The 56,529-nt window shown below is 63.0% G+C and carries 53 protein-coding genes and 1 tRNA gene (1 of these 54 only partly in view); 32 read left to right on the forward strand and 22 right to left on the reverse strand.

Annotated elements, in window-relative coordinates; all coding sequences use genetic code 11:
• Positions 1-188: 188 nt before the first annotated feature.
• From AAFO92_RS18755 to psrA, 5 genes are read right to left on the reverse strand one after another with little or no spacing between them, the layout of a single operon-like run.
• Complete coding sequence (locus tag AAFO92_RS18755; RefSeq protein ID WP_347537768.1) at positions 189-1,040, reverse strand: ABC transporter permease subunit; 852 nt, start codon at positions 1,038-1,040, stop codon at positions 189-191.
• Between the two features lie 10 nt (positions 1,041-1,050).
• Positions 1,051-1,872: a phosphonate ABC transporter, permease protein PhnE gene (phnE, locus tag AAFO92_RS18760; protein ID WP_347537770.1), complete on the reverse strand. Its 822-nt coding sequence runs from the start codon at positions 1,870-1,872 to the stop codon at positions 1,051-1,053.
• Positions 1,873-1,874: 2 nt separating this feature from the next.
• Positions 1,875-2,627, reverse strand: coding sequence for a phosphonate ABC transporter ATP-binding protein (phnC, locus tag AAFO92_RS18765; RefSeq protein WP_347537772.1), 753 nt, complete (start codon positions 2,625-2,627; stop codon positions 1,875-1,877).
• A 58-nt stretch (positions 2,628-2,685) separates the two neighbouring features.
• On the reverse strand, positions 2,686-3,582 hold the full coding sequence (locus AAFO92_RS18770) for a phosphate/phosphite/phosphonate ABC transporter substrate-binding protein (RefSeq protein WP_347537774.1): 897 nt from the start codon (positions 3,580-3,582) through the stop codon (positions 2,686-2,688).
• A 52-nt stretch (positions 3,583-3,634) separates the two neighbouring features.
• Complete coding sequence (gene psrA / locus AAFO92_RS18775; RefSeq protein ID WP_347537776.1) at positions 3,635-4,762, reverse strand: iron-containing alcohol dehydrogenase PsrA; 1,128 nt, start codon at positions 4,760-4,762, stop codon at positions 3,635-3,637.
• A 124-nt stretch (positions 4,763-4,886) separates the two neighbouring features.
• Between psrA and AAFO92_RS18780 the strand changes: the two genes are divergently transcribed.
• Complete coding sequence (locus AAFO92_RS18780; protein ID WP_347537778.1) at positions 4,887-5,756, forward strand: LysR substrate-binding domain-containing protein; 870 nt, start codon at positions 4,887-4,889, stop codon at positions 5,754-5,756.
• 62 nt (positions 5,757-5,818) lie between these two features.
• On the opposite strand, the gene AAFO92_RS18785 is transcribed toward AAFO92_RS18780, so the two are convergent.
• Complete coding sequence (locus AAFO92_RS18785) at positions 5,819-6,484, reverse strand: hypothetical protein (RefSeq protein ID WP_347537780.1); 666 nt, start codon at positions 6,482-6,484, stop codon at positions 5,819-5,821.
• Positions 6,485-6,764: 280 nt separating this feature from the next.
• Between AAFO92_RS18785 and AAFO92_RS18790 the strand changes: the two genes are divergently transcribed.
• From AAFO92_RS18790 to AAFO92_RS18830, 9 genes are all read left to right on the forward strand, one after another.
• Entirely contained in the window at positions 6,765-7,628 is an 864-nt protein-coding gene (locus AAFO92_RS18790; RefSeq protein WP_347537782.1) for a xanthine dehydrogenase family protein subunit M, read from the forward strand.
• Complete coding sequence (locus AAFO92_RS18795) at positions 7,625-8,104, forward strand: (2Fe-2S)-binding protein (protein ID WP_347537784.1); 480 nt, start codon at positions 7,625-7,627, stop codon at positions 8,102-8,104. Before AAFO92_RS18790 ends, AAFO92_RS18795 begins: the two co-directional genes overlap by 4 nt.
• Positions 8,104-10,356 (forward strand): xanthine dehydrogenase family protein molybdopterin-binding subunit, encoded by a 2,253-nt coding sequence (locus tag AAFO92_RS18800; protein ID WP_347537786.1) that lies wholly within the window; start codon positions 8,104-8,106, stop codon positions 10,354-10,356. Before AAFO92_RS18795 ends, AAFO92_RS18800 begins: the two co-directional genes overlap by 1 nt.
• A 12-nt stretch (positions 10,357-10,368) precedes the next feature.
• Entirely contained in the window at positions 10,369-10,614 is a 246-nt protein-coding gene (locus tag AAFO92_RS18805; RefSeq protein WP_347537787.1) for a MoaD/ThiS family protein, read from the forward strand.
• A 45-nt stretch (positions 10,615-10,659) separates the two neighbouring features.
• Positions 10,660-10,735 (forward strand) — tRNA-Thr (locus AAFO92_RS18810).
• 172 nt (positions 10,736-10,907) lie between these two features.
• A complete protein-coding gene (locus tag AAFO92_RS18815; protein WP_347537789.1) occupies positions 10,908-11,288 on the forward strand; it encodes an antitoxin Xre-like helix-turn-helix domain-containing protein in 381 nt (126 codons plus the stop codon).
• A complete protein-coding gene (locus tag AAFO92_RS18820; RefSeq protein ID WP_347537791.1) occupies positions 11,266-11,991 on the forward strand; it encodes an RES family NAD+ phosphorylase in 726 nt (241 codons plus the stop codon). The genes AAFO92_RS18815 and AAFO92_RS18820 overlap by 23 nt, the downstream gene beginning before the upstream one ends.
• Positions 11,992-12,058: 67 nt before the next feature.
• Positions 12,059-14,026 (forward strand): cache domain-containing protein, encoded by a 1,968-nt coding sequence (locus tag AAFO92_RS18825; RefSeq protein WP_347537793.1) that lies wholly within the window; start codon positions 12,059-12,061, stop codon positions 14,024-14,026.
• An 89-nt stretch (positions 14,027-14,115) separates the two neighbouring features.
• Positions 14,116-15,477: an HD domain-containing phosphohydrolase gene (locus AAFO92_RS18830; RefSeq protein ID WP_347537794.1), complete on the forward strand. Its 1,362-nt coding sequence runs from the start codon at positions 14,116-14,118 to the stop codon at positions 15,475-15,477.
• Positions 15,478-15,496: 19 nt separating this feature from the next.
• Here the strand turns inward: AAFO92_RS18830 and AAFO92_RS18835 are convergent, their stop codons facing one another.
• Complete coding sequence (locus AAFO92_RS18835) at positions 15,497-16,573, reverse strand: pyridoxal-phosphate dependent enzyme (protein ID WP_347537796.1); 1,077 nt, start codon at positions 16,571-16,573, stop codon at positions 15,497-15,499.
• A gap of 83 nt (positions 16,574-16,656) precedes the next feature.
• On the reverse strand, positions 16,657-17,589 hold the full coding sequence (locus AAFO92_RS18840) for a LysR family transcriptional regulator (RefSeq protein ID WP_347537798.1): 933 nt from the start codon (positions 17,587-17,589) through the stop codon (positions 16,657-16,659).
• Between the two features lie 100 nt (positions 17,590-17,689).
• Between AAFO92_RS18840 and AAFO92_RS18845 the strand changes: the two genes are divergently transcribed.
• Positions 17,690-18,676 (forward strand): sterol desaturase family protein, encoded by a 987-nt coding sequence (locus AAFO92_RS18845; protein WP_347537800.1) that lies wholly within the window; start codon positions 17,690-17,692, stop codon positions 18,674-18,676.
• Positions 18,677-18,969: 293 nt separating this feature from the next.
• On the opposite strand, the gene hrpB is transcribed toward AAFO92_RS18845, so the two are convergent.
• Positions 18,970-21,414, reverse strand: a complete 2,445-nt coding sequence (gene hrpB, locus AAFO92_RS18850; protein ID WP_347537802.1) for an ATP-dependent helicase HrpB — start codon at positions 21,412-21,414, stop codon at positions 18,970-18,972.
• Positions 21,415-21,528: 114 nt separating this feature from the next.
• On the opposite strand from hrpB, the gene meaB reads away from it, so the two are divergent.
• The 10 genes from meaB (at position 21,529) to AAFO92_RS18900 (ending at position 31,354) form a co-directional block, all read left to right on the forward strand.
• Complete coding sequence (gene meaB / locus AAFO92_RS18855) at positions 21,529-22,503, forward strand: methylmalonyl Co-A mutase-associated GTPase MeaB (protein ID WP_347537804.1); 975 nt, start codon at positions 21,529-21,531, stop codon at positions 22,501-22,503.
• Positions 22,504-22,641: 138 nt separating this feature from the next.
• Complete coding sequence (gene ttcA, locus AAFO92_RS18860) at positions 22,642-23,511, forward strand: tRNA 2-thiocytidine(32) synthetase TtcA (RefSeq protein WP_347537806.1); 870 nt, start codon at positions 22,642-22,644, stop codon at positions 23,509-23,511.
• A 55-nt stretch (positions 23,512-23,566) separates the two neighbouring features.
• Positions 23,567-25,111, forward strand: coding sequence for a GGDEF domain-containing phosphodiesterase (locus AAFO92_RS18865; protein ID WP_347537808.1), 1,545 nt, complete (start codon positions 23,567-23,569; stop codon positions 25,109-25,111).
• A gap of 111 nt (positions 25,112-25,222) precedes the next feature.
• Positions 25,223-27,019 carry a membrane protein insertase YidC gene (yidC, locus tag AAFO92_RS18870; protein WP_347537810.1) on the forward strand — a complete coding sequence of 599 codons (1,797 nt, stop codon included), beginning with the start codon at positions 25,223-25,225 and terminating at the stop codon, positions 27,017-27,019.
• Positions 27,019-27,762, forward strand: a complete 744-nt coding sequence (locus AAFO92_RS18875) for an MOSC domain-containing protein (protein ID WP_347537812.1) — start codon at positions 27,019-27,021, stop codon at positions 27,760-27,762. Before yidC ends, AAFO92_RS18875 begins: the two co-directional genes overlap by 1 nt.
• Positions 27,762-28,412 (forward strand): ribosome biogenesis GTP-binding protein YihA/YsxC, encoded by a 651-nt coding sequence (gene yihA / locus AAFO92_RS18880; RefSeq protein WP_347537814.1) that lies wholly within the window; start codon positions 27,762-27,764, stop codon positions 28,410-28,412. The genes AAFO92_RS18875 and yihA overlap by 1 nt, the downstream gene beginning before the upstream one ends.
• Before the next feature lie 115 nt (positions 28,413-28,527).
• A complete protein-coding gene (gene argB / locus AAFO92_RS18885) occupies positions 28,528-29,391 on the forward strand; it encodes an acetylglutamate kinase (RefSeq protein WP_347537816.1) in 864 nt (287 codons plus the stop codon).
• Between the two features lie 36 nt (positions 29,392-29,427).
• A complete protein-coding gene (locus AAFO92_RS18890; RefSeq protein ID WP_347537818.1) occupies positions 29,428-30,219 on the forward strand; it encodes a sterol desaturase family protein in 792 nt (263 codons plus the stop codon).
• Positions 30,216-30,860, forward strand: a complete 645-nt coding sequence (locus AAFO92_RS18895) for a ferredoxin (RefSeq protein ID WP_347538130.1) — start codon at positions 30,216-30,218, stop codon at positions 30,858-30,860. The genes AAFO92_RS18890 and AAFO92_RS18895 overlap by 4 nt, the downstream gene beginning before the upstream one ends.
• Positions 30,857-31,354 carry a histidine phosphatase family protein gene (locus AAFO92_RS18900; protein ID WP_347537819.1) on the forward strand — a complete coding sequence of 166 codons (498 nt, stop codon included), beginning with the start codon at positions 30,857-30,859 and terminating at the stop codon, positions 31,352-31,354. Before AAFO92_RS18895 ends, AAFO92_RS18900 begins: the two co-directional genes overlap by 4 nt.
• A 162-nt stretch (positions 31,355-31,516) precedes the next feature.
• Here the strand turns inward: AAFO92_RS18900 and AAFO92_RS18905 are convergent, their stop codons facing one another.
• Positions 31,517-33,397 carry an SLC13 family permease gene (locus AAFO92_RS18905; protein ID WP_347537821.1) on the reverse strand — a complete coding sequence of 627 codons (1,881 nt, stop codon included), beginning with the start codon at positions 33,395-33,397 and terminating at the stop codon, positions 31,517-31,519.
• Between the two features lie 255 nt (positions 33,398-33,652).
• Positions 33,653-34,219, reverse strand: a complete 567-nt coding sequence (locus tag AAFO92_RS18910; protein WP_347537823.1) for a TlpA disulfide reductase family protein — start codon at positions 34,217-34,219, stop codon at positions 33,653-33,655.
• Positions 34,220-34,240: 21 nt separating this feature from the next.
• Here AAFO92_RS18910 and argH point away from each other — a divergent pair, with 21 nt between their 5' ends.
• The 5 genes from argH to AAFO92_RS18935 all read left to right on the forward strand — a co-directional run bounded on the left by argH (position 34,241) and on the right by AAFO92_RS18935 (position 40,256).
• Complete coding sequence (gene argH / locus AAFO92_RS18915; RefSeq protein ID WP_347537825.1) at positions 34,241-35,632, forward strand: argininosuccinate lyase; 1,392 nt, start codon at positions 34,241-34,243, stop codon at positions 35,630-35,632.
• On the forward strand, positions 35,629-35,814 hold the full coding sequence (locus AAFO92_RS18920; protein WP_347537827.1) for a hypothetical protein: 186 nt from the start codon (positions 35,629-35,631) through the stop codon (positions 35,812-35,814). Before argH ends, AAFO92_RS18920 begins: the two co-directional genes overlap by 4 nt.
• 196 nt (positions 35,815-36,010) lie before the next feature.
• Entirely contained in the window at positions 36,011-36,247 is a 237-nt protein-coding gene (locus AAFO92_RS18925; protein ID WP_347537829.1) for a hypothetical protein, read from the forward strand.
• A gap of 132 nt (positions 36,248-36,379) precedes the next feature.
• Positions 36,380-37,645 carry a diaminopimelate decarboxylase gene (lysA, locus tag AAFO92_RS18930; protein WP_347537831.1) on the forward strand — a complete coding sequence of 422 codons (1,266 nt, stop codon included), beginning with the start codon at positions 36,380-36,382 and terminating at the stop codon, positions 37,643-37,645.
• Positions 37,646-37,682: 37 nt separating this feature from the next.
• The gene (locus tag AAFO92_RS18935; protein WP_347537833.1) at positions 37,683-40,256 is read left to right on the forward strand and encodes a TIGR02302 family protein; all 2,574 of its coding nucleotides are present in this window, start codon (positions 37,683-37,685) and stop codon (positions 40,254-40,256) included.
• Positions 40,257-40,452: 196 nt separating this feature from the next.
• Here the strand turns inward: AAFO92_RS18935 and AAFO92_RS18940 are convergent, their stop codons facing one another.
• Positions 40,453-41,193: an SDR family oxidoreductase gene (locus AAFO92_RS18940; protein ID WP_347537835.1), complete on the reverse strand. Its 741-nt coding sequence runs from the start codon at positions 41,191-41,193 to the stop codon at positions 40,453-40,455.
• Between the two features lie 117 nt (positions 41,194-41,310).
• Here AAFO92_RS18940 and AAFO92_RS18945 point away from each other — a divergent pair, with 117 nt between their 5' ends.
• Positions 41,311-42,198, forward strand: coding sequence for a LysR family transcriptional regulator (locus tag AAFO92_RS18945; protein WP_347537837.1), 888 nt, complete (start codon positions 41,311-41,313; stop codon positions 42,196-42,198).
• Positions 42,199-42,282: 84 nt separating this feature from the next.
• On the opposite strand, the gene AAFO92_RS18950 is transcribed toward AAFO92_RS18945, so the two are convergent.
• From AAFO92_RS18950 to AAFO92_RS18970, 5 genes are all read right to left on the reverse strand, one after another.
• Positions 42,283-43,167: a DMT family transporter gene (locus tag AAFO92_RS18950; protein WP_347537839.1), complete on the reverse strand. Its 885-nt coding sequence runs from the start codon at positions 43,165-43,167 to the stop codon at positions 42,283-42,285.
• Positions 43,164-45,230, reverse strand: a complete 2,067-nt coding sequence (locus AAFO92_RS18955) for an ABC transporter permease subunit (protein ID WP_347538131.1) — start codon at positions 45,228-45,230, stop codon at positions 43,164-43,166. Before AAFO92_RS18955 ends, AAFO92_RS18950 begins: the two co-directional genes overlap by 4 nt.
• Positions 45,230-46,288 carry a betaine/proline/choline family ABC transporter ATP-binding protein gene (locus AAFO92_RS18960; protein WP_347537841.1) on the reverse strand — a complete coding sequence of 353 codons (1,059 nt, stop codon included), beginning with the start codon at positions 46,286-46,288 and terminating at the stop codon, positions 45,230-45,232. The genes AAFO92_RS18955 and AAFO92_RS18960 overlap by 1 nt, the downstream gene beginning before the upstream one ends.
• Before the next feature lie 18 nt (positions 46,289-46,306).
• A complete protein-coding gene (locus AAFO92_RS18965) occupies positions 46,307-47,257 on the reverse strand; it encodes an ABC transporter substrate-binding protein (protein ID WP_347537843.1) in 951 nt (316 codons plus the stop codon).
• Positions 47,258-47,422: 165 nt separating this feature from the next.
• A complete protein-coding gene (locus AAFO92_RS18970; protein WP_347537845.1) occupies positions 47,423-47,680 on the reverse strand; it encodes a DUF6522 family protein in 258 nt (85 codons plus the stop codon).
• A gap of 213 nt (positions 47,681-47,893) precedes the next feature.
• On the opposite strand from AAFO92_RS18970, the gene AAFO92_RS18975 reads away from it, so the two are divergent.
• The 5 genes from AAFO92_RS18975 (at position 47,894) to AAFO92_RS18995 (ending at position 52,968) form a co-directional block, all read left to right on the forward strand.
• Entirely contained in the window at positions 47,894-49,141 is a 1,248-nt protein-coding gene (locus AAFO92_RS18975; RefSeq protein ID WP_347537847.1) for an FAD-binding oxidoreductase, read from the forward strand.
• A gap of 199 nt (positions 49,142-49,340) precedes the next feature.
• Positions 49,341-50,396: a saccharopine dehydrogenase gene (locus AAFO92_RS18980; RefSeq protein WP_347537849.1), complete on the forward strand. Its 1,056-nt coding sequence runs from the start codon at positions 49,341-49,343 to the stop codon at positions 50,394-50,396.
• A complete protein-coding gene (locus tag AAFO92_RS18985; protein WP_347537851.1) occupies positions 50,397-50,645 on the forward strand; it encodes a SemiSWEET family transporter in 249 nt (82 codons plus the stop codon).
• 14 nt (positions 50,646-50,659) lie between these two features.
• Positions 50,660-51,805: a saccharopine dehydrogenase family protein gene (locus tag AAFO92_RS18990; protein WP_347537853.1), complete on the forward strand. Its 1,146-nt coding sequence runs from the start codon at positions 50,660-50,662 to the stop codon at positions 51,803-51,805.
• Positions 51,806-52,161: 356 nt separating this feature from the next.
• Positions 52,162-52,968, forward strand: a complete 807-nt coding sequence (locus tag AAFO92_RS18995) for a crotonase/enoyl-CoA hydratase family protein (RefSeq protein ID WP_347537855.1) — start codon at positions 52,162-52,164, stop codon at positions 52,966-52,968.
• A gap of 92 nt (positions 52,969-53,060) precedes the next feature.
• Here the strand turns inward: AAFO92_RS18995 and AAFO92_RS19000 are convergent, their stop codons facing one another.
• The 5 genes from AAFO92_RS19000 to AAFO92_RS19020 form a co-directional block, all read right to left on the reverse strand.
• Positions 53,061-53,357 (reverse strand): 4a-hydroxytetrahydrobiopterin dehydratase, encoded by a 297-nt coding sequence (locus tag AAFO92_RS19000; RefSeq protein ID WP_347537857.1) that lies wholly within the window; start codon positions 53,355-53,357, stop codon positions 53,061-53,063.
• Complete coding sequence (locus AAFO92_RS19005; RefSeq protein ID WP_347537859.1) at positions 53,354-54,541, reverse strand: GNAT family N-acetyltransferase; 1,188 nt, start codon at positions 54,539-54,541, stop codon at positions 53,354-53,356. Before AAFO92_RS19005 ends, AAFO92_RS19000 begins: the two co-directional genes overlap by 4 nt.
• 46 nt (positions 54,542-54,587) lie before the next feature.
• Positions 54,588-55,355, reverse strand: coding sequence for a glycerophosphodiester phosphodiesterase family protein (locus tag AAFO92_RS19010; protein ID WP_347537861.1), 768 nt, complete (start codon positions 55,353-55,355; stop codon positions 54,588-54,590).
• Complete coding sequence (locus tag AAFO92_RS19015) at positions 55,352-55,813, reverse strand: RidA family protein (protein WP_347537863.1); 462 nt, start codon at positions 55,811-55,813, stop codon at positions 55,352-55,354. The genes AAFO92_RS19010 and AAFO92_RS19015 overlap by 4 nt, the downstream gene beginning before the upstream one ends.
• A 294-nt stretch (positions 55,814-56,107) precedes the next feature.
• A protein-coding gene (locus tag AAFO92_RS19020) for an HlyD family type I secretion periplasmic adaptor subunit (RefSeq protein WP_347537865.1) crosses the window boundary here: on the reverse strand, positions 56,108-56,529 show its 3' portion. The gene runs 886 nt beyond the window's last position; the window shows 422 of its 1,308 coding nt (coding positions 887-1,308); the start codon falls outside the window, past its right edge; its stop codon occupies positions 56,108-56,110.

Below are 56,529 nucleotides of genomic sequence, written 5' to 3' on the forward strand. Positions count from 1 at the left end.
CCCTCCGCAATCGCAACCTCCAGATACGCCGGCTCACACCCGTCCAGACATATCGCAACCGCACAAACCTTCGGCACCGGATACACCCGATCATTCGCAAATATCGGCTTCTGTATGTTCATTTTAGTCGTCCTTTCATCTTGGGCAGCCCAACTCGGCTGTCGCCCGGTTGTTCGATTCAGTTGCGATTACTTGGCGCGGTTCACGGCGGCGCGCAGCCAACCCGAGAGAAACTCGGCGATCAGCACCATCACCACGATCGACAGGATGATTGCCGCGACCCGCAGGTTTTCAAGCTGCTGGACGTTGCGCTTGAGATACCAGCCCATGCCGCCGCCGCCGAAGAAGCCCACCACGGTCGCGGCGCGAAAGGCCACGTCCCAAGTGTAGATGGCGATGCCGGTGAAGGCGACACGCACCTGCGGCACGACGGCGTAGATGAAAACCTGGAACGGGTTGGCCCCTGCCGCGCGCATCGCTTCGACCGGTCCCATCTCAATGGCCTCGATTTCATCGGCGAAGAGCTTGCCGGCGAAACCGATGCAGAACATCGTGAGCGCGCTGACACCCGCAAGCATCCCGAAGCCCAGAACCGAGACGAAGAGGATGGTCCAGATGGTCTCATGGATGGCCCGGCAGGAGATCACGCCGAGGCGGCCCACCGGGAACAGGATGCGACGCTGGGGGGTGACGTTCCAGGCTGAAAACCATGCCAGCGGAATGGCCAGGCAGACACCGGCAAACCCGCCGAGGAAGGACATCTGCAGCGTGTCCAGGATTGACCCGACATAGCCCCAGTCCAGCACGTATTCGAGATCGGGCGGGTAATAGCGATCCCCGACGACGCCCACGAACCGGCCCAGTGCGCCAAAGAGCAGGGCAATGTCGACATTCAGGAAGTGCAGCGAATAGCCCAGGAAAAGAAGGATGAGCAGCAGCGTCCCGTGCTTGTAGAGCGATTCAGGATACCTGTAGCGCGACCATTGCGGTGTTTCCTTCGTGGTGTCGACCGCATCGGGAGTGGTGGTGTGTTCGATCATGGCCATCTCCTCAAATCACGGCTTTGCGCAGGTAGTGCGAGATCACTTCGCCCAGAAGGATCAGCAGCAGGATGGCGACGATGACCATCGAGACACCGCCATAGTTGAAGCTGTTCATCTGGCGGAAGAAGAGCAGCCCGAGGCCACCGGCGCCGACCAGCCCCATCACCGCCGAACGGCGAATGTTGATGTCCCATTCGAAGATCACCGTGGCCAGCACCACAGGATAGATCTGCGGCAGGATGCCGTAATACATCACCTGAAACTGGTTGCCGCCGACGGCGCGGATCGCCTCGACCGGCTTGGCGTCGATATTCTCGATCGCCTCGGCGGTGATCTTCGAAATGAACCCGACGGAACGCATGGCGATGGCCAGGATGCCCGGCAGCGCGCCAAGTCCCACGGCGCTGACGAAGATGAGCGCCCAGACGATTTCATGTACCGAGCGGCTGAGCACCATCAGGAAGCGGCCAAGCGGGTAGAAGATGGTCTTGCTGGGCGTTACGTTTGCCGCGCCCAGCCAGGCGACCGGCAGGGAAAAGAAACATCCCAGGACGGTCCCCACGCAGGCCATCATGAAGGTCTCAAGCGTCGGGATGATCAATTCGGGCAAGAGACCCAGATCCAGGCTGAAATAGCGGCCGATCGAGGCCCATATGCCGTTTCGGCCGCCAATCCGGGACCAGTCCGTATCTTCGATGATGGTGCCCTGAAGGCACCAGCCGATGAAGATCAGCACAAGCGCCCAGATCAGGCCCATCTTGAGGAAACGCTTGCGGCGCAGATCGCCCTGAAGCTCGAGCGCCGCCGGGGAGATGTCAATCGAGGCCATGATCAGAGCACCTCCATCTCGTAGATGACGTCCAGATCCTCATCGCGCATGGTCTCGGTGGCGCCATCGAATTTCTTGTAGCCGTCCTGCAAGCCGATGATCCGGTTGCAGAATTCCTTGGCCAGTTGCACATCGTGGATATTGCACAGCGCCGGCACCTTGAGTTCGCGCGCGATATCGCGGATGAGCGCCATCACTTCGCGCGAAATCTTGGGATCAAGCGCCGAGGTCGGCTCGTCCAGCAACAAGAGCTTCGGGCGCTGCATCAGGGCGCGGGCGATGCCGACCCGTTGGCGCTGTCCGCCACTGAGCTCGTCCGCGCGCTTGTTGATATGATCGCTCAGCCCCACCCGGTCGAGGTAGTAAAGCGCCTGCTTCACGTCTTCCTGCGGAAAGGCCCGAAAGAAGGAACGGATGTTGCCCGTGTATCCCAGCCGGCCCGACAGCACGTTGTCCATCACCGACATGCGGTTGATCAGGTTGAATTCCTGAAAGATCATGCCGACATCGCGACGCAGCTTGCGCAGCTGCTTGACGTTCAGGGCGCAGACATCCTGACCCAGAAGATGAATGCTGCCGGCGGATGGTTCGACCAGGCGATTGACGCAGCGGATCAATGTGGACTTACCCGCGCCGCTCGGGCCGATAATCGCCAGAAAGTCGTCGTCCAGAACTTCAAAATCGATGCCCTTGAGAATTTCGGGACCCTTTGCACTGTAACGGACTTTCAGTTCTTTGACGGTCAGTACAGCCATGTCTCTCCTCCATTGGGTTGCCCTGACCCGCCAGGCGCAGGTCAGGCCAATTTCCTGATTAGTTCTTGGCGTCCTTCGCCGCCTTGAGGGCGCGGATGATGTCGTAATCCGCATCCGTCATCGCAACAAATTTGCTGGCGTTCACGTTCTTGAGGTACTCCCTGCCCTCATCGCTTTCGTTCAGCGTCAGGAACGCGCCCTTGATCTGTTCAACGAGGTCATCGCAGAGCTTACCAGAAACGACGAACGGATCCTGTGGAATAACGGGCGAGGACCAGATCAGGTTGTAATCTTCCATTTTCGCCAGGCCGCGGTCGATCACGTTGTCCAGGCGGTGGGTCGCGACAAAGGCGACGTCAACCTGTTCCTCAAGCACCGCGATGGCCGACAGGTCATGACCGCCAGTATAGACGACGCGGCTGAAATGATCTTCGAGCTGCGCCCCGATCACATCGGTGAAGGACACGCGCGGCAACAGGTTGCCCGAGGTCGAGGCCGGATCGGTCAGGCCGACGATCTTGCCCTCCAGATCCTCGATCTTCTCGATGCCCGAATCCGAACGTGACACCAGCACGGCCTTGTAGCCCGGCCCTTCCTCCTGGAAATGCCCCTTGTGCTTGGCATAGGTGGCGAAGACCTTGAGAGAGGGGTCCTTTTCCTGCGCGATCACGTAGGAATAGGGGCCGTGCATCCCGATATCGACGAACCCGCCCAGCATCGCCTCGACCACCGAAGCGTAGGAGGTGGGCAGGAAGAATTCGACCTCTTTGCCGGTCGCGGATTTGAGCTGGTTCACCATCGGCTGGTACAGCGACAACTCCTGCGTGGTTTCCTCGGTCGGGATCATCGAAAAGCGCAGAACGTCGGGGTTCTTGCACTCTTCGGCGGCGGCGATACCCGCGGCGGCAATCGCCACACCGGAAATCGCCAGCTTGATCGCGTTTGTCAGTTTCATTTCATTCTCCTTGAGTTGGTTGCAATCTGGCGGGTTTTTCCCGCCTTATCGTTCACGCCGCTGTCAGGCGGATGACATCCTGCTGCTCAGCGGCCGCGATGAAGTTTTCCTTGGTACCGATGAAGTTCCTGCCGCGCTCTCCGGCGAAGGCTTCGTCGATGATGTCTGCGCATCGCTGGTGCGGAATGCCGTGATCGGCAAATCTTGTGCCAACGCCCAGGCTGTTGAGGAATTCCGCCAGTTGGTCGGCGCCGGCACTCAGATCCGGCCCGAAAATCTCTTTGAGCGCCGCCTCGCGAAAACCACCCATGCCGATGACCGAACGCAGCACCGTGGGCAGGGTGAACGAGCAGGCAATGCCGTGCTGCACACCCCAGCCAAGCGTGATCGGGTAAGACAGGTTGTGCGCGATCGCGGTCTTGGTGTTGGAAAAGGCAAGCCCGGCGCAAAGCGAGGCTTCGGCCATGTCGCTGCGCAGGTCCAGATTGCCCGGGTCACGCATCACCTTGGGCAGCGATTGCAAGATCAGTCTGGAGGCTGCAACCGCATGGCGCGCCGATACCGGGTTTGCGTTGACGTTCCAGATGCTTTCGAAAGAATGCGACAGCGCATCGAGGCCTGTCGCCATGGTAAGCCCGACGGGCTTTCCCAGCATGAGTTCGGGGTCAATCAGGGCCGTTTCCGGATAGAGGCGCGGATGCGCGAGAGAGTATTTCTTGCCCTGGCTTTCGTTCCAGACAGTCGCCCAGCAGGTGACTTCGCTGCCGGTGCCCGCAGTAGTGGGGACGGCGATGATCGGCAGGAAAGTCAGCGCATCCGCGCCGTCCTTGGTTTCCAGGAAACGCGCGACATTGCCAAAGTCTCCATTTGCCGCCGCAAAAACCTTGGCCGAGTCAATGACCGAGCCGCCGCCCAGGGCAACGATCACGTCGATCTCCTTTCCGGCCTGGGCAAAGCGCGCACTTTGTTCGCTCAGGAGTTCGTAGTCGGGATTTGGTGCCACGTCATCGATCGTCAGGGCCGGAGCGCCCGCCGATGCTTCCAGCCGGCAGGCAAGTTCGGCGAAATGTGGCTCGGGATAGGTCACCAGCGCATAGCGGCGTCCGGCGATCAGATCGGTCAGCGTTTTGAATTCGCCAGAGCCAAAGATCACGGCTACCGGATTGCTGTATGTCCACATAACGTCCCTCATGCCCAATGTGTCACGAACCAGATCGACTGTTAGGCAGGCAGTGTGGAGCGAAACAAAATATATAACAAATTGATTGTTTATATAATAACTATATACTGGGTGAATGCTAAAGATGGCCCTCAGATCATTCCACGCCGTTGCCCGATACGGCGGCTTTTCCAGCGCGGCAAATGCCCTGCATATCAGCCAGCCCACGTTGTCCACGCAGGTAAAGGCACTTGAGGACAGATACGGCGTCGATCTGTTCAGGCGGTTCGGGCGCAAGGTTGAGTTGACCGTCTCGGGACGGGAGCTGTTCGAGATCACCTCGCGGCTGGACCAGGCCGAGCAGGACGCGGAAAACCTGCTCGACTCGTTTCGCGGCTTCAACGCGGGCAAGCTCAATATCGCGGCGGTGGGGCCGTTTCATGCCACGGACATGATCGTGGCCTACAAACAGAAATACCCCCTGATCGACATCGAGGTACGCTTCGGCAATTCGAGCCGCTGTTTCGAGAGAATCCTGGCGTTCGAGGCGGATGTCGGCATCATCGCCGAAGTACCCTCGGACCCGCGTGTGAAGACTCTGCCCTACAGCGTGCACGAGGTGGTGATCTTCGTGAATTCGGACCATCCGTTTTTCGATCGGGACAGTATCTCGCTTGCCGAGCTCGAAGGCCAGAAGGTGATCCGGCGCGAAGCCGGGTCAACCACCCGCATGGCGATCGAGAACGTCCTGGAACAGCACCGCATCGGGGTGGAAACGGTTCTGGAACTTGGCAGTCGCGAGGCGATCTGGAAAGCGGTGGAACAGGGGCTGGGGCTGGGCTTCGTCGCCGATTTCGAATTCGTGCCGCACCCCAACCTGCGCGCGATTCAAATCTCTGACGTGCAGGTTCAGACGAAATATTACCTGGCATTCCTGGCCGAACGCCGGCAGTCGCGCCTTATCGACTCGTTCTGCGAGGTCGCGATAAACGATATTCAGGGCAACAAGGTGTGAAGGCGTCCAGTTGTGAAACGCCAAACCGGACCTGCGTCCGGCAGGCGCCGCGCCTATCGGCCTCAGGTCACTTTTTCACGGTTCTGCGGCAACAGAAAGATCGACACGATCAGCAGCCCGAAAACAAGCTCGTAGACCTCCCATTTCCGTTCGACGGTGATGGCTGCAATTACCAGGCTGCCGATCAGCGCCAGCGCCGCATGGCGCAACCCCGGAACAGGCACTGCAAACTTGTCCGCCAGTGCCGAGATCCAGCCGACACGGGGGTAGAGCAGCGGCAGAACCACCAGGTAAAGCAGGATGACAACGGTCAGAACCGGACCAAAGAGATGTTTGGTCAGCGCGACGCCGCCGATCTCGATATTATGCAGGTTGGTCTCGTCCTGCCGGTTGATTTCCTTCATGGCTTCGCTGGTCTCCCAGCCGAAAATGCGCTGCCCCCAGGAAATCTCCTCGCCCGCACCGAAAAAGAACAGCACCGCGTAGAAAAACGTCAGGCTGACCGCCAGGGTGGGCGCGGCGCGGCCCTTCAGCGACAGCGCGTTCCGGATCAGGATCAGGCAGCCCACGAGCAAAGCCAGCGCGGTGCCATATTCTGCGAACCCGTCCTCGGCCGCGAATTTGAAGGTGAAATACTGCTTGTCCCAAAAATAGATCCCGACGGTCAGCATCAGCACGGTGATGATCGTGGACATCAAAGCGCGGTCGATTTTTTCCAGATGCTGCATTGGCGGACCCTCTGCCTGTCTTGGGTGACGATCAGGAGCAGATAGGCGAGCCGGACCGTCGCATCAAGTTTTATCGACAATCCGCACGCAGCGCGGAGCAAACTGCGGTTCTTGGACAATTCCCGCGACCTGTGGCACAGATGGTACCGGGATCACCGGTTCGGTTGACAATCCGGTCGGAGATCGAAAAACCCGAGGCTGGAATATCTCTATTGTCATCCGTCGTATCTTCGGATGTAGTCCGCCACGAAAAGCCACTAGCAAGCCTGGAAAGCGAAACATGCAGTATCTTGCCCCAACCACTGTCGAAGAAGCGGTCAGCGCGCTGGCCGGCCACTCCGGCGATTGCCGAGTCTTGGCCGGGGGCACCGACCTCCTGGTCAGGATGCGCTCGGATATGGCAGACCCCGATGCGGTGATCGACCTCAAGCGCATAGACGCGCTGTGCCAGATCACGCCCGAGAAGGGCGGCTGGCGCATCGGCGCGGCTGTCTCTGGCGCCGAAATGGGCGAGCACGAGGCGCTGGTTGCCGACTGGCCCGGCGTGGTCGAGGCCACCAACCTCATCGGCTCGACCCAGGTTCAGGGCCGCTGCACGATGGCCGGCAACCTGTGCAACGCCTCGCCCGCCGCCGACAGTGTGCCCGCGATGGTCGCCGCGGGGGCGGTGGCGCGGATCGCAGGGCCAAATGGCAGCCGCGATGTACCGGTCGAAGAGATTCCGACAGGGCCGGGCAAGACCTCGCTGAAAAAGGGCGAGCTGATCGAGGCGATATTGCTGCCTGAACGGCCGGAACGGTCGGCGGATGCCTACCTGCGGTTCATCCCGCGCACCGAGATGGATATCGCCGTGGTCGGCTGCGCCGTGTCGCTGACGCTGGACGCTGAGGGCACCTGCACCGCGGCGCGGGTTTCGCTGGGTGCGGTCGCGCCAACGGTGCTGCTGGTGCCCGAGGCGGCGAACGCCCTGATCGGAACAAAAATTGACGATCCGGCGCTAGAGGCGCTGGCGGCCGCCTGTTCGGCGGCGGCAAAACCCATTGATGACAAACGCGGCACGGTCGATTTCCGCGTGCACGTGGCCGGGGTGCTGGCCAGGCGCGCCGCCGTCATTGCCAGGAAACGCGCAGGAGGTGCGGCATGAGCAAGATCCACGTCACAACGTCAGTGAATGGCGACCCGACCGAATTTCTGTGCGAGGCAGATGAAACCCTGCTGGACGCGCTGCGCGACCGGCTGGGGATGACCGGCGCCAAGGAAGGCTGCGGCACCGGCGATTGCGGTGCCTGTTCGATCACCGTCGATGGTCGCCTCGTGTGTTCCTGCCTGATGCTGGGGGCCGAGGCCGAGGGCCACGAGATCGGCACCATCGAGGGCATGGCCGACGGCGATCAGCTGCATCCGCTGCAGCGCAAGTTCATCGAACATGCCGCCCTGCAATGCGGGATCTGCACACCGGGCCTGCTGGTGGCGGCAAAATCGCTGCTTGAACGGAACCCGGACCCGAGCGAGGAAGAAGCAAGGTATTGGCTGGCGGGGAACCTCTGCCGCTGTACCGGCTATGACAAGATCATTCGTGCCGTGATGGATGCGGCGCAGGAAATGCGGGAGGCTTCGTAATGGCACTGGATGACAAGCAGCAATATCAGGCCCGCGAATTCAAGGTGGTGGGCACCAGGGTAAAACGCCCCGATGGCATCGACAAGGTGACGGGCAAGGCCAGGTTTGGCGCAGATATGAGCGCACCGGGCATGCTGGTCGGGCGGGTGCTGCGCAGCCCGCACGCCCATGCGCGCATCGTCTCGATCGATACCTCGGCCGCCGAGGCGCTGGCCGGCGTTCACGCGGTTGTCACACGTGCCGATTTTGACGAAATCACCGGTGACGATGCCACCGCCGACATCCTTGACAACTGCATGGCCGGTGACAAGGCGCTTTATGATGGTCACGCGGTGGCGGCCGTCGCCGCCTCGTCGGCGGCCATCGCCAAGCAGGCGCTGAAACTCATCAAGGTCGATTACGAAGTGCTGCCGCATGTCACCGATGTCGACGCGGCAATGGAAACGGATGCGCCGGCGCTTCACAAGGGCCGCGCCAATGAATCCGTGCCGGCAGGCATGTCGGCAAACGTCCTGTCGCGATACGAGTTCGGCCACGGCGATATCGAGGCCGGGCTGGCCAAAGCCGATCGCGTGCTGGAGCGCACCTTCAGGACCGAGGCCACCCACCAGGGGTATATCGAACCCCATGCCTGCCTTGCGTCGATGGGCGCGGACGGCCAGGCCGATCTGTGGTGCTGCACGCAGGGCCACTACATGGTGCGCAATGTCTGCGCCGCGATCATGGGCATGGAACAGGGTCAGCTGCGGGTGACCGCCTCGGAAATCGGCGGCGGCTTCGGCGGCAAGACCACCGTGTTCCTGGAACCCGTCGCGCTGGCGCTGTCACGCAAGACAAGCCGCCCGGTCAAGATGGTGATGAGCCGCTCTGAGGTGCTGCGCGCCACCGGCCCCACGGCCTCCAGTTCGGTCGATGTGCGCATCGGCATGACCAAGGACGGCCGGATCACCGCCGGTTTTGCCGAATTGCGCTATCAGGGTGGGGCTTATCCGGGATCGCCGGTGGAATTCGGCGCGATGTCGGCCTTTGCGCCCTACGACCTTGAGAACGTCAAGACCATCGGCTGGGACGTGGTGACGAATCGCCCCAAACAGGCGGCCTATCGTGCGCCGGGCGCGCCGATGGCGGCCTATGCGGTGGAAAGCGCCGTTGACGAGTTGGCCAAGGGCTTCGGGCTCGATCCGCTTGCGGTGCGGCTGAAAAACGCCGCGCGGGAAGGCACCAGGGCCAGTTACGGCCCGACCTTCCCGGCGATCGGCCTTGAGGCCACGCTGCGCGCCGCCAAGGATCACCCGCACTGGACCGCGCCGCTGGGCAAGAACCAGGGCCGGGGCGTGGCCTGCGGTTTCTGGTTCAACTTCGGTGGCGATACCTGCGTGTCGCTGAACATCACCCCCGATGGCACCGTGACCGTTTCCGAGGGCAACCCGGATATCGGCGGCTCGCGCGCGTCGATGTCGATGATGGCCGCCGAGGAACTGGGCATCCCCTACGAACAGGTCCGCACCATCGTGGCCGACACCGGATCGCTGGGCCAGAACGAGGTCACGGATGGCAGCCGCGTGACCTTTGCCGTGGGGCTGGCGACGATCGAGGCCGCCCGCGCCGCCAAGCGCGAGATGTGCAAGCGCGCCGCCATGACCTGGGGCATCGACGAAGACGCCGTGAAATGGGAGGACGGCGCCGCCCACCCGGCCGGGGAAAACGCCGGCAAGCACCCGCCCATGACGCTCAAGGAAATTGCGGCGATCGCCTCGAATACCGGCGGGCCGATCGCCGGCCATCACGAGGCCAACCCCGAGGGCGCAGGTGTGAGCTTTGCCACCCATATGGTCGATACCGAGGTCGATCCCGACACTGGCGCGGTCAAGATCCTGCGCTACACGGTCTTCCAGGACGCGGGCAAGGCGGTGCATCCCGACTATGTCGAGGGCCAGTTCCAGGGCGGTGCCGTGCAGGGTATCGGCTGGGCGCTGAACGAGGAATATATCTATGGTGACGATGGCGTGCTGCAGAATGCGGGCTTCCTCGATTACCGTATTCCCGTCGCCTCCGACCTGCCGATGATCGACACGGTCATCCTGGAGATTCCCAACCCGGGCCATCCCTACGGCGTGCGCGGCGTGGGCGAGACCTCGATCGTGCCGCCGCTGGCCGCGGTCGCAAATTCGGTCTCCGAGGCGGCTGGCGTACGCCTGACGCAGTTGCCGATGTCCCCGCCCAGGGTGCTCAGGGCGCTGCAGGCGAAATAGCAGGGGCGCGCAATGGTCAAGGTCAGGATATGGGGCTCGCTTGCGGCCATGACCGACGACCAGACCGAGGTAGAGGTCGAGGCCGCGACCCTGCGCGAATTGCTGGACGGGCTGGCCGGGAATTTTCCCGGCCTGCGCCCGCAACTGGATCGCGGCGTATCCGTTGCCATCGACGGCCGGATATATAACGACAGCTGGTTCACCCCGATCAGGCCCGATAGCGAAGTGGTGTTGCTGGCGCGGCTGAAAGGTGGCTGATTACCTATTGCCCGAAACCGCGTGACCCGTTAAACGAACCGTCGCGCCGCTGTAGCTCAGATGGTAGAGCACGTCATTCGTAATGATGGGGTCGGGGGTTCGAGTCCCTTCAGCGGCACCACAGCATCCCGGCAATTTGATCGCCGGGCGACGTGGGCAGCATTCACCAGTGAAATCTGAATACGGATGCCTCTTTGCCGAGGGTCGTCTCGGTTACTCTTGATGCTAAATGGCAGAAATATTGAATTCATGTGAAAGTTATGCTATATATCTTTCTAAGGAAGGGAATTCACATGTCTGCGCCTGCTGAAAGAATAGATGATGTCAGCCCCGAGCCGGGACGGGTGGTGGCCAAGGCGGTGTTCAATGCGGCCCAGGAACTTGGCCTGTCGCAGCGCGAGCTGGCGCAGGCGATCGGCGTGAGCGAGGCAACGGTTTCGCGCATGAAAGGCGGGGGATATGTCCTGCAGGGCAAGCCTTTCGAGCTGGCAACCTGTTTGATCCGTGTCTTCCGGTCGCTGGATGCGATTGCCGGGGCCGATCCCGACACGATGCGCGGGTGGATCGGCAACGAAAACCATGTTCTGAACGGCATTCCGCGGCAGATGATGATGCAGGCGACCGGCCTGATTGCGGTGATGAACTATCTTGATGCCGCCCGTGCGCCTACCTGACAGCTTCCCACCCTATCGCGGCAATCTCTGGCGGGTGATCGAGGGGCAGTATCGCGCCTCGACCATGCGAATCGTGGATACCGATAACGAACAGTCCGTGCTGGAGGATGTGCTGGAGGCCGCCAAGCCGCCGGTGCCCGCGCCCTGCCGGCATCTGGATTACCAGTTCTGGTCGCCCTTCCGCTATGGCTGCTATCCGCGCGCCTCGCGCTTCAGGCGGGCGGGTCCCACGCCGGGGGTCTGGTACGGGTCCGAAAAGGTGCTGACCGCTGTGGCCGAAAGCATCTGGGGCAGTCTGGCGTTCTTTGCCGCCTCACCCGATACGCCGATGCCGCGATGGCCGGTCGAGCATACGGCGGTGATGGCAGATATCAGGGTAGACAGGTCGATCGACCTGACCGCGCCCGAGATGGCGGATCAGGGCCGCTGGACGGACCCGGACAATTACAGCGACTGCCTGGACCTGGCAGACCGGGTGCGCGCTTCGGGCTGCCAGGCGATCCGCTATAGCTCGGCCCGGCATCCCGATCGCGGGCCGAATGTGGCGGTGCTGGATTGCGCCGGCTTTGCCCAGCCCGCACCGATCTCGACCCAAACCTGGCACCTGATGCTGACGCCACATCTGGTGCGGGCGCATTGCGAAACCCTGCGGCAACGGCACCAGTTCGTCGTCGGCAAAAAGGCCCTGCTGCACCCGGCCTGACGCCACATTTGCCGGGATTGCGCCGTGGCGCTAAGCTGGCGCCGATGACCCAAGACCCCCTGTGCCCATGACCTCTGTTCGGCTGCGGCTGTTGATCCTGGCCCTGTTGCCGCTGATGGTTCTGATGCCGATGCTGCTATTCGTGGCGATTGGCCGCTGGTCGTCCAATTACGATGACGTTCTGATCGCCAATGTCGAAAGCGATCTGCGTATCGCCGAGCAATACATGCAGCGGCTCCTCCTGACCACCGGGGACGATGTCGAAAGCCTGGCGCGCTCGGTCGCCTTTCAAGATGCTGCCGCGTTGCCGGACGCGGTTTTCGCCGCCTATCTCGACCGCAACCGCGCAACATTGCAGCTGGATTTCCTTTATTACCTGCCGCTGGGCAAGGCGCAGGATGCCGCCCGGCAATGGCCCGTGATAAAGACCGCCGTTGCCGGTACAGGCGGCAGCGAGATCGACATCTTCTCGGCCGCGGATCTGGACGCCCTGTCTCCGGACCTGGCGGCACGGGCACGCCTGCCCCTGATCGACACCGAGGCCGCCGTGCCCACCGACCGCACGGTCGAGGACCGCGGGATGGTGATCCATACCGCCACGGATGTACGCGTACCCGGACGGTTGGGGGTGCTTGTCGGAGGCATCCTGCTGAACCGCAACCTCGATTTCATCGATACGATCAACGCGCTGGTCTACCATTCCGAGGGCGCCGAGGAAAAGCGTCAGGGCACCGCAACGCTGTTCCTGGAAGATGTCCGGGTATCGACCAACGTGCGGCTCTTCGAGGGCGCGCGCGCGCTTGGCACCCGCGTCTCGGCCGCGGTCCGCAACAAGGTGCTGGTCGAGGGACAGACCTGGCTGGACAGCGCCTTCGTGGTCAATGACTGGTACATTTCCGGCTACTTGCCCCTGATCGACAGCTTTGGCGAGCGGGTGGGCATGCTTTATGTCGGCTTTCTCGAGGCACCCTTCACCGCCGCCAAGCGCAGCAGCTACATCCTGATCTTCTCTGCCTTCGCGCTGGTTCTGGCACTGACCGCACCGCTGTTCCTGCGTCTGGCCGGGGGCATTTTTTCACCGCTTGAACAGATGACCAAGACGATGGAAAAGGTCGAATCCGGCGAGTTGGGCGCTCGTATCGGCGAAGTGTCTTCGAAGGATGAGATCGGCACTGTTGCCGCGCATCTGGATACGCTTCTGGACCAGGTCCAGGAACGCGACCGCAAGCTGCGCAGCTGGGCGGACGAACTGAACGTTCGGGTTGAACAGCGCACCGCGGAGCTGCGCGAAGCCAATGAAAAGCTCGAATCCACCTACCAGCAACTGGTGATGAGCGAGAAACTTGCCTCGATTGGCGAAATCACCGCCGGGGTCGCGCATGAAATCAACAATCCCGTGGCAGTGATCCAGGGCAATGTTGACGTGATCCGTCAGACGCTGGGCGACGGGGCGCAGCCGGTGATGACCGAACTGGCGCTGATCGACCAGCAGGTGGGGCGGATCAACGCCATCGTCGGCAAACTTCTGCAATTCGCCCGCCCGTCCGAGTTTGGCACCTTCGAGGAGAGCGTCGATGTGGCATCGGTTCTGGATGACTGTCTGGTCCTGGTGGATCATGTCATCTCCAAGGGCGAAATCAGCGTTTCGATTGAGCGTGGCGATGCACCGCCGGTACGGATCAATCCCGGAGAACTGCAGCAGGTCATCATCAACCTGATCATCAACGCCGTTCAGGCCATGCAGGGGCACGGCGCGCTGGACATCTCGGTCACCTCGGCCGGTCGTGATGGCATTGCGGGCGCGCAGCTGGTGATCGCCGATACCGGCCCGGGCATTTCCGAGGAGAAACTCCAGACCGTATTCGATCCGTTCTTTACCACCAAGCTGGGCGAGGGAACCGGCCTGGGCCTGTCGGTCAGCCAGACATTGATCCAGAACGCCAATGGCCTGGTCTCGGTCGCCAACCGCGCCGAAGGCGGGGCGGTGTTCACGGTCTGGCTGCCAAATGACCAGGCCGGCGACGTGGCGGCATGAGCCAAAAAAATCGCCGGGTAACAGCTTGTTAGGCGAAAGCCGGTAAGACAGCGGCTCAGCGCAGTTTCAGTTCCGGTATTGTTTTCGCCATGCAACCAAACCCCAGTTTCCCCTCCTCTTCCGATCCTGTTGTCAGCCTTGGTGAACTTCTGGGCGCACTCAGCCATGCGCTCGACATGGCCGAAGGCAGGCCGCCCGGACATGCGATGCGCTGTTGCTGGATCGGGATGGAGGCCGCGGAGGCGCTTGACCTCACGACCTCGCAGCGGTCGGATCTCTATTTCACCCTGTTGCTCAAGGATCTTGGCGGCAGCGCGAATGCCGCCCATATCTGCCAGCTTTTTCTGACCGATGACATCGGGTTCAAACGAAGTCACAAACTGGTGGACGGCACCGCGCGGCGGGGGCTGGAATTCCTGCTGTCGCATACCGCCTCGGAATCGGGATTTCTCAAGCGTCTCGGAACCGTGAGCAACGTGTTGAGGCATTCCGATGATATCGTCGCCGGCCTGTTCAAGGCCCGTAGCGACCGCGGGGCGGAGCTGGCGCGCGTGATGCGGTTTTCCGAGGATGTGGCAGAGGGAATTGCCAATCTTGACGAGCATTGGAACGGGGGCGGTCGTCCCGCTGGCCTGAACGGGTCCGAAATCCCGCTCTATGCCCGTATCGCCCTGCTGGCGCAGGTGGCCGAGATTTTCAGTTCGGAAACGGGTCACCGGGCCGCGATCTCGGAGTTGCAGAGCCGGGCAGGCGCATGGTTCGATCCCGACCTGGTGCCGGTTTTCGTTGACGTCTTGCAGCGGCCGGGTTTCGCGCAGGCCTTCCACGATCCGGGGCTCGAGGCGCATCTGCTTGCCAGCGAACCCGCCCGCCAGGCCCACCTGGTTGACGAGGATCACCTGGACGAGATCGCCTATGCCTTCGCCAAGGTGATCGATGCCAAGAGCCCATTCACCGCAGGACATTCCGAACGCGTGGCACAGCTGATCAGTACGATCTGCACCGAGATGGGTTACTCTACGGGCCATCGCCGATGGATGATGCGCGCGGGCCTTTTGCACGACATCGGCAAGCTGAGCGTTTCAACCGCGATTCTGGACAAGCCCGGCAAGCTGACCGGCGCCGAATTCGACCAGGTCAAGCTTCACCCCCTGTTCAGCCAGCAGATTCTGGGCCGCATTCCGGCATTTCACGACCTGTCGATCACCGCCGCGGCCCATCACGAACGGCTTGACGGCAAAGGGTATCCATACGGCATGACCGCCGCACATCTGACGCGGGACATGCGGGTTCTTTCCGTGGCGGATATCTTCGACGCGCTGACGTCAGAGCGTCCCTACCGCCCGGCCCTGCCCCTCGAAAAGGTCTGCACGATCATGGATCAGATGGTCGGCCACGCCATCGACATCGATTGCTATGCCGCCCTGCAAACGGCCATCGCCAACAGCTGAGCATGGCCGCGCCGATCGCTTACATCTGGAATCCGGGGGTCGAGCGGGAGATGCCGGCCTCTTCCTCCGTCATATCCTCGGGGATGCCCTCGAAGAGCGGCGTGGTCATGTACCGCTCACCGGTATCGGGCAGCATCGCCAGGATCACCGTGCCCGGCTCGGCCTGTTCGGCGATGCCCATCGCGACCGCAAAGGTCGACCCGCCGGACACGCCGGTAAAGATACCCTCCTTGCTGGCCAATTCCCGCGCCCATTTGATCCCTTCCGGCCCTGATACCGGGATCAGGTCATCGTAGAACCCGGCATCGATCGCCTCCTGCAGCACCAGCGGAATGAAATCGGGCGTCCAGCCCTGAATCGGGTGCGGTTCGAACTCCGGGTGGCTGACTGCTGGCGCACCATCGTCCAGCCGTTCCTGCGGGTGGCCACTGCTGACCAGCGCCGCATTGGCCGGTTCGGACAGGATGATCCTGGTTTCCGGGCGTTCCTTGCGCAGAACCCGGCCAATACCGGTCACGGTGCCGCCCGTGCCATAGCCGGTAACCACATAGTCCAGACGCTCGTCCGCGAAATCCGCCATGATTTCCCGTGCGGTGGTGGTCTCGTGAATCGCCGCGTTGGCATCGGTCTCGAATTGGTGCGCCAGGAACCAGCCATGTGTCTCGGCCAGTTCCACCGCCTTCTTGTACATGCCGAAACCCTTCTCGGCCCGTGGCGTCAGCACCACCTTTGCCCCCAGCATCCGCATCAGGCGGCGGCGCTCGATCGAGAAGCTGTCGGCCATTGTCACCACCAGCGGATAGCCCTTCTGCGCACAGACCATCGCCAGCCCGATACCGGTGTTGCCGCTGGTCGCCTCCACCACCGTCTGCCCCGGCTTCAGGGCGCCGCTTCGTTCAGCCTCTTCGATGATGTTGACCGCAAGCCGGTCCTTGACCGAGGCCGCCGGGTTGAACGCCTCGGCCTTGACATACATGCGCACGCCCTCGGGCGCGAGGTTGTTCACCCGGATCACCGGCGTATCGCCGATTGTATCCAGCACGCTATCGAACAGCCGGCCGCGCCCATTGGTGCGGCGAATACCATTTTCTGCCATCTTGTCCCCCTTATCCGGTACCGCAGTCGGCCCGAGCCTACCGGATCACGGCGCACATCGCCAGCCACCTAGGGCGCTCCGTTTCAACCGCAGACAAGGCGCCGTGCCACCGGTGTGATCATGAAAGCCTCCAGTGCCTGCAGGAAAACAGAAACGGGCTTGCGCGGACGCCCCTGCACATGCCCGGCAAACAGTTGCAGTTGCGGCAGGCCCGGCTCAAGCGGCAGGGCGCAGAGATCGTCGCCGCCATAGCTGACATCGATCAGCGGTTTCATCGACAGAACCGCAACCCCGGCTCCGGCCCCGACCAGGCTGCGGACCATTTCCGTGCTGTCGACCCGCGCCACGATGTCGGGTTTCAGGCCATGTTGCCGGAACAGGCGCTCCAGATAGGGCCGCGCCAGGGGGCGGTCCAACTGGATGATCGGGCAGGCCGCCGTCGCCGCCAATGTCACCTGCCCGCCCGCCGCCAGCGCATGCCCCGCAGGCGCCAGGACATAGGGCGGAAGATCGCATAGCGGATGGATCGCGATCCCGCTGCGCAGATCCTGCCCGGCAAACAGGATCACATCCAGCTTTCCGCTCAACAGAGCCTCCTGCGCGCTGTCGTTATCGTGTTCGTGGATCTCCAGGTTCAGCGACGGGTTTTCCCGCAGGATCGGGCGCAGAACCGCGGGCAGGAAGGCCGGCGCCACCGGCGCGTAATAGCCGATGCGCAACGTGCCGCTCAGTGTCTGGGCCAGGGCGCGGCCGTGATCCATCACCTCGGCGTAATCTTCCAGCAAATGCCGGAAGCGCGCGGCAATCTCGCGCCCCTCGGCGGTGGCCGCGATCCCCCGCGCCCGCGTCCGGATCAACAGATCCGCGCCGAATTCAGCTTCGACCTGATCCAGCGCGGCGGCAACCGCCGATGCCGCCAGGTTGAGCGACCGCGCCGCGCCGGTGATCGACCCGTGGTCAACCGTCGCCACGAAGGCGCGCAAGGCACGAAGGGACAGGCGAAGATCAGGTTGCATCAAAGTCTCCTCGGAAATTCAGATATCAGTTATCATATAATTCTGTTTTTCCAATATTGGCATCCGTGGCAGACTGATCGGTGATTGTCAGGAGAGCGACATGCAGAACCGCGAAGAAACCCCGGCCCTGCCCGGCTGGCACCATACGCCCGACGTGCCGATCCAGGTATCGCCCTTCTTCAACTGGCCACCCGATCCGCGACGCATGGCATCCTGGGTGGCGGCACGCTGGCTGTCGCTGGCGGAAAACGTCATTGTCCTCGGCATTGCATCGGTCAGCTGGGTGTGGCTGTCCCCCTCACTCGAAACCACGGCAACGCTGGCGCCGGGATGGGTGCTGGGCATCTGGCTGCGTAACCTTGCGCTGATGCTGCTGATCGCCGGCGGGCTTCACTGGTTCTTCTACATGCGCAAGGGTCAGCAGATGCGCCTGAAATTTGACAAGCGAGACCTGATGCTGAAGGGCAGGCAGTTCAGCTTTGGTGGGCAGGTGCGCGATAACATGTTCTGGTCGATGACCAGTGGCGTCGGCAGCTGGACGGGTTACGAGGTGCTGATGCTCTGGGCGATGGGTAACGGCTGGGCGCCGGTACTGTCATTCGGCGCGCATCCGATCTGGTTCATCCTGCTCCTTCTGCTGACCCCGGTGTGGATCTCCTTCCATTTCTACTGGGTCCACCGGGCGCTGCACTGGGGGCCGCTCTATCGCCTGGCCCACGCGCTGCACCACCGCAATGTCAATGTCGGGCCGTGGTCCGGTCTGTCGATGCACCCGGTCGAACACGTGATCTTCTTCAGCGCCATCCTGATCCATTTCATCATCCCCGCGCACCCGCTGCACATCCTCTTTCACCTCAAGCACCAGTCGCTGACGGCAGTCACCTCCCATACAGGGTTTGAAAACCTGCTCGTGAAAGACAAGAAACGGCTGGCGCTCGGCACCTTTCACCACCAGATGCATCACCGCTATTTCGAGGTGAATTACGGCAATCTCGAGATGCCCTGGGACAAGTGGTTCGGATCGTTCCATGATGGCACGCCCGGAGCTCATGAGCGGCTGAAGGAACGCCGCCAGCGGCGCGCCTGATCGCTCTGATCCCCGAAAAGGCGTTCGCGCCGCTCACCCGGATGCGCTTTGCGCTCGGGCCGCGCAGGCCTTGGGGCGCTGCCCCAAACCCCGGAGTATTTCAGGCAAGATGAAAAAGGACGCCCTGCTTCAGCTTGCTGCAAATACTCCTGCCGGAGGCAGTAGCGTTTCTGTCCAAGGCGCCAGGTTGGCAAGACGCGTCACCGCGGCGGCGAGCGCCCCGAGGAGGAGGCCGAAGGCCGACAACGAGAGATACTGCGTGCGCGGAAGCGCGCTCAATCCGGCAGTGGGCGCTAGTCCCGTCGCTTGGCCCGCAAGGTGGGATCTTCCTTCGTCGGATCTTCTGGCCAGGGGTGCTTGGGGTAGCGCCCGCGCATTTCCTTGCGCACATCTGCGTAGGATGAGGCCCAGAAACCGGGGATGTCCATCGTCGTCTGCAAGGGCCGGCCCGCCGGGGACAGGAGCGTGACCCGCAACGGCGTTCGCCCCACGGCGGGATGTTCGACCTGCCCGAACATCTCTTGCAGGCGCAGGCTGATTTCCGGCGCCTCGCCACTGTAGTCGATGGGAATCCTGCGACCGAGGGGCGTGGTGAAGTGCGCCGGCGCGGCGCGGTCCACTTCCTGCATTCGGGTCCAGTCGAGCCGCGCGCGCAGCGCGTCGAGCATCTCAAATCTTTTCCAGTCCTGCGCCGTTGTCAGACCGTCCAGATAGGGCAAAAGCCAGGTCTCCAGTTCGGCGATCAGCGTGGCCTCGCTCATATCCGGCAGATCGTGGCCGGCCTCGCGCAACAGCTCGACACGCGCAACAAATCGGCGGGCCGCACCGGTCCAGTTCAGGCCCAGATCCTGCACCCCGTCCAGCATCGCGCGAGCCACTGCCTCCGTCGGGGCACCCTTCCATTGGCGGTCGTCCAATACCAGGGCACCGAAACATTCCTGCCGCCGGGCGATCACGCGGCGCTCGCGCCGTGACCATCGGCAGCTTTCCATCCATCTGATCTGGCTGGCGAAAAGCCCGCGCAATTCGCTTTCGGAAATGGCGATCGCCTGGCGGATGCGCGCATCTTGCGGGTCGCCATCCTGATCGGTCACGACAATCAGTCGCGTGGCGGACAGATCATCGCCATCGGGCAGCACTGCCCCCTTGCCGCCGGACAAGACATAGCGCGGAGCATCTCCCTTGCGACGCAGACCCACGCGATCGGGATAGGCCAGCGCGGCCATTTCGGCATCGCTGAACTGCCCGCCGCCAGCGGCCCGCGGCGCCAGCCGTTTCGCCTCGGCGCGGATACGCTCGACCGCGCCGCGAGAAACCTGCCACGGGTGCCTGTCGGAATAGCCGCGGAAATCCCGCAGGGCCAGCAGGCGCAGGGACAGGTCCACCGGCGCTCCGCGTGGCAGCGGATCGCGATCTGCCAGCAGCGCCGCCAGAGGTGCGGCATCTGGCCCCGCCACGGTCAGCATATGCGCCAGCCGCGGATGCAGGGGCAGCGCCGCCAGATCGCGGCCGTGTTGGGTAATCCGGTTGTCGCCATCCAGCGCGCCCAGCATCCTCAGCAGCGCCTTTGCCTCGGCAAATCCGCCGGGATTGGGCTGCGTCAGAAACGGCATGTCCTGCGGATTGCTGCCCCACAGTGCCAGTTCCAGCGCCAGGCCAGCTAGGTCCGCGGCTTCGATCTCGGCCGGGGGATAAGCGTGCAATGCCCCTTCCTCGCCCCGTGTCCAGAGCCGGTAGCAGGTGCCTTTGGCCACACGCCCTGCCCGGCCCGCGCGTTGCGTCGCTTCGGCCCGCGTCACCGGTTCCGTGACCAGCCGCGACATCCCGCTGGCCGGATCGAAACGCGCCCGCCGCGCCCGCCCGCCATCGACCACCACGCGGATGTCCTCGATGGTCAGCGAGGTTTCGGCGATCGACGTGGCCAGCACGACCTTGCGCCCGTCGCGGCACGGCGCAATCGCCGCCTGCTGCGCCGCGAACCCCATTGCACCGAAGAGAGGGCGGATATGGCACTCCGCCGGCAGGCGCGTCTTGAGCAACGTCTCGACGCGGCGAATCTCACCCTCGCCGGGCAGGAAGACCAGAACGCCGCCCTCGGTTTCGGCCACCGCCTGCGCGACCAGATCCGAAACCGCCTGTTCGTATCGCTGTTGTTTTGGCACCGGCCTGTCCAGCCACACCGTTTCCACCGCGAAACTGCGTCCTTCCGAGGTGACCATCGGCGCATCACCCATCAACGCCGCCACCGGCGCCGCATCCAGCGTCGCCGACATTGCCAGCAGCAACAGATCGTCGCGCAGCGCGCCGGCGATTTCCAGGCACAAGGCCAAACCCAGATCGGCGTTCAGGGACCGTTCGTGAAATTCATCAAAAATCACCGCGCCCACACCGGCAAGTTCCGGGTCGGACTGGATCATGCGGGTCAGGATGCCTTCGGTCACCACCTCGATCCGGGTCCGGCGCGACACCTTCGCGTCACCGCGCACCCGGTATCCCACGGTCTGGCCGGCCGCCTCTCCCAGGGTTTCGGCCATGCGTTCCGCGGCGGCGCGGGCAGCCAGGCGGCGCGGTTCCAGCATCAGGATACGGCCCCGGCACAGGTCGGCCCCGAGCATCGCCAGCGGCACCACCGTTGTCTTGCCAGCGCCCGGCGGGGCCTGCAACACGGCACGGCCGCGCGACCGCAGGGCGGCGATCAGGGGCGCAAGCGCATCACGGATGGGCAAATCAGCCTTCATGTCCCGCTTATCGGCCAATTGCGCGACCTTTTCCACCGCCGGGTGCTCTGGACAAGGGCGCCCCGGCCAAGGCATGTAGACGGTCAGAGATTTGACCCCGGAAGCGCCGCCACCATGAACATCCCCGAGTTGGCCCAGAAAATCACCGCCCAGGACCGGCGTGCGCTGGCACGCGCGATCACGCTGATCGAAAGCACCAAGCCCGAACATCGCGCGCAGGCGGCCGAACTGATGGACGCGCTGCGCCGCGATGATCACCAGGCCATCCGCATCGGCCTGTCAGGTACGCCCGGCGTCGGCAAGTCGACCTTCATCGAAAGCTTCGGCATGATGCTGACGGGACAGGGGCTGCGCGTCGCGGTGCTGGCGGTGGATCCCAGCTCGGCACGGTCGGGCGGTTCGATCCTGGGGGACAAGACGCGGATGGAACGGCTCAGCCGCGAGTCGGGCGCCTTCATCCGCCCTTCGCCCAGCCAGACCCATCTGGGCGGCGTCGCGCGGCGCACGCGCGAGGCGGTCGCCGTATGCGAGGCAGCGGGTTTTGACGTGGTGCTGATCGAAACCGTGGGGGTCGGTCAGTCGGAAACCGTGGTGGCCGAGATGTCGGACCTGTTCATCCTGCTGCTGGCCCCCGCCGGGGGGGACGAACTGCAGGGCGTCAAGCGCGGCATCATGGAAATGGCCGACCTGATCCTGGTCAACAAGGCCGATGGCGATCTGAAACCGGCCGCAACGCGCACCTGTTCGGACTATTCCGGCGCGCTCAGGCTCTTGCGCAAACGCCCGCAGGATCCCGAGGGTTTCCCCAAGGCGCTGATGGTCTCGGCCCTCGAAGAAGATGGCCTGGCCAAGGCCTGGGACGAGATGACCGCGCTGACCGGCTGGCGGCGGGAAAACGGGCATTTCGCCGCACGCCGGTCCGATCAGGCGCGATACTGGTTCGAGCAGGAGGTGCGCCAGGGCCTGCTGGCCCGGCTCGACACCCCCGAGGCCAAGGCCCGGATGCAGGAATTCGCGGGCAAGGTCGCCGAAGGCGCGATCGTCCCCTCACTGGCGGCGCAGGAAATGCTGGATAAACTCAACCAATAACGGCGACCTCAGTCCGGTTTGTCGGCTCAGAGCCCAAAACGGCCACGGCACCCTTGCCCGAAATCTAGGCGCGCAGCGCCGCCGGCCGTTCCCATCCTCCCCCTTGCCGCATCGCTGCAAACCGCATAAAGCCAGCCCATGCTAGATGATGCAGACGATATCCATCCGCTTTTTGCCGGTGCGCCCTCGACCACCGAGTTCAAGAAGCTGCGCAAGCGCATCGTGCGTCAGACGCGCGAGGCGATCGAGCAGTATGGCATGGTCGAAAAGAACGTGCGCTGGCTGGTCTGCCTGTCGGGGGGCAAGGACAGCTATACGCTCTTGGCGGTTCTGCATGAATTGAAATGGCGCGGGCTTTTGCCGGTCGATATCCTGGCCTGCAACCTGGATCAGGGGCAGCCCGGATTTCCCGCAACGGTCCTGCCAGAGTTCCTTGAGCGGATGGGTGTGCCGCACCGGATCGAATATCAGGACACCTATTCCGTGGTGGTCGACAAGGTGCCCGCCGGGCGCACCTATTGCGCGCTGTGTTCCCGGCTAAGACGCGGGAACCTTTACCGTATTGCGCGCGAAGAGGGGTGTTCGGCGGTTGTGCTGGGGCATCATCGCGATGACATTCTCGAGACCTTCTTCATGAATCTCTTTCATGGCGGTCGCCTGGCCACGATGCCACCCAAGCTGGTCAACGAAGAGGGTGATCTGTTTGTCTACCGCCCGCTGGCCCATGTGGCCGAGGCCGATTGCGAGAAATTCGCCACCGCGATGAACTATCCGATTATTCCCTGCGATCTCTGCGGCTCTCAGGACGGGTTGCAGCGCCAGCAGGTCAAGCAGATCCTGGACGGATGGGAGGCCAACAGCCCGGGACGCCGGCAGGTCATGTTCCGCGCATTGATGAATGCCCGCCCCTCGCATCTGCTGGATCCCAATCTGTTCGACTTTGCGGGATTGCAGCGGGAATCGGTAAAATTCAATGCAAAAGCCGGGGCCGCACCGGTGCTTCGTTAAGACCGTCTTGAGGGCAAAAAGACTAGCTTTCTCCCGCAATCACGGGAATCGCTATATGTACCGTCATCTGAAACGAGCTGCCTCTGCCGCGCACCTGAAATCGCAACCGCTGCTGTCGGGTCCATTGATGTTGGCCTTTCTGCCATCGTTCGTGCTTGCGGGATACTGGATCGGCGGCGAAACAGGCCTGACCGTGATGGCGATAGGGTTTCCGGTTGCCCTGGCGGCATATGCGCTGATACGCACCTTGCGGCACCGCTTGAAAAAGCCCGCAGGAAGCTTTGGGCGCACACCCAAGGGCAGGTTGAGCGATAATCTGGGCCGGGCGCTCAACCAGGCCCGACGCAATGCCAAACACACAGCCTGCATCTTGCTGGCGCCCGACGATTTCGACGCCCTTGTCGATCGTTACGGGCGTGCGGTGGCACAGGATGTCGTCGACCGGCTGCGTGACCGGCTGAACAGGACCATGAGGACGCGCGACCAGGTTGCAAAACACGAAGATCGGAAACTGGGCGTTGTGCTGGCGCCGGTGCCGCATCTCAATCTCGACATCGCCTTGCAGGTGGCCGGGCGCCTGCAGGCCGCGGTGGAAAAACCCATCTCACTGGGCGATGCCACGATCTATGTCTCGGCCTCGGTCGGGATTTGCCTGGACACATACTTTCACCAGGACAACGGCCAAAAGATGGTCGAGGCGGCCGAGATCGCCCTGATCGCCGCACAGCGTAACGGACCTTCGTCGATCCGGTCCTATTCGCCGGACATGCGCAAGATCCGCGGTGGCGGTACGGTGGCGTCCGCAGAAATCGACAAGGCGTTGGAAAACGGCGAGATATTACCCTGGTTTCAACCGCAGATCTCCACGGATACCGGCAAGGTCACCGGCTTCGAGGCATTGGCCAGATGGGAACATCCCGAGCGCGGAACAATTGCACCGGCAGAGTTTCTGCCCAAGATTCAACAGGCCGGCAAGATGGAGCGGCTGGGCGAGGTGATGCTGTCCAAAGCACTGGAATCGCTGAAGGAGTGGGACAGACTGGGAATCGAGGTGCCCAAGGTGGGGGTGAATTTCTCGCCCGAAGAACTGAGCAATCCGAAACTCATCCGGAAAGTCGAATGGGAGCTCGACCGCTTCAACCTGACCCCTGACCGGCTGGCGGTGGAAATCCTTGAAACCGTCGTAGCCACGTCACCGGACGATATGGTCGCGCGCAACATCAGCGGCCTGTCCGAACTGGGCTGCCAGATCGACCTGGACGATTTCGGAACCGGTCATGCCTCGATCTCGTCGATCCGCAGGTTTGATATCCAGCGCCTGAAGATCGACCGGTCCTTCGTGATGAAAGTCGATCAGGACCAGGAACAGCAGCGCATGGTATCCGCCATTCTCCTGATGGCCGAACGGCTGGAACTGGACACGCTGGCCGAGGGTGTGGAAACCGCCGGCGAACATGTGATGCTGTCGCAACTGGGCTGCCGCCACGTTCAGGGCTTCGGGATCGGCAAGCCCATGCCGATGGGGAAAACCCAGGCCTGGGTTTCAGGCCATCTGGCGAAACTGTCCCAGCCGCCGGAAATCCGCTTCAAGACCGGATGATTTGCAGGCTTAAGTCGCGCGAGACGTCGCTATTCACTGAAACACCCTTGACCTTTGCCGCCGCACTCTGTTGAACCCCCATGATACGCAACAGACAGATGGCCATCGGTGATGGACGACCAGAACAAGAACCTAATCCTTGCAACCGCGCTGAGCTTCCTTGTCATCATGACATGGTTCGTGCTGTTTCCACCGCCCGAACAGCCGGTCGATCCGAACGCGCCCACGGCCACCGACAGCGCCACCGCGGATGATGGCGTCATCACACCGTCAGCGGGGGCCGGCGGTGAAGGTGCCGCCGATGTGGCGGCGGCCGAACCCGCCGCCGTGGATGTGCCGCGCGTGCCGATCGACACGCCCAGCCTGGCAGGATCGCTGTCGTTGCAAGGCGGCCGGATCGACCAGCTATCGCTGAAGAACTATCGCCAGACACTGCGCCCCGGGTCCGACATCGTGAACCTGTTGCAGCCGGTCGGCAGCGCGGCGCCCTATTATGCACTGTTCGGATGGGCCGCCAGTGCCGGTCTGAACCCCGATCAAGTGCCCGGTGCCGATACGATCTGGCAGGTTGAAACCGGCGATACGCTGACCCCCGATACATCGGTCACGCTGGTCTGGGAAAACGGCGCCGGCCTGACGTTCAGGCGACAGATCAGCGTTGATACCGACTATATGTTCGACATCGCCCAGTCGGTGGAAAACACCGGTGATGCCACCGTGTCACTGGCGCCCTACGGCGTCCTTGCCCGCCACGGGGAACCCGCGAACCTGAAGAATTTCTTCATCCTGCACGAAGGTGCCATTCGCATGGTCGACGGCGAGTTGACGGAAACGGATTATGACGATCTGGAACCGGCAAACGCCCAGGAAAAGATTGCAGTCACCGAAAACGGTTGGACCGGGTTCACCGATCACTACTGGATGACCACGCTTGTCCCCGCGGATAATTCCGGCGCAAAAATCCGGACCTTCCACAACGCACGCCGCGACATATACCAGACCGACGCGACGCTCAATTCGCAGAACCTTGCGCCAGGTCAGACGATTTCGGTCAGCACCCGCCTGTTTGCCGGCGCCAAGGAATGGGAGGCGATCCGCAACTATCAGAACGATGAGGGCGTCGAGGGGTTCCTCGACTCCATCGACTGGGGCTGGTTTTTCTTCCTGACCAAGCCGATCTTCTGGCTGCTGCACAACCTCAACGCCATGATCGGCAACATGGGCTGGTCGATCATCGCGCTGACTCTCATCATCAAGGCCGTCCTGCTGCCCCTGGCCTACAAGTCCTATGTCTCGATGGCCAAGATGAAAGAACTGCAGCCCGAGATGGAAAAGATCAAGGAGCGCGCGGGCGACGACCGCCAGGCGCTGCAGAAAGAGATGATGGCGCTCTACAAGAAGGAAAAGGTCAACCCGGCCTCGGGCTGCCTGCCGATCCTGCTGCAGATCCCGATCTTCTTCTCGCTCTACAAGGTGATCTTCGTCACGCTGGAACTGCGCCACGCGCCGTGGATCGGCTGGATCAAGGACCTCTCCGCGCCCGATCCGTCCTCGATCTACAACCTCTGGGGCGTCTTCCCCTGGGCCGGGCCGGAGCCGGGCTCGATCCTGGCGCTGATCTTCATCGGTATCCTGCCGCTGATCCTGGGCATCTCGATGTGGCTGCAGCAAAAGCTGAACCCAGCCCCCACTGACCCGACCCAACAGATGATCTTTGCCTGGATGCCCTGGGTCTTCATGTTCATGCTGGGCAGCTTTGCCAGCGGGCTGGTCGTCTACTGGATCGCCAACAACATGATCACCTTTGGCCAGCAATACCTGATCATGCGCAGCCAGGGCTACAAGCCTGATGTTTTTGGCAACATCAAGTCAAGCTTCAGGAAAAAACCGAAACCGGATGAGAAGTAATGGCCGAGGTCTGTGCTCTGTGGCGACACCCGATCAAGGGACATGGGCGCGAGGCGCTGAAGACCGTTGATCTGACCAGGGGTCAAACCATGCCCTGGGACCGCCGCTGGGCGGTCGCGCATGAGGCAGCGAAATCCGACGGCACCGCATGGGCGCCCTGCGCCAATTTTTCGCGCGGCTCCAAGGTACCGGCACTGATGGCAATCAACGCCCGCGTGAACGAGGCTGAGGGCACCGTCACGCTGACCCACCCCGAACGGCCCGAACTCAGCTTCGAACCCGATCGGGACACGGATGCCTTCCTTGATTGGGTCCGGCCACTGATGCCCGCGGGCCGTGCGCAATCCACGCATATCCAGCGCGTGCCCGGCCGCGGCATGACCGATACGGATTTCCCCTCGGTCAGCCTGATCAACCTGGCCTCGCACCGCGATCTGGCAAAGCGGATGGGTCAGGACCTCTCTGCCCTGCGCTGGCGCTGCAACATCCATGTCGACGGGTTTGGCGAGTGGGAGGAATTCGACTGGATCGGCAAACGTCTGCGGATCGGCACGGCAGAGCTTGAAATCAAGGAACGGATCGTCCGTTGCCTGGCCACCACCGCAAACCCCGAAACAGGCATCCGCGACGCCGACACGCTGGATGCGCTGAATGCCCAGCTGGGCCATCAGGATTTCGGCGTCTACGCGATGGTGTCCGAGAGCGGCACGATCAGCATCGGGGATAAGGTCGAGGTGCTGTGATGCAACTCTCCTTTCCGGTTTCAGAGACACCAGATGACGCCACAACCGAAAAAGGCCGCAGGCTTTTCGCCGGCCAGACCGATTTTCTCAAAGGCGTCGTGGCCATGTCCGGCCTGCCCCCCGCCGACCGGACCGAGGTCTGTTTCGCCGGGCGCTCGAATGTCGGCAAGTCGACGCTGATCAACGCGCTGACCGGTCGCAAGGGCCTGGCGCGCGCTTCAAACACACCCGGCCGCACGCAGGAAATCAATTACTTCACCCTGTCCGACAGCCACTACCTGGTCGACCTTCCCGGCTATGGTTACGCCAACGCGCCGCTGCCGGTGGTCGAGAAATGGCAGAAGCTGCTCAAATCCTACCTGGCGGGCCGCCAGACCCTGCGCCGCGCCTTCGTCCTCGTCGATGCCCGCCACGGGATCAAGCAGGTCGACGAAGAGATCATGTCGCTGCTCGACAGCGCCGCCGTCACCTTTCAATGCGTGCTGACCAAGACCGACAAGGTCAAACCCAGGGATCTGGAAAAAACCCTCTCGCAAATCCGCGAACGGCTTGCCCCGCACCCGGCGGCCTTCCCCGAACTGATCCTGACTTCTAGCGAGAAAGGTGACGGCATCGCCACGCTGCGCGCCACGATCGCAACGCTTGAATGACGGGGTCGGCCCGCCACGGGCTTCCCTCCCCCCTTGGGGAGGGTCAGGGAGAGGGCCGGGTAAAGCCTTGCGCGCCAGCGCTCATCCGGGGATAACGCGGGGAACGAGGAACCAGATGAAGACACGAGACATGCACCGCGACTGGATCGCCACCGCCCGGACGCTCAGCGAGGCCCTGCCCTATCTGCAACGCTATGACGGCGCCATCGTCGTCATCAAGTTCGGCGGCCATGCCATGGGCGACGACGCGGCGATGGAAACCTTCGCCCGCGACGTCGTTCTGATGCAGCAGGTGGGCGTGAACCCGGTGATCGTGCATGGCGGCGGCCCGATGATCAACGAGATGCTGACCAAGCTTGAAATCAAGTCCGATTTCGTCGACGGCAAGCGCGTCACCGACGCCGCCACTATGGAAGTGGTCGAGATGGTGCTCTCGGGCCGGGTCAACAAGCGCATCGTACAGGCGATCAACCGGCAGGGCGGCCGGGCCGTGGGCCTGTCGGGCAAGGATGCGAACCTGATCACCTGCGATCCGGCCGATCCCAGGCTGGGCCTGGTGGGCGACCCGACCGAGATTCGCCCGGAATTCCTGCACACGCTTTTTGCCGATGACGCCATACCGGTAATCGCCCCCCTGGGCGCCGGCCGCAACGGTGAGACCTTCAACATCAATGGCGATACCGCCGCCGGGGCGATCGCTGCCGCGCTGAAGGCCGACCGTCTGCTGCTGCTGACGGATGTTGATGGCGTGCGCGATGCCAGCGGCGCGGTGGTGACCGAACTGACCGCGGATCAGATCCGGCAAATGACGGCGGATGGCGTCATCGCCGGCGGCATGATCCCCAAGACCGAAACCGCCCTGGCCGCGATCGACGGCGGCGTGCGCGCGGTTGTCATCCTGGATGGCCGCGCGCCCAACGCGGCGCTGCTGGAACTTTATACCGAGCACGGGGCGGGCTCTCTGATCCGCGCAAAGTAACTTGCGCAAGCGGCGTTTTGGCTTAGGTTCCCGGTCATGGAGAACGAAGCCCTCATCCGCCTTGCCATCTTCATCGGACTCTTCGCGCTGTTCGCGATGACCGAGGCCGCGTTGCCCCGCCGCAAGCGCACCCAGCCACGAGGCAGCCGGTGGCTGACCAACTGGGCGATCGTCATCCTCGATACGATCACGCTGCGCCTACTGGCGCTTGCCCTGCCGCTGCTGGCCGTCGGCGCGGCCCTGGATGCCCAGACCCAGGGCTGGGGCCTGATGAACGCGTTTCATCTGCCGCTCTGGCTGGCGATCGTGCTCACGGTGCTGATCTTCGACCTGGCGATCTGGGCCCAACACCTAGTGACCCACAAGATACCGTTCTTGTGGCGATTCCACCGGGTGCACCACGCAGATCGCGACATTGATGTCACCACCGCCATCCGTTTCCACCCGGTGGAAATCGCGCTGTCGATGCTGCTGAAGATCGGGCTGGTCTACCTACTGGGTCCGCCCGCCATCGGGATCATCATATTCGAAATCGTGCTGAACGGCACGGCGATGTTCAACCACGCCAATATCAAGCTGCCCGGGCCGGTGGATGCGGTTATCAGGCGCGTGCTGGTCACGCCGGACATGCACCGGGTGCATCATTCCATATTCCGCCACGAACACGACAGCAATTACGGCTTTGCCCTGTCGATCTGGGACCGCCTGTTCGGCACCTATATCGCGCAGCCCGAACAGGGGCATGACAGGATGACCGTCGGCCTGGAATGGCAGGACGAAAGCCCCTCCAGGCTGGGATGGTCGCTGATGCTGCCATTTCGCAAATGACGCTGGACGCCATCGCCGAGGACGCGCGCGCCCATTCGCTCGGCATCTATGGCGCGCTGCACCCCACGCCGGACACCGCGCCCGAGGGCATCCGGACGCTGGTATTGCTCGGGCCGCAGGAGCCGGGGTTCTGGGCACATTTCATTGCCTCAACGGAATATCGGGATGGCGCACCGGACTCGCTTGACCGATGGTCCGAACGGGTAATCGGCGCGCTGGCCGACAGCCTTGGCCTCAGCGCCTTCTACCCGTTTGGCGGCCCACCCTATCAGCCCTTCATCAGCTGGGCGCGGCAAAGCGGCCGGGCGCATGTCTCGCCCGTGGGGCTGCTGGTGCACGACATTGCCGGGCTGATGGTTTCCTATCGCGGTGCGCTTGGCCTGCGGGAACGGCTGGTACTGCCGGAACCGCCCCCGAACCCCTGTCTTGCCTGCAAGCCACAGCCGTGCCGAAACGCCTGTCCGGTGGCCGCGCTGAAACCGGGCGCCGCCTATGACGTGCAGGCCTGCAAGACCGATCTGGACAACCCGGCAAATGACTGCATGGCGCGTGGCTGTGCCACCCGCCGCGCCTGCCCCGTCAGCCAGAGCTATGGCCGTGTCGAGGCACAATCGGCGTTTCACATGGAGGCTTTTCGATGACCCGGCGCCTGATCCTCATGCGGCATGCCAAATCAAGCTGGAGCGATCCGCTTGCGGAAGATCATCAAAGGCCGCTGAACGACCGCGGCAGACGCTCGGCCCGGGCGGTCGGCGACTGGCTGCGCGACAAGGGTTACCTGCCGGACCAGATCCTCAGTTCGTCATCGGTCCGCACCCGCGAAACCTGCGCCGGGCTGGACCTGGAGGCGGACAAGAGGTTCCTCGACGGGCTCTATCATGCCAGCGCCAGGACAATGCTGGAGGTGCTGAAGCAGGGGACGGGGCGTTGCGTTCTGATGCTGGGTCACAATCCGGGGATCGCGTGGTTTGCCTCGGAACTTGTCGAACACCCGCCGCAACATCCCCGGTTCAGCGATTACCCGACCTGCGCCACGCTGGTGGTCGACTTTCCGATTGATACGTGGCACGCGCTGCACCCCGGCAGCGGTCGGGTCATCGATTTCGTGATCCCGCGGGAACTGCCGGGCGCGTGAAATCAGACATCGCGGGCATTCCGAGGCACCTGGAACGAACCGCTGCGCCGCCAAGGCATAGATTAGTCGCGACAGATCGAAACATCGCTGGGCAGGAATATATCGTCGATGCCGAAGGACGCAGCGTGGCGATCCCGGTTGGATACCTGCTGCCCGGGCGGATCAGTAAACGACGTTCAACATCACCATCGACACGACCAGGAACAGCACCGTCATGATTCCGCCCGAGCGGATGAAATCCGTCACCTTGTATCCCGCAGGGCCCATGATCAGCGCATTGACCTGATGGGTGGGGATGATGAAGGAATTCGACGTGGAAATCGCCACGGTCAGGGCAAAGATTGCCGGGTCGCCACCAGCGGCCACGGCGATCGAAACGGCCAGCGGCACCAGCAGTACCGTGGCGCCCACATTCGACATCACCAGCGAAAAGGCGGTGGCCAATATCGCGATACCGGTCTGCAACGCCCAGAGCGGCCAGCCATCAAGCGCGATCAGGATCTGCTGTGCAATCCATTCGGCGGTGCCGGTATTCTGCACCGCCTGCCCCAGGGGAATCAGACTGGCCAACAGGAAAACCGTGTTCCAGCCCACGGCGCGGTAGGCCTCGTCGATGCTCAGGACACGGCTCAGCATCATGCCCACGGCCCCGGTCAGCAGGCAAAGCGACAGGCGGACATCGGTGAACAGGATCATCGACAGTGAGATGAGGAAGAACAGAAGCGCCCAGCCAACCTTTTGCGGGCGCAGTTCCTCTTGCGGGAAATCGGCGGTTACCACGACGAAATCGCGGTCGCGCTTGAGCCGTACAAGGTTGTCCCAGCGGGTATGCGCCACCAGCATGTCGCCGGCCTGAAACGGCACCAGCCCGATCGCGGTGGGCTTGTGATCGCCGTATTCCACATGGCTCATCGTCTCCTCGCCCCGATGAATACCCAGCAGGCTGAGCCCATAGGTCTTGCGCAGCAGCAGGTCACGGGGCGACTTGCCGATCAGCTTGCTGTCGGGCGGGATCACCACCTCGGCGATGCCGGCATTGGTGGGGGCGAACTCCTCGGCGAAAACGTCAAGGCTGGGGCGGATGGTCAGGCCGAATTTCCTGGCGAAGGCTTCGACCACGACCCCCTTGCCGATAATTGCAAGACGGCATGGCGCGGCGATCTCGGCGGTGAGGATCTGCACCATCGACACCTTGCCGCGATAGAAGGTCGAGATGATGTAGAGGTTATTCTCAAGGTTGATATCCGCCAGGATCTGGCCCACCAGCGGGCTGTCGGCGGGAACATCCACCTCGAACACCTCGGCCTTCAGGCCATAGACCCGTTGCAGATAGTCCGAGGTGCCGTGGCCCTGGCTGGCCTCGACCTTGGAACTGCCGGGCAGCACGAAACGCCCCAGCAGCAGGAAATACGCGATGCCCGTCAGGATCAGCGCCGCGCCAATGGGGGTGACGGAAAACAGGCTGAAGGGCGCCATCTGGGCATCCGCCGGCAACCCGCGATTTGCCGTATCGATCAGGTCGTTCAGCAGGATAAGCGGTGACGAGCCCACCATCGTCATGGTGCCGCCCAGAATGGCGCAAAACCCCATCGGCATCAGCAGGCGCGAAAGCGGAATGCCGGTACGCGCCGAAATCCGGCTGACAACCGGCAGGAAAAGCGCCGCTGCACCGACATTTTGCAGAAAGCTGGAGATGATCCCCACGGTGCCCGACACGATGGGCATCACCCGGCCCTCTGTCGTGCCGCCATGTTTCAGTATCTGCGCCGCAACCTTGTTCATGATCCCGGTCTTGTCCAGACCGGCCCCCACGATCATCACCGCGATGATCGAAATGACCGCGTTCGAGGCAAAGCCATCAAACAGATGATTCACATCCGCGAGGTTATCGAGCCCCGGCAGATAGGACAGGATGCCGATCAGGACCAGCACCAGAATTGCCGCCAGATCCACCCGGATGATCTCGGAAACAAAGAGGAAAACCGTGAAGGCCAGCGCCCCGACCACAACAGCCATTTCGGTGGTAAAGGCTATGCTTTCCATCTGAATCCCTCGCACGGTTTTGTTTCAAGTGTGCGGTGAAAATCTGCATGGGTCAAATTCGGGGATACATGCCACACAACAGGTTCGGGGCAGGATAATCCCGTCACGCCAGTGACCCAACGCGCGCGGAACGCGGGTATCGCGCCGATGGCGCGACACCATGAACACCAGAGAGATTGACATTGCCTCGGCTCGGCAATTGGCGAAGTGGCACTGCGCGCGGAACGCCCGGCTTCAGGCGCCGCCTCGCTGCCGTCAGCTGCCCGTGGCCTCCTGGATCACGGCCTGCAGAACCTGTTTTGCGCTGTCCGAGCTCCAGTCCGCTTCGCCCGTCAGCCGGCCGATTTCCTGGCCTTGCGGGTTCAGGATGACCGTCACCGGAAGACCGAAAACACCCATTTCACGGGCAACGGCACCCTGGGGGTCGCGGTGCAGGGGCAGGTTGTCGATCCCGCGTTCCTCAAAAAACCGGGCCATTGCGGGTGGCGGGTTGCGCGAGGTGGCGAGCGTCACGACCTCGAACGAGTCACCGCCCAGGTCGGACTGAAGCTGCGACAGGAACGGCATTTCGATCTTGCAGGGGCCGCACCAGACGGCCCAGAAATTCAACAGCACGGTCTTGCCCTTGAAATCGGCCAGGGTGGCGTCGCCGCCATTCTCATGGATGAACGCGGCCTGGCTGACCTCTTTCGGCTCGGAATGCAGGTTCAGCTTCTTCATATCCCCTTCCCGCAGGGCGGCAATATCGGTCATATCCGCCAAGGCGCCGTTTGCACCAAGGCCAAGGGCCATATAAAGGACGAGCGAACGGATGAATTTCATTTTCCCTCCGAAGGGCAGGACATGACTGACAAGACCTCGAACCAGATGTGGGGCGGCCGCTTTGCCGCCGGGCCGGACGCGATCATGGAGGCGATCAACGCCTCGATCGGGTTCGATCAGCGGATGGCGGCGCAGGACATTGCCGGATCCAGGGCCCATGCCGCCATGCTGGCGGCCACGGGCATCGTAAGTGATAGTGATGCCGAGGCGATGAGGGAAGGGCTGCTCACGGTCTTGTCAGAGATCGAGGGCGGCACGTTTCAGTTTTCGACCGCGCTTGAGGATATTCACATGAATGTCGAGGCGCGGCTGAAGGAGCTGATCGGCGAGCCGGCGGGGCGGCTGCATACGGGCCGCAGCCGGAATGATCAGGTGGCGACGGATTTCAAATTGTGGGTGCGGGATCAGCTGGATGCCACCGATGGCGCGTTGCGGGCGCTGATGAAGGCGCTGCTGGCGCAGGCCGAGGCCGGGGCCGACTGGGTGATGCCGGGGTTCACCCATCTGCAGGTGGCCCAGCCGGTCACCTGGGGGCATCACATGATGGCCTATGTCGAGATGTTCGGGCGCGACCTGGGCCGGATCCGCGACGCCCGCAGGCGGATGAACGAATGCCCGCTGGGCGCGGCGGCGCTGGCGGGCACGTCCTTTCCCATCGACCGCGAGATGACGGCAAAGGCGCTGGGGTTCGACCGGCCCGCCGCGAATTCGCTGGATGCGGTCAGCGACCGGGATTTCGCGCTGGAATTCCTGGGCGCCGCCAGCATCTGCGCCATGCATCTGAGCCGCATGGCCGAGGAACTGGTGATCTGGTCCTCGGCGCAATTCCGATTCGTGACGCTCTCGGATCGCTTCTCGACCGGCTCGTCGATCATGCCGCAAAAGAAGAACCCGGACGCGGCCGAGCTGATCCGGGCCAAGATCGGGCGGATCTTCGGGGCGAACGTGGCGCTGATGACGGTGATGAAGGGGCTGCCGCTGGCCTATTCCAAGGACATGCAGGAGGACAAGGAACAGGTCTTTGACGCCGCCGACAACCTGATGCTGGCGCTGGCGGCGATGGAGGGGATGGTGCGCGACATGAGTGCCAACCGCGCCGCGCTCGAGGCGGCGGCGGGTGCCGGGTTTTCCACCGCGACGGATCTGGCCGACTGGCTGGTGCGCCGGCTGGGCATGCCGTTCCGGGAGGCCCATCATGTGACCGGCACGCTGGTGGCGATGGCCGAGAAAGCCGGCACGGACTTGCCCGACCTGACGCTGGAGGAGATGCAATCGGTGCATTCCGCGATCACCGGTGATATATTCGACGTGCTGGGGGTGCATAATTCCGTCGCCTCGCGCGAGAGTTACGGCGGCACGGCCCCCGGACAGGTTCGGGCGCAGATCGCCCGCTGGAAAGAGGTGTTGACGTGAGAACAGTTGCAGTACTGATCGGCCTGAGCCTTCTGGCCGCCTGCGGCGCCGATGGCGAGCCGGAAACGCCGACCTATGCCACCACGGCGACGCTGGGCGTGGGCAGCCACGGCGCCCATGTCAGCACCTATACCACGGCCACAAGCGGGAAATGGACCGTCGGGGTCGGGCTGGGCCTCTGACGCCGGGAATTTGAGTATTTTGGGAACGGTGAAAGCCCGGGCGCGGCGCCCTGACCGGCGGTTCAACAGACCGAATGCCAGCGGCAAGTCCATTTTTCCCCCTTGTCCGGGGCGCTGTCGCCGATGACGGGCAGGTAATCGAGCCAGCCGGGCGCGCTGTTGAACGCCCAGGTGGCCAGGAGGGGATGTCAGGAATATGTTGGATGACTTTCAAATGAAGAACATGCGTATTTCCATGCCACATCGACACACCGTACGGTTCCAGGAAAACGGAAATATACTTGATTATGAAGTCGAATTGATTGTCGGAGGCGTGATCTTGTATCGAGATAACCCCAAGGTCATCAGCGGAAATTTGGTTGATTTCGACCGGGAAACAAAAGCCGTCGAAGTTTGGTTGCGACGAAAATTCCGCCGTGTAGTGCTTGGATAATTATCGCCAAGATTCAGAAAATTCCATGATTATTTTTGACATACGCAACGATTGCCACTGATGTGCCGGAGGCAATTGAATTGCGCGCGCGCTCTGATATGAAACGCGAGTGAATTTCCAAGGGTGCGGGTCATGGATCATTTTCTCTATCGCGACGGCGCGCTTTTTGCCGAGGACGTGCCCGTGGCCGAGATCGCGGCCGAGGTCGGCACGCCGTTCTACGTCTATTCCACCGCGACGCTCACCCGGCATTTCCGCCTGTTTGACGAGGCGCTGGAGGGGGTGCCGCACCTGGTCTGTTACGCGATGAAGGCGGCGAGCAATCAGGCGATCCTGACGGTGCTGGCGGGGCTGGGCGCGGGGATGGACGTGGTGTCGGGCGGGGAATATGCGCGCGCCATCGCGGCAGGCGTGCCAGGGGACAGGATCGTGTTTTCCGGCGTCGGCAAGACCCGCGACGAGATGCGGCAGGCCCTGGCCGGCGGTATCCGTCAGTTCAACGTCGAAAGCGAGCCAGAGATGGCCGCGCTCAACGCCGTGGCTTTGGAACTGGGCACCGTCGCGCCAATCACCGTGCGGGTGAACCCGGACGTGGATGCAAAAACCCATGCCAAGATCGCCACCGGCAAATCCGAGAACAAGTTCGGCATCCCGATCGCCCGCGCCCGCGAGGTCTATGGCCATGCGGCCAGCCTGCCGGGGTTGAAAATCGTCGGCATCGACGTGCATATTGGCAGCCAACTGGTCGAGCTGGAACCGTTCCGGCAGGCCTATGAGAAGGTTGGCGAACTGACCGGCCTGTTGCGTGCCGATGGGCATGATATCCAGCGGCTCGACCTGGGTGGCGGTCTGGGCATCCCCTACACCCGCTCGAACGAGGCACCGCCGCTGCCCACCGAATACGGGGCGCTCATCAAGGAAACGCTGGGCCATCTGGGCTGCGAGATCGAGATCGAGCCGGGGCGGCTGGTGGCCGGCAATGCCGGGCTGATGGTCAGCCGCGTGATCTACGTGAAATCGGGCGAGGACCGGCAATTCCTGATCCTGGACGGAGCGATGAACGACCTGATCCGCCCGGCCATGTATGACGCCTGGCACGATATCGTGCCGGTGATGGAGCCGGACGCGGGCGCGGAACAGGCGCCCTATGACATCGTGGGGCCGGTCTGCGAGTCGGGCGATACTTTCGCCAAGGGCCGGATGATGCCACCGGTGGCCGAGGGCGATCTGGTCGCGTTTCGCAGCGCCGGAGCCTATGGCGCGGTGATGTCGAGCGAGTATAATACGCGGCCCCTCATCCCCGAAATTCTGGTGCATGGGCATCAATTTGCCGTCATCCGGCCACGCCCGAGCTTTGACGAAATGATAAATCGCGATACCATCCCCGAATGGTTGTGATGCAATCCTTGTGTCGCGCCCCCATATGGTACGGTAGATGGCACGCCAGAAGAACGCTCTGACGCCGGTCCTGCGCCGGCTTCGCAGGCCCCTGACCCTGACATGGGCGGGGCTGATCGCCGAACGTGTGGTTCGTGCCTTTTGGCCGCTATGGACGCTTGTGGCAGCACTGGCAGGGGCGTTGATGCTGGGCCTGCACGAGGTTTTTTCCTTTGAAGTGCTGTGGGGTGCGGCCATTCTGGCGCTGGTCGGGGTGATTGCGGCCGCGACAACCGGTTTCCGGCAGTTCAGCTGGCCCCGCCGTGCCGACGCCATGGCGCGCCTGGACGCGGCCATGCCCGGCCGGCCGCTGGCCGCCCTGGGTGACACGCAGGCTGTCGGCGCCGATGATCCGGCCTCCCAGTCGTTGTGGCGGGCCCATCAGCAGCGCATGGCGGCGCGCGCCGCCGAGGCCAGGGCGGTCGAGCCCGACCTGAAACTCTCGCGGCGCGATCCGTTTGGGCTGCGCTATGTGGCGCTGCTCGGGCTGGTGGTGGCGCTGCTCTTCGGTTCGATCTGGCGGGTTGGCGGCGTGGGTCAACTGGCGCCGGGCGCCAACGCCGCGCTGGCCGCCGGCCCCGCCTGGGAAGGCTGGGTGGAGCCGCCCGGCTATACCGGCCTGCCCAGCCTCTACCTGAATGACATAAACACCCATATCACCGCGCCCGAGGGCAGCCGCATCACCATCCGCCTCTATGGCGAAGTCGGCGCGCTCTCGGTGGCCGAGACCGTATCAGGGCGTACCGATGATATTGGCGCGGCGACCGACCCCCGCCAGAGTTTCGAGATCACCCGCGACGGCGAATTGGCAATCGACGGCCCCGGCGGCCAAAGCTGGAAGGTGTCCGCGGTCGCCGACATGCCACCCCGGGTCGAGCTGATGCCCGAAGGTGCCCGCACGAATTACGACGGCCAGATGAGCCAGCCCTTCCGCGCGATCGACGATCACGGGGTGGTCAGCGGCACCGCCACCTTTACGCTGAACCTGCCGCTGGTCGCGCGCGACCACGGTCTGCGCATCGACCCAGAGCCGCGCGAACCCATCGTGCTGGACCTGCCGATGCCGATCGCCGGAAACCGCGCGGTCTTTTCCGAAACGCTGATCGAAAACCTCTCGGAACACCCCTGGGCGCACCTGCCGGTGACGATGCAGATGCAGGTGGTCGATGCCAGGGGTCAGACAGGCGCCAGCGAGGTGATCCAGATGAACCTGCCGGCGCGTCGCTTCTTTGATCCGCTGGCGGCGGCGATTATCGAACAACGCCGAGACCTGCTGTGGTCCAGGGGCAACGGACCGCGTGTTTCGCAGATTCTCAAAGCGGTGTCACACGATCCCGAACCGGGTCTGTTCCGCAAGGACAGCGCCTATCTGAAAATGCGGGTCATCATCAGTGATCTGGACAAGAAGATCGGCGCCGCCGAGCTGAATGACACAGCCCGCGACGAGATTGCCCAAGCGATGTGGGATCTGGCGCTGTTGCTGGAGGATGGTGATATCGGCGATGCGCTGGCCCGGATGCGGGCGGCGCAGGAACGGCTGAACGAGGCGATGAAGAACGGTGCCTCTGAGGAAGAGATCGCCCGGCTGATGCAGGAATTGCGCGACGCGACGCAGGATTACCTGCGGCAGAAATCCCAGCAGGCGCAGCGCGAGAACAATACCGATCAACGCGGTCAGACCCCGCAGGACATGATCGAGATGTCCCAGCAGGACATTCAGGACATGATGGACCGTATCCAGGAGCTGATGGAACAGGGCCGCTATGCCGAGGCGCAGCAGGCGCTGGAAGAGTTCCAGCAGATGATGGAGAACATGCAGGTGACCGAGGGCGGCCCTGGCAACTCTCCCGGCCAGGAGGCGATGGAAGGCCTGGCCGATACGCTGCGCCAGCAACAGGGCCTGTCGGATCAGGCGTTCCGGGATCTGCAGGAACAGTACAATCCGGGTGCACAGGCCGGCGAATCGCAGGGCAACGAGGGCCGCAGCGGCGGCCAGGGCCGCGGCCAGAGCCATGAGGGCCAAAATGGCGAGGGCGAGGGCATGGGCACCCAGCAGGGCCGGAATGGCGCCCCGCAATCGGGCAGCGAGGGATCTCTGGCCGACCGGCAGGAGGCGCTGCGCCGCGAGCTTGAGCGTCAGCGTGGCAACCTGCCCGGCATGGGCGGCGAGGCTGGGGAAAACGCGCGCCGCTCGCTTGAACGGGCCGACGACGCGATGCGCGGGGCCGAGCAGGCGCTGCGCAACCAGGATCTGGCCGGTGCGCTGGACAACCAGTCCGAGGCGATGGACGCCCTGCGCGACGGCATGAAAAACATGGGCGAGGCGCTGGCCCAGCAGGAAAACCCCAATGGTCAGGGAGAAGCGTTCAGCCAGCTGGGTGACTCCGGGTCCGATCCACTGGGCCGCCCGGGGGCGGGTACGCAAGTGGGGCCGGGTGAACGGGGCCTGCCCGACGCGGATGTCTATGGCCGCGCCCGCAAGCTGCTGGATGAAATCCGCCGGCGTTCGGGCGAAACCGACCGCCCCGAGATCGAGCGCAACTACCTGCAACGCCTGCTGGATCGCTTCTAGGATCGCGCTGCGCGTTGCGACCGGCACACGTATTCAACGACAAGATGAACACTCGCTTTGTTGAACGCAAAGCATTGACGGCTTCTGGGAGTGTTGATGAACTCATGCGACCTTTGCGCCAGAGGTCGCCCCGGCCACAGCCCGCTTGTTTGAGGGTCTGCCCCCCGTGCACTTCTTTTTCTGCAGGTACGACAGTTCAGATCACGCCACCGTTTGCACGCAGGGTCTGCCCATTGACCCAGGCACCCTCTGATCCAACGAGGAACGCGACAACATTGGCAATATCCTCTGGTGTTCCAAGCCGTTCCAATGGTGCCATCCTGGACATGCGGTCCAACACCTCCTGCGGCTTGCCATCAAGAAAAAGCTGCGTCGCCGTCGGACCGGGGGCGACGGCGTTGACGGTGATCGACCGCCCGCGAAGCTCTTTGGCCATAATGCACGTCATTGTTTCAACGGCGGCCTTGCTCGCAGCGTAGACGCCGTAGGTTTCCAGTTTCAGGCCAACCACGCTGGTCGAGAGGTTGACGATGGCACCACCGTCACGCAGGTGATTGGCAGCTTCGCGCATGGTGTTGAAACTGCCCTTCAAATTGATCGCGATCTGACTGTCAAAAAGTGTGTCATCGCTATCGGCTATGGGCGCCAGTTGCATTATGCCCGCATTGTTGACAAGGACGTCTACGCCCCCAAAGGCTGTCACGGCGGCATCGAACATCTGACTGACAGCCGCAGGGTCAGAGACATCGGCCCGCGCGACAATGGCCTTGCCACCTGCGGCCACGATCTTGTCGACAACCTTGCGCGCAGCATCATCGCTGCCTTGATGATTGACGACCACGTTGAACCCATCTGCCGCCAACCGCTCGGCGATTGCAGCGCCAATTCCGCGTGAAGACCCGGTCACCAAGGCGGTTTTGGTCAATACATCACTCATGTCATTCTCCTGCGATAGACCAACTTCACGTCAGCCACGACCGCAAGATAAGGATGTTTTTTGTTCGGTTAATGTGATACAATCCGTCATCACAATTCTAATTTTCCGGATAATATGATGGATCGTATCGACGCCATGAACGTCTTCACGCGGATCGTGGAAACGCGAAGCTTTACCAAGGTTGCAAGCGGCCTGGGTTTGCCACGATCCACGGTGACGGACGCGATAAAGGCGCTTGAGGCCCGGCTGGGCGTCAGCCTGCTGCATCGGACAACACGGGTTGTGCGCCCGACCTTGGACGGTGAAGCCTACTATCAGCGCTGCGTATCCATTCTCTCCGAAATTGACGACGCCGAAAGCGCCTTTGCGGGCGCCACACCAAAAGGCAAGCTGCGCATAGATGTGCACGGGGTGTTGGCCCGGCATTTCCTGTTGCCCAAGTTGCCAGATTTTCTGAACCGTTACCCCGATATCGAGATCCATATCGGAGAGGGTGACAGGCTGGTCGATTTGGTCCGCGAGGGCGTCGACTGCGCGGTGCGCGTTGGTGACCCCGTCGACAGTGACATGACCGGGCGCAAGCTGACCGAACTGGAAGAGGTGACCTGCGCTGCCCCGGCCTATTTGGAACGCCACGGCATCCCGAATGAGATTGATGCGCTGGAAAACCACATGATGATCGGCTTCCGCTCTTCTGCGAATGGGGCGATCATGCCTCTGGAATTTGTTGAGAACGGCACCCTTCGGACAATCACCCTCCCGGCTCCGGTGACGGTCAGCGGCGCAGATACCTTGGGCAAATGTGCTTGTCTTGGCTTCGGTATCATCCAAAGACCGCGCTATGCCGCCGCTGCAGATATCAAGGCTGGCAGACTGGTAGAATTGCTCAAAGACACACCACCGCCCCCGTCACCTGTTTCAATCTTCTATCCGCGCGACCGATACATCTCGCAGCGGGTCCGTGTGTTCATTGACTGGACAGTAGAGGCATTTGCAAACGACTAGAGCCACCCGAGGCAGGGCATCAGCGATTGTCTTGATTGCGGCCTGAAGACATGGTCATCCACGTCGACCGGCAGCAAGCTCTGCCTAGCCGACACCGTTATCCAGCCCCTTCATCACCTCGGCGGTGGCGGCAATGAGGATTAGCACCGCGCCGCCAGCCTGCATCACGCCGAAAGGCTCATCCAGCAGCAGCGCCCCGGAAATCACGCCGGACAGGATTTCCGCCGTAAGCAGGAAAGAGATCGTGGCAGGCGGGAGGCGCTGCGCGCTCCAGAGTGTCAGCACCATGATCGGCAGCACGTAGATCACGCCGGCAAGCGCGCCGATACCAGCCCCGGCGGCGGTCGCGTTGCCAGAGAAAACCGTTCCCTGACCCAGAATGACAAAACCGGTACCGATGAGGGTGGCCGACAGGCAGGTGAGCAGAGACAACCCCGTGGCATTGGACCGCCCCCCGGTGAAAATCAGCGCCGCGCCCCCTGCCCAGGACATGCCGGACAGTACCGCCAGCACATCGCCCAGCCCAAGCCCGGACAGGCTGAGTTCACCGCCCAGAACCAGCCAGGCGCCCAGCAGCGACGCTGCGATGGTCACGCTTGAGGTCCAGTGCCAGCCGCGCCCCATAAAGGCCCATTCGATGATCTTGCTCCATCCCGGCGCCAGGTAGAAAAGCAGGATCACACGCACCACATCCGCCATGGTGATCGCCACCGAATATGTCGATACCGCCACGCCCACCAGCGCCGCCCCCATGGCGGCGGTCACTCCGGCACGAAGCCGGATCCGACGCAGCGCCATCCATGCAAGAACGAACAGGGCCGCCCCGGCATTCATCGCCACGCTGCCCCAGGCGCCGTCCATCCCCAGCGTTTCCAGATACCGGATCGGAATCCACCAGATCCCCCAGAGCGCGGCAGCCAGGAATGCGAAAAAGGCCGGCGTCGTCGGCCGGTCGACGATCGGTGTCATAGGCCGAGCGCCTGTCTGCGCTCCTCGGCAAAGCCCTGCACCAGGCGATCCGCCACCAGCGCCAGGATCGCCATCGCCGCACCGGAGGCGATGCCAAGGCCCACATCCGCCTGCGCCAGTGCGCCATAGATCGACTGGCCCAACCCGGTGGTGCCGATGAGCGCGGCAATCACCAGCATTGCGAAAGCGTAGAGAATGGTCTGGTTCAGCCCCAGCAGGATGGTGGGTGCGGCGTAGGGTGCGCGCACCTCGACCATCGTCTGCCACCCGGTCGCGCCCGACGATACCGCGGCCTCGATCATTTCCTCGGGCGTATTGATAAGCCCGTGGCGGGTGTAGCGGATCATCGGCACGATGGCGTAAAGGCAGATCGCCAGGAAGGCCGAGAATTCTCCGATCTGGAAGAACATCAGCACCGGGATCAAAAAGACAAAGAGCGGGATGGTCTGCAGCATATCGCAGATCGGCAGCACCAGGCGCCATGCCAGGGGGCTGATCGCGCACAGCAGCCCGATGGCGCCACCGACGACGGCACAGGTCAGCACCGCCGCACCTGACATATAGAGCGACAGGAGTGCGCGCTCCCACAGCCCGCTGAACAGGATCAGCGACAGCATTACCACCGCAAAAGTCGCCAGCTTCCGCCCCCCCGAAACCCATCCGATCGCGCCGGCGCCGATCAGCACAAAGGGCCAGGGCAGCTCTGCGATACCGGTCTCGATCATGCCCACCAGGATCACCAGCGTGATCCCCCATGTCACGCGGCCACGCAGCGCCAACACCAACCCGGCAGCGGCGGCAGCAGCATAGAGTGCTAGGCTCATGCCCTTGGTCCAGGCAAAGCCCCAGGTAAAGGGCAGCACCGCGCCATCCAGCCCGATCTTGAGCGGCAGGAGGCCGTAGAACATCGCGCCGTTCTTAAGCCCGTCCAGCCCCGCGCCATTATCCTTGAGAAACGCGGTCAGGCTGGCGTCCAGCCAGTTCGACACCGGGTCGAGCAGCCTGATCTGCGACGGGCTGGGCAGCGATTGCCAGGTTGCGACCGCGACGATCACCCCCACCATGGCAATCACGACCGCCACACGCAGGCTGTACCGCACCCGGTCCGAGGCCAGCTTGCTGCTGTAGCGGTCGATGATCATCGCGAAGATCACGATCACCATACCGGCCATCAGGCTGGGCCCGAAATAGGCCTTGCGCATGGTCAACAGCACCTCCCAGCCGATATCCTTGAACCCGCCGATCACGGCGGCGATGATCACCATGCTGAGCGCCGCCATCAGGCACTGGTTGACCCCCACCATGATCTGGGTCTTGGCCGAAGGCAGCTCGATCAGGAAAAGCTGTTGCAGGCGGGTGCCGCCGGACATCACGGCGGCCTCCTTGATATCGCTTTCAACCCGCTCCAGCCCGAGGATGATGTTGCGCGCCATCGGCGGGGCGGCATAGATCGCGCTGGCGATCAGCCCCACGACAGGGCCGAAACCGAACAGGAACAGAAGCGGTGTCAGATAGGCGAAGGTCGGCACCGTTTGCATGACGTCCAGAACCGTCTGGATGGCGCTCTTGAACCGCGGAAACTCGTTCGCCAGCAGGCCAATCGCGCCCCCCATGACCAACGCCAGCGGAACCGACACGGCCACCAGCGCCAGCGTTGCCATGCCTTCCAGCCAATAGCCCGTCGCCAGCACGAAACCCAGGCCGAACAATCCCAGCGCGGCCATCGGCACCCCGCCGATATACCAGCCGATCGCCGTGACGAGGGCAATCAGCAACGGCCACGGCATGCCGGTAAAAAGCATGTTGGCCCAGTCCATTGGATAACCCAGCGCAGCTGAGACCAGCCGCATCGCCGGTTTGATCAGGTCCAGGAACCAGGTGAGCGAGACGCCGATCCATTCTGCCGCGGGCAGCGTCCAGGCATCGGGAAATTTGACCAGCCAGGGCGCCACCGGGGTCAGCGCGATACAGACCGCGCCGGTCAGCAGCGCAATCAGCGCCGCCATCGCGCCGGTGCCGAGGGCGATGCCGCCACGGCCGTCGGCAAGACCACTTTCGGCCATCATGTCTCTTCGGCCTGCAGCGCAGCCGCCAGATCGGCCGGATCCACGATCCCGACACAATGGCCGTCCTCGCCCAGAACGGGCACCGGATCATAATGCGAAATGCAGGACGCCAGCGCGGCCTCGAGCGTCATGTTCTGGCGCAATCCCGGACCCTTGGGCGCATCGCCCTGAACCGGCTGCATGACCGACGCCACCCGTGCATGCCGCCCCTTGACCACGTCCTTGGAGAATTCGGCCACGTAGTCATCGGCTGGCTTCAGCACAATCTCGGTCGGGGTGCCGATCTGCACGATCTTGCCATCGCGCATGATCGCGATCCGGTCGGCAATCTTCAACGCCTCGGCAATGTCATGGGTGATGAACACGATGGATTTCTTCAGCGTCGCCTGAATGTTGATGAACTCGTCCTGCAATTGGCGGCGAATGAGCGGATCAAGCGCGGAAAACGGCTCGTCCAGGAACCAGATGTCTGGATTTACCGCCAGAGAGCGCGCGATGCCCACGCGCTGACGCTGCCCGCCCGACATCTCGCGCGGGAAACTGTCTTCGCGGCCCTTGAGGCCGACAAGCTCGATGACCTCCAGCGCGCGCTTGATGCGTTCGGCCTTGCCTTGCCCCTGCATTTTCAGCGGGAAGGCCACATTTTCGGTCACGGTCATATGCGGGAACAGGCCGAAATGCTGGAACACCATGCCCAGTTTGCGGCGTCTGAGCTCGATCAGCCGCGCCTTGGAAGCATCGACGAGGTTTTCCCCCTCGATCAGGATTTCGCCCCCGGTGGCATGCAGCAATTGTGAGATACAGCGCACGATCGTCGATTTGCCCGAGCCGGAAAGGCCCATGATCACGAACAATTCTCCGGGATGCACATCGAATGTCGCATCCTGCACGGCGGGGATCAGACCCTGATCGCGCAATAGTCGGGCGGCGGCATCGCTGTCGCCGCCCGTGCTGGCCAACGCATCGGCCAGTTTCTGTTTCGCGTTGGGGCCAAAGACCTGCCAGACATTCCGGCAGCTGATGGCGGGCTCGGTCGAGCCTGTCTGGTCGGTCATTCTCGGCGCCCGCGTCGCTTAGTTGATGGCCGCGTCGACGACAGGTTTCCACGTGTCCTCGTTGGCAGCCATCCACTCGGCAACGGCGTCTTCGACCGACATGCCGTCAACATCGACCTTGCCCATCAGCGGTTGCTGGTCTTCGACCGACAGCTGGTAGTTGGTGAGGATTTCGGCAGCGGCGGGCCATTTGTCGGCCAGGCCGGACCAGGAGGCCTTGAAGATGCGCGACGGGGCGAAATCACAGTCGTTGACCGCGTTCGGGTTCGGGCCCCAGGCGGGATCTTCGAAACATGCGGCCTCGCCCACCGGCAGGTCGACGAACTTGACGTCATAGGCCGACATCGCCCAATGCGGCTGCCAGAAGGTGATCAGCAGCGGCGACTTCTTGTCGGTTGATGCGCGCAGCTCGGCAATCAATGCGCCCTCCGAACCGGCAGGCACGGCCTTGAACGGCAGGTCCAGCCCGGTCATCCGGTCGGCACCCGGCGTGCCCCAATCGGCGGGGTAGTCGACCAGGCGGCCCTGCGGCAGCGTCTCGGCGGTGGCGAAGTTCTGGGCGCAGTCCTTCAGCGCTTCCCAGGCGGGCAGGCCCGGGCACATCTCGGCCACATGGGCGGGATAGGCAATGCCTTCCTTGGCATCCAGCCCCAGATCGCCCAGTTCGGTCACGCCGCCGGCCTCGACCTGCTTGGCATATTCATCCGACACGTTCGACGACCAGATTTCCATTGCACCGTGGATCTCGCCATCGGCCATGGCCTGGTACATGTTCATGTAGCCGGCGGTGACATATTCCACGTTGTAGCCCGCCGCCTTGAGCATTTCGCCGGCGATATGCGTGCTGACATGCTGGCCGGTCCATTCGTTGACCGCCAGTTTGATCGGCTCGTCCACGGCCCCCATTTCGGCGGCGCTGGCGATACCGGCGGCACAGGCAAGTGCCATGCCTAGTGTTGTTGATTTCATCGCAGTCTCTCCCTGACTTTTTATTGACTGGTGAGTCAATATAACCTTGGCGTAGAAAGCGCAACAGATATTGGTGATTATCCGCGCCCCCGCGGTTCACTCTGGCAAAAGCCAGGTCGAAGATCAAATATGTGCTGGCCTGACGATCCTGCGCCCCGGCGCGAATTACCCGGCGTCAGGCACCGTTGTGCGGATTTGCGACAACACCGTGCCGTCCTCTGCGCAGGTAAAGCGCACCTTGGTGGCGCCAAAGCGAAAGCTTACGCGAAACCGGCCTGCATCCGCACCTTCGCCCCGCTCGAAAACGCTGGTGATCTTGCCCTCGCGCATCAGGCCCGGCACATCGGCAGGTCGGCATCCGATCAGCGGCGCCAGGTCACGGGCATCGACGGTGACACCGCCATCGGTGACCTCCAGCTTCATGACGGGCACCCCGTCACCAGCCACCGGCAGTCACGGTCGGATTTTCTGGGATTCGCGGACAGGACCATGCCCCTATCAAAGAGGACGTGGCCGCGGGTGTAAATGGCCAAACGCCAGCCGCGACGCCTGGGCGCGTGGCAGGCTTGGCTTGCACGGGCGCGCGGCCTGAGTTTAGGTGGCGGCAGCCCGGCCCTACCCCATTGAGGAACCTCCATGTCAGACCCGCAGAAAATCATTGTCATCGGTGCCGGGATCAACGGTGTCGCAACCGCGATCTGGCTGCGCCGCGCGGGCCATGAGGTAACACTTCTGGACAAGGACGGACCCGGTGCCGGGGCGTCATTCGGCAATGCCGGGCTGCTGGCGCAATGGGCGATCGTGCCGATCAACACCCCGGGGCTGATGAAAACCGGGCTGAAATACCTGCTGGATCCGAAATCGCCGCTGTTCCTGCAGTGGCGCCACGCGCCCAGATTGATGCCCTGGCTGCTGCGCTTCGTGTCAAATGCCAACGAGGCCGATGCGCGCAGGATGATCGAGGGGCTGATCCCCATTGTCACTGACAGCCTTGCGCAGCATCAGGCCCTGACCCGAGGCACCAGCGCCGCCGATTTCATCGCGCTCAGCGATGTCGGCTTTGCCTATGAAAGCCGCGCCGGTTTCGAGGCGGACCGCTACGGCTGGAATTTCCGCCGCGCCGCCGGCATGGCGCCCGCGCTGATTGAAGGCCCCGCCGTACAGGAGGCCGAACCGATCCTCGGGCCTCAGATCCGATGTCTCGCCGTCAGCAAGGACCACGGTCACATTCTCAATCCCGGCGGTTATCTCAAGGCGCTCGCGCAGGTGCTGACCGAAGAGGGCGGCACATTCCGGCAGGCCGAGGTCCGGGATCTGAGCCTGACGGATGGTCGCATAACCGGCGTCGAGACCGATCAGGGCCGCCTGCCCTGCGATCACGCGGTGCTGGCGGCGGGGATCTGGTCAAAGCCGCTGATGCGGAAACTGGGGCTGAAGGTGCAGATCGAGGCTGAGCGCGGCTATCACCTGCATCTCAGGAACCCTTCGCAGATGCCCAACAACCCGCTGATGGTCACGACAGGGAAATTTGGTGTCACGCCCATGAATGGCGGTTTGCGATGTGCCGGGACGGTGGAACTTGGCAGCACCGTCAACGGTCCCTCGCGCAAACCGCTGGCGCTGATCCGGCACTATATCGCGCAGACTTTCCCCGATCTCACCTATGACAGCGCCGACGAATGGCTTGGCTTTCGCCCGTCGACCCCGGACAGCCTGCCGCTGGTGGGCGAGATTGGCAAAACCGGCGTATACGCGGCCTTTGGGCATCAGCATATCGGCCTGACCGCAGGAGCGAAGACCGGCCGACTGGTGGCCGACATGATCTCGGGCCGCCGCCCGAACATGGACATGACACCCTATGACGCAAACCGGTTCAGCCGCTGACGAAGCGGTACCGCAAAGCGTCAGTCCGCCGCGCCGCTTGTTGCTGCCCCCGCCACCGGTCTGATCCAGGGCCCGCCATATTGGCCATCCGCCACTGCCGTTGCACGTCGTAATTTGAGCGCCGCAGGTAATTCCTCAACCGCACGGCTCGACTGTCGGATCATTTCCCGACAAGGTGGCCGAAAACGGGAATCACCACATGACACATCTCTGGGTCCGCGCCGAACAGCGCCCGAACGAGGAACGCGTGGCGCTCACGCCACATGGCGCCGCGAAGCTGATTGCGCAGGGCATTCGTGTGACCGTCGAGGAAAGCCATGTCCGGGCGATCCCTGTTGACGGGTACCGGGATGCGGGCTGTACCATCGCGGCCGAGAACAGCTGGCCCGGCGCGGCCGGCGATGCCATTATCTTCGGCGTCAAGGAACTGCCCGAGGATGGCACCCCGCTGCCGCACCGGCATATCCTCTTTGGTCACGCCTTCAAGGGTCAGCATTCGGGCCGCGCGTTGCTGGAACGGTTCCGGGCCGGGGGCGGGACACTGTATGATCTGGAATACCTGGTGGACGAGGACGGCCGCCGCGTGGCCGCCTTCGGTTATTGGGCCGGGTATGCCGGGGCGGCGGTGTCGCTGAAATGCTGGGCCGCGCAGCAGAAGGGCCGGATATGCGGGCCGGTTTCGACCTATGCCGGCAAGGACGCGCTGCTTGCCGATCTGGCGCGCGATCTGGATGGCACCGGCAAATCGCGCCCCACGGCCATTGTCATCGGCGCGCTTGGGCGGGTGGGAACGGGGGCCTCGGACCTGTGCACGGCGATGGGCATCGCGCCGACCCGCTGGGACATGGCAGAGACCGCCCATGGCGGCCCATTCCCGGAGATTCTGGCGCATGACCTGTTCATCAACTGTATCTTTGCTCGCCCGGGCACACCGGTATTCGTGCCGCGGGACGTGCTGACCGCGCCCCGGCAGCTGACGGTCATCGGCGACGTCGCCTGCGACCCGGACAGCGATTACAATCCCGTGCCGGTCTATGACCGCGCCACCAGCTGGACCGCGCCGGTGCTGAGGGTCCATGACGCGCCGCCGCTGGATGTCATGGCCATCGACAACCTGCCGTCGCTCCTGCCCGTCGAATCCTCCGAAGATTTCGCCGCGCAGCTTCTGCCCCATCTTCTGCAACTGGGCGATCTGAACGCTGGTGTCTGGGGCCGGGCCAGGGCCACGTTCGACAATCACATGAAAGACCTCTAGATGGCGATCTACATCGGATATCTGGCAGCCGCCCTTGGCACGATCTGCTGGATCCCCCAGGCGTGGAAGGCCTGGGCCACGCGGGACACCTCGGGCTTGTCGCTGCCCTCGAACTTGATGTTTCTGACGACGGTTTCCCTCTGGCTGCTCTATGGGATACTGATAACCGACTGGCCGCTGATCCTGGCCAATATCTGCGCCACCACGGCGATGCTGATCATCGTGGCGGCCAAGCTGAGATTCAAGTGACGGGGAACGAGACGATGACAATTCACTGGTGCGGCACCGGCCTTTCGGCCATCCCGGGGCTCAGGCGGTTGATCCAGGCGGGGCACGAGGTGACGGTCTGGAACCGCACGCTCGACAAGGCCGAGGCCGCGGTGGGTGATCTGACGAAACGGATCATGATCTTTGATGCGGACGCGCTGGCAGCAGAGGTGCAGGAGGGTGATATCGTGGTGTCGATGCTGCCCGGTGACTGGCATGTGCCGCTGGCCGGGATGTGCATCAACAAGGGCGCGCATTTCGTCAGCTCCTCCTACATCGCGCCCGAGATGCGCGCGTTGCACGCGAAGGCGCTGTTGCGCGGTGTCTCCTGCGTCAACGAGGTCGGGCTCGATCCGGGCATCGACCACCTGATGGCACATCACCTGGTGGCGGATTACCTCGCGTCAGAAGCCTATGACGCGGAAAACGATCTGTCCTTCATTTCCTATTGCGGCGGCATCCCCAAGCACCCCAACCCGTTCCGCTACAAGTTCAGTTGGTCGCCACTTGGGGTTCTCAAGGCGCTGCGCTCGCCATCCCGGTCGATCCGCAACTATGTCGAGCTGAATGTGGCACGGCCCTGGGACGCGATCAGCAGCTACACGGCGCCGCTGCCCACCCCCGAAAGCTTTGAGGTTTATCCCAACCGCGACAGCCTGCCCTTCATGGAGGATTACCGGTTTGAACCGCATTGGCGGGTCAAGGAATTCGTTCGCGGCACTCTGCGCCTGAACGGCTGGTCCGAGGCGTGGAAGGACGTGTTCGAAGAGATCGAAACACTTGCGGGCCCCGAAGGCGATGCCCGGCTCAAGGAAATGTCCGATCAGTTCTGGGCGGAAAACGCCTATGACGAGAACGAACCCGACCGTGTCGTGCTCTGCGTGGCGCTCAAGGCCGAACGCGCGGGCAACCCGGTCTGGCACAAGACCTACGTGATGGATGCCTGGGGCGACGCGCGCGGCACGGCGATGGCGCGGTTGGTGTCGGTCCCGGTGGCGCTGGCGGTCGAGGCGGTGATGAACCGCGAGATCCCCGCAGGCGTCACCCCGGCGCCGTCCGAGCCGAAGCTGGTCGACCGGTTCCTGGGCGAGATCGACACCCTGGCCCAGCATCTGCAGGTGGTGGATCACCTTGGCAGTTAGGACGCCGGGTCGCGCCTGTTGCCGGTAATCAGCCCCGAGGTCGCGACGCCGAAATTTGCACCGCCGCCGAAAGCATCGGGGGCCTGACACCTGCCGGTGGCGGCGGGTGTCACCCCAATCGGACATCACACGGCATTCAAGGTGCCGCTGCGCAGGGTGAAAACCCGGTAGCGCCGCTTGCCGCATTGCCGGCACACGGCATAAGCTGACCCGGGAACCAACCGGCCCCGCCGCGCGCAGACCCATGCCGCTGCTCCAACCCACCTGGTGGCAGACAACTCGCTGAAGCGTGAAATCGCAGGATATGAGCCCGAGCCGGGTTGCCCGGCCCTCAACGGCATTGAAAAGGAAAAACCATGACCGTTCGCATCGAAAAGACCGGACACGTCTGGACGATCATTCACAGCCGCCCCAAAGCCCGAAACGCCGTGACCCCTGAAAGCGCGGCGGCGCTTGCAGCAGCATTTGCCGAATTCGAGGCAGGCGATGCCCGTGTCGGCGTGTTTTATGGCGAGGGCGGCGCCTTCTGCGCGGGGTGGGATCTGAAATACGTGTCCCGAATGACAGATGCGGAATTTCAGACTGAGATCGTCGACCGGATGGCGTTTCCGCTGGGTGCGAATACTCCGCCCCGTGCGCCGATGGGGCCATCGCGGATGGAGTTCACCAAACCGGTAATTGGCGCGATCGAGGGGCCGGCGGTTGCCGGCGGAATGGAGTTGGCGCTGTTATGCGATATGCGCGTCATGGGTGAAAACGCCTATATGGGCGTCTATTGCCGCCGCTGGGGGGTGCCGTTGATCGACGGCGGCACCGTGCGCCTGCCGCGCCTGGTGGGTCAGGGCAAGGCATTGGACCTGATCCTGACCGGCCGCAAGGTCGATGCGCAGGAATGTCATCGTATCGGCCTGTGCGAATATGTTGTCGCTGATGGCGAAACCCGGACGAAAGCCGAAGCGCTGGCACACGAAATCGCTAAATTTCCGCAATCGACCATGCTGGCGGATCGCCGTAGCGCGATCGAGGGCTGCGGCATGAGCGTGCGCAACGCACTCAGGCTGGAATGGGCCAATGCGGTCGACACGCTACGCAGGGATGGCATCCGCGGCGCAGGGCGTTTCGCAGGCGGCGCCGGCCGGCACGGCGATTTCGAGGATATTTAAGCCCGCGGGCTGTGCACTGCCTCCATGAAGGCGATCTCGGAGAACGGACTCGAAACGCAGTTTGTCGGTCAGAGGAGCATGGGTTTCGGGTATCAGCCCGCCAGCGTGTCCATCTTGCGGGCCAGTTTCACGTCCTGCGTGCTCAGCCCGTCCACATCATGGGTGGTCAGGGTCACGATCACGCGGTTGTAGACATTGAACCATTCCGGGTGGTGGTTCCACTTCTCTGCCCAGAGGGCAGCGCGCGTCATGAAACCCATTGCCTCGACGAAATCCTTGAACCGGAACTCCTTGAAAATCGCATCGCGGCTTTCGTCCAGGGCCCAGCCGGTCTCTAACAGCGGCTGGAGCGTGGTCTTGCGGGCGGTGTCGCTCAGGCGTTCGGTCATTCGTGATCCTCCATCTCAGTCTTGCGAAACGGTCCATAGGCAGTCAGGATATCGATGTCCTGTGCCACCGCCTGTCTTTCCGCTTTCAGATACTGCGCGATCGCATCGGCGAATCCCGCATCCCGCACCCAGTGCAACGAATGGGTCGGCACCGGTAGATAGCCGCGCGCCAGCTTGTGTTCGCCCTGCGCCCCGGCCTCGACCCGATTCAATCCGTGACGGATGGCATAGTCAATGGCGCGATAATAGCATAGCTCGAAATGCAGGCAGGGGTGATCCTCGACGCAGCCCCAGTAGCGGCCATAGAGTGCCGACGCCCCGATCATGTTCATCGCCCCGGCCACGGCGTTTCCGTCCCGCATCGCCAGCACCAGCAGGACATCGTTGCGCAAGGTTTCATGCGCCCGGTCGAAAAACGCACGGGTCAGGTAGGGTGTACCCCATTTGCGCGCCCCGGTATCCTGATAGAAACGCCAGATCGAGTCCCAATGTTCCCGGCGAATGTCATTTCCGGTCAGTTCGATGATTTCACCGCCGAAATCATTGGCCTGCCGCCGTTCCTTGCGGATGTTCTTGCGTTTTCGCGAGCTGAGCGAGGCCAGGAACCCGGCGAAATCCGCATATCCTGCATTGACCCAATGAAATTGCTGGCTGGCACGGGCCATCAGGCCCATCTGTTCGCCCGCTTCGGCCTCGGCCTCGGTGCAGAAGGTCACGTGCAACGAGGACAGGTCGTTGCGGTCACAGATCTGTACCGCCCCCTGGATCAGCGCCGACCGTCCGGTTTGCTCGAATCCGGGGCGGGTCAAAAACCGGCGCCCGGTAACCGGGGTAAAGGGCACAGCCATCTGCAGTTTCGGATAGTAGCGGCCGCCGGCGCGTTCATAGGCATGGGCCCAGTTGTGATCGAAAATATACTCCCCCTGGCTGTGCGACTTCGCAAAGAGCGGCGCGCAGGCGATGATCTGCCCATCCAGCTCGGCGGTCAGGTATTGCGGCTGCCAGCCGCTGCCTGGACCGACAGAACCGCTGTCTTCCAGCGCCTTGAGAAAGCGGTGGGTGGTGAACGGGTCCTGCGGCCGTGCCCCATTCGCCGTTTCGGGACAGGCGCAGGCATCCCAGTCGGCCGCGTCGATCCGCGCCAGACTGTCATGCAGGGTGATGATGATCTGCGTCTCGTTCATGTCTTGTGCCTTGTCCCTCCCCAATCTGTGCCGGCCCGGGCAAGGGTCAAGACGGGATGTCGGCCAAATAGTTCTCGAAGGTGATATTGTCGGCGACCAGACGCGCCTGGCGCTCCTGCGCGGGCGACCGGACCGTCCAACAGAGCACATCCGCGCCCTGCGCTTTCAGTTCGGCCAGGCGCGGATTGTCCAGATCCCTGATCGAATGGCTGACGAAACATGCCCCCGCGCGCTCATAATCGGGAATGGCACGCAGATGCGCTCGTATTTCAGGGGTCAGCAATGGCCAGTCTTCCTGGGGATAATGTTCTGTCACCAGCCCGCGTGGAAGTTTCGGGGCCAGCACCGCCAGTTCGACAACCGAGTTGGGGTTGAACGACATGAGCGCGACGGGCCCCCGATACCCTTCCAGATCCCGCGCCACCGCGCGCTCCAGCCGGCCATCGGTCACGCCCATCCGCCCGTGCTGGTCCTTGAGTTCGATCAGCAGGGGCACCTGTCCGGCGACCAGGTGCAGCACCCTGGACAAGGTGGGGATGCCTTCGTTGCTGCCGGCCAGGATGAGTTGCGACAACTCCGCCGCATCGCGCTGCCGGATCGGGCCCTTGCCACCGGTCAGACGCGCCAGATCGTAGTCATGAAAGACCATTGCAACGCCATCTCGGCTCAGCTGCAAGTCAATCTCGATCCCGTAGCCTGCAGCGATCGCCGCCCGGATTGCCGCGCAGGAGTTCTCGGGCCGCCCATTGGCCTGGTCATGCAGCGCACGATGGGCGATTGGCAGGCGCCGGAAATCGGCGGAAAGACCCGTCATCTGATCTGGAACACACCTTCGATTTCAACCGCCACACCAAAGGGCAGCGATGGCGAGGACACCGCCGCGCGGGCGTGTTTTCCCGCATCGCCCAGTGCCTCGCCAATGAAATCCGAAGCGCCGTTGATGACCTGCGGCTGTTCGGTGAAATCGGGGGTCGAATTGACGAACCCGCCCAGTTTGACCACCCGCACCAGGCGGTCCAGATCGCCGCCGCAGGCCGCCTTGACCTGCGCCAGAAGGTTGATCGCACAGACCTTGGCCGCCGCGGCACCGGCGGCGGTGTCCATGTCATCGCCAAGCTTGCCGGTGATCAGCCCGTCTTCACCCTTGGAAATCTGGCCTGAGACATAGACGATGTCTCCCGCCTGCACATAGGGCACATAATTCGCCGCCGGCGCGGGGGCCTCGGGCAGGGTCACGCCCATCTCGGCCAGCTTGCTTTCGAATCTTCCCATGTTGCATTCCTCCATGCGTCGTTCAGTTTCGGCGCGACGCTAACGGTTCGGCTGGACGAGTTAAATCCAAAAATGATTTGCCGCCCATCGGGGGCGGACACGTTCTTGTGTGGGCCGGGCACCTGCTCATCGACACCAAGAAACCTGCGTTCGTCTTGCGGAAGACGCCAAGGTTGAAGGCGACGGAATTTTTGAAAATTCCGTACCGGAAAATTACAATTTTCCGCGCCGTTTTCTTCGAAGAAAACGGCCTTGGCATCAGCGGTCCGAGTGACAGCAGAAAGATCTAGGCGGTCACTCGCGGAAGGCCCGGTTGAAATAATCGGTCAGCGGTTTGGTCAGATAGGCCAGCGGCGTGCGATCCTCGGTGCGGATGAAGGCTTCGACCGGCATGCCGGGGATCAGCACGGCATCCTCGGGCAATCGGTCCTGCTCACCTTCGCTCAGCGCGATCTCGGCGCGGTAGAAGGACAACTGCTGACGTTCGTCCTGGAACGCATCGGCCGAGATCTGTACGACCCGGCCTTTCAGTTCCGGGGTGGTGCGCTGATCCAGCGCGGAAAACCGCAGGTTCACCTCCTGGCCGATACTCAGCTTGTCGATATGGATTGGTTCGATCCGGGCATTGATGATGAGCGGCCGGTCCTGCGGCACGATATACAGCACCGGATCGGCCGGGCGGATAACCGAGCGCAGGGCAAATACCTGCAGGTCAT

The sequence above is a fragment of the Roseovarius sp. CAU 1744 genome (genome assembly GCF_039839345.1).
Lineage (GTDB): Bacteria > Pseudomonadota > Alphaproteobacteria > Rhodobacterales > Rhodobacteraceae > Roseovarius.

Excerpts from the sequence above, each read along its gene's own strand:
- AAFO92_RS18755 (WP_347537768.1), bottom strand. The coding sequence starts at position 1,040 with ATGATCGAACACACCACCACTCCCGATGCGGTCGACACCACGAAGGAA.
- phnE (WP_347537770.1), bottom strand. The coding sequence starts at position 1,872 with ATGGCCTCGATTGACATCTCCCCGGCGGCGCTCGAGCTTCAGGGCGAT.
- phnC (WP_347537772.1), bottom strand. The coding sequence starts at position 2,627 with ATGGCTGTACTGACCGTCAAAGAACTGAAAGTCCGTTACAGTGCAAAG.
- AAFO92_RS18770 (WP_347537774.1), bottom strand. The coding sequence starts at position 3,582 with ATGAAACTGACAAACGCGATCAAGCTGGCGATTTCCGGTGTGGCGATT.
- psrA (WP_347537776.1), bottom strand. The coding sequence starts at position 4,762 with ATGTGGACATACAGCAATCCGGTAGCCGTGATCTTTGGCTCTGGCGAA.
- AAFO92_RS18780 (WP_347537778.1), top strand. The coding sequence starts at position 4,887 with ATGGCCCTCAGATCATTCCACGCCGTTGCCCGATACGGCGGCTTTTCC.
- AAFO92_RS18785 (WP_347537780.1), bottom strand. The coding sequence starts at position 6,484 with ATGCAGCATCTGGAAAAAATCGACCGCGCTTTGATGTCCACGATCATC.
- AAFO92_RS18790 (WP_347537782.1), top strand. The coding sequence starts at position 6,765 with ATGCAGTATCTTGCCCCAACCACTGTCGAAGAAGCGGTCAGCGCGCTG.
- AAFO92_RS18795 (WP_347537784.1), top strand. The coding sequence starts at position 7,625 with ATGAGCAAGATCCACGTCACAACGTCAGTGAATGGCGACCCGACCGAA.
- AAFO92_RS18800 (WP_347537786.1), top strand. The coding sequence starts at position 8,104 with ATGGCACTGGATGACAAGCAGCAATATCAGGCCCGCGAATTCAAGGTG.
- AAFO92_RS18805 (WP_347537787.1), top strand. The coding sequence starts at position 10,369 with ATGGTCAAGGTCAGGATATGGGGCTCGCTTGCGGCCATGACCGACGAC.
- AAFO92_RS18815 (WP_347537789.1), top strand. The coding sequence starts at position 10,908 with ATGTCTGCGCCTGCTGAAAGAATAGATGATGTCAGCCCCGAGCCGGGA.
- AAFO92_RS18820 (WP_347537791.1), top strand. The coding sequence starts at position 11,266 with ATGCCGCCCGTGCGCCTACCTGACAGCTTCCCACCCTATCGCGGCAAT.
- AAFO92_RS18825 (WP_347537793.1), top strand. The coding sequence starts at position 12,059 with ATGACCTCTGTTCGGCTGCGGCTGTTGATCCTGGCCCTGTTGCCGCTG.
- AAFO92_RS18830 (WP_347537794.1), top strand. The coding sequence starts at position 14,116 with ATGCAACCAAACCCCAGTTTCCCCTCCTCTTCCGATCCTGTTGTCAGC.
- AAFO92_RS18835 (WP_347537796.1), bottom strand. The coding sequence starts at position 16,573 with ATGGCAGAAAATGGTATTCGCCGCACCAATGGGCGCGGCCGGCTGTTC.
- AAFO92_RS18840 (WP_347537798.1), bottom strand. The coding sequence starts at position 17,589 with ATGCAACCTGATCTTCGCCTGTCCCTTCGTGCCTTGCGCGCCTTCGTG.
- AAFO92_RS18845 (WP_347537800.1), top strand. The coding sequence starts at position 17,690 with ATGCAGAACCGCGAAGAAACCCCGGCCCTGCCCGGCTGGCACCATACG.
- hrpB (WP_347537802.1), bottom strand. The coding sequence starts at position 21,414 with ATGAAGGCTGATTTGCCCATCCGTGATGCGCTTGCGCCCCTGATCGCC.
- meaB (WP_347537804.1), top strand. The coding sequence starts at position 21,529 with ATGAACATCCCCGAGTTGGCCCAGAAAATCACCGCCCAGGACCGGCGT.
- ttcA (WP_347537806.1), top strand. The coding sequence starts at position 22,642 with ATGCTAGATGATGCAGACGATATCCATCCGCTTTTTGCCGGTGCGCCC.
- AAFO92_RS18865 (WP_347537808.1), top strand. The coding sequence starts at position 23,567 with ATGTACCGTCATCTGAAACGAGCTGCCTCTGCCGCGCACCTGAAATCG.
- yidC (WP_347537810.1), top strand. The coding sequence starts at position 25,223 with ATGGACGACCAGAACAAGAACCTAATCCTTGCAACCGCGCTGAGCTTC.
- AAFO92_RS18875 (WP_347537812.1), top strand. The coding sequence starts at position 27,019 with ATGGCCGAGGTCTGTGCTCTGTGGCGACACCCGATCAAGGGACATGGG.
- yihA (WP_347537814.1), top strand. The coding sequence starts at position 27,762 with ATGCAACTCTCCTTTCCGGTTTCAGAGACACCAGATGACGCCACAACC.
- argB (WP_347537816.1), top strand. The coding sequence starts at position 28,528 with ATGAAGACACGAGACATGCACCGCGACTGGATCGCCACCGCCCGGACG.
- AAFO92_RS18890 (WP_347537818.1), top strand. The coding sequence starts at position 29,428 with ATGGAGAACGAAGCCCTCATCCGCCTTGCCATCTTCATCGGACTCTTC.
- AAFO92_RS18895 (WP_347538130.1), top strand. The coding sequence starts at position 30,216 with ATGACGCTGGACGCCATCGCCGAGGACGCGCGCGCCCATTCGCTCGGC.
- AAFO92_RS18900 (WP_347537819.1), top strand. The coding sequence starts at position 30,857 with ATGACCCGGCGCCTGATCCTCATGCGGCATGCCAAATCAAGCTGGAGC.
- AAFO92_RS18905 (WP_347537821.1), bottom strand. The coding sequence starts at position 33,397 with ATGGAAAGCATAGCCTTTACCACCGAAATGGCTGTTGTGGTCGGGGCG.
- AAFO92_RS18910 (WP_347537823.1), bottom strand. The coding sequence starts at position 34,219 with ATGAAATTCATCCGTTCGCTCGTCCTTTATATGGCCCTTGGCCTTGGT.
- argH (WP_347537825.1), top strand. The coding sequence starts at position 34,241 with ATGACTGACAAGACCTCGAACCAGATGTGGGGCGGCCGCTTTGCCGCC.
- AAFO92_RS18925 (WP_347537829.1), top strand. The coding sequence starts at position 36,011 with ATGTTGGATGACTTTCAAATGAAGAACATGCGTATTTCCATGCCACAT.
- lysA (WP_347537831.1), top strand. The coding sequence starts at position 36,380 with ATGGATCATTTTCTCTATCGCGACGGCGCGCTTTTTGCCGAGGACGTG.
- AAFO92_RS18935 (WP_347537833.1), top strand. The coding sequence starts at position 37,683 with ATGGCACGCCAGAAGAACGCTCTGACGCCGGTCCTGCGCCGGCTTCGC.
- AAFO92_RS18940 (WP_347537835.1), bottom strand. The coding sequence starts at position 41,193 with ATGAGTGATGTATTGACCAAAACCGCCTTGGTGACCGGGTCTTCACGC.
- AAFO92_RS18945 (WP_347537837.1), top strand. The coding sequence starts at position 41,311 with ATGGATCGTATCGACGCCATGAACGTCTTCACGCGGATCGTGGAAACG.
- AAFO92_RS18950 (WP_347537839.1), bottom strand. The coding sequence starts at position 43,167 with ATGACACCGATCGTCGACCGGCCGACGACGCCGGCCTTTTTCGCATTC.
- AAFO92_RS18955 (WP_347538131.1), bottom strand. The coding sequence starts at position 45,230 with ATGGCCGAAAGTGGTCTTGCCGACGGCCGTGGCGGCATCGCCCTCGGC.
- AAFO92_RS18960 (WP_347537841.1), bottom strand. The coding sequence starts at position 46,288 with ATGACCGACCAGACAGGCTCGACCGAGCCCGCCATCAGCTGCCGGAAT.
- AAFO92_RS18965 (WP_347537843.1), bottom strand. The coding sequence starts at position 47,257 with ATGAAATCAACAACACTAGGCATGGCACTTGCCTGTGCCGCCGGTATC.
- AAFO92_RS18970 (WP_347537845.1), bottom strand. The coding sequence starts at position 47,680 with ATGAAGCTGGAGGTCACCGATGGCGGTGTCACCGTCGATGCCCGTGAC.
- AAFO92_RS18975 (WP_347537847.1), top strand. The coding sequence starts at position 47,894 with ATGTCAGACCCGCAGAAAATCATTGTCATCGGTGCCGGGATCAACGGT.
- AAFO92_RS18980 (WP_347537849.1), top strand. The coding sequence starts at position 49,341 with ATGACACATCTCTGGGTCCGCGCCGAACAGCGCCCGAACGAGGAACGC.
- AAFO92_RS18985 (WP_347537851.1), top strand. The coding sequence starts at position 50,397 with ATGGCGATCTACATCGGATATCTGGCAGCCGCCCTTGGCACGATCTGC.
- AAFO92_RS18990 (WP_347537853.1), top strand. The coding sequence starts at position 50,660 with ATGACAATTCACTGGTGCGGCACCGGCCTTTCGGCCATCCCGGGGCTC.
- AAFO92_RS18995 (WP_347537855.1), top strand. The coding sequence starts at position 52,162 with ATGACCGTTCGCATCGAAAAGACCGGACACGTCTGGACGATCATTCAC.
- AAFO92_RS19000 (WP_347537857.1), bottom strand. The coding sequence starts at position 53,357 with ATGACCGAACGCCTGAGCGACACCGCCCGCAAGACCACGCTCCAGCCG.
- AAFO92_RS19005 (WP_347537859.1), bottom strand. The coding sequence starts at position 54,541 with ATGAACGAGACGCAGATCATCATCACCCTGCATGACAGTCTGGCGCGG.
- AAFO92_RS19010 (WP_347537861.1), bottom strand. The coding sequence starts at position 55,355 with ATGACGGGTCTTTCCGCCGATTTCCGGCGCCTGCCAATCGCCCATCGT.
- AAFO92_RS19015 (WP_347537863.1), bottom strand. The coding sequence starts at position 55,813 with ATGGGAAGATTCGAAAGCAAGCTGGCCGAGATGGGCGTGACCCTGCCC.